Origin of the sequence: Gluconobacter cerevisiae (genome assembly GCF_015244675.1) — a bacterium.
In the GTDB taxonomy this organism is placed as follows: domain Bacteria; phylum Pseudomonadota; class Alphaproteobacteria; order Acetobacterales; family Acetobacteraceae; genus Gluconobacter; species Gluconobacter cerevisiae.
This window is the reverse complement of record NZ_JABCQO010000002.1, coordinates 286,761-341,929: the sequence shown is the minus strand read 5'-3', so window position 1 is coordinate 341,929 and position 55,169 is coordinate 286,761. Positions and strand designations below refer to the sequence as shown.

The following is a 55,169-nucleotide window of genomic DNA, read 5'->3' as shown; positions in this document are numbered from 1 at the left end:
CACATGGCGACCTTGGGATGGTGGCGCCCGGCGATCTGATCCTCGCTTTCTCCAATTCGGGCGAAACCGCAGAACTTGCCGCGATTCTGGCCTATGCCGCGCGACAGAATCACTGCGTGATCGCCGTTACCGCCGTCGGCACCTCCGCCCTCGCCCGTGCCGCACAGATCCCACTGGTCCTGCCCACCAGCGCAGAAGCCTGCCCGATGGGCTTAGCGCCAACGACGAGCACCCTGCTGCAACTGGCTCTGGGCGACGCGCTCGCCATCGCACTATTGGAAAAGCGCGGTTTCACCGCCCGCGATTTCGGCGCTTTTCACCCTGGCGGCCTTCTCGGGGCCCGTCTGCGCCCGATCAGCGACCTCATGCATACCGGCGATGCCCTGCCTCTCGGACAGGGCAGCCTCCCGCTCCGCTCCGTCATTCTCGAGATGACACGCAAGTCATTCGGGTGCATGGGTGTCATTAATGACAATGGTGAACTTCAGGGCCTCATCACAGACGCCGATCTGCGCCGCGCCCTCTCCGGCGACCTCGATGCGACCACGGCCGCGGACGTCATGAACCCCGCCCCCGTTACGGCAAGTGCCGACACGCTGGCACAGGACGTGCTGCATCTTATGAATCAGCGCGAACGCCCCATCACGAGCCTCTTCATCGTGGACACGGCACACCGCCCTGCGGGAATCGTTCATATTCACGACCTCCTGCGAAGCGGACTGTCATGAGCGACCCCACGCCCGATAATGGCGAGCACCGCATCCGCCGGGAAGATTTCGACCCCAACCGGACAGAGAGTCTCGCCCGTCTCGATAATCTGCGCCGCGCTGCCTTCCAGCGGATCCGTCAGGCCCCCAATGCTCAGGAACTCGCCCGACGCCGCTCGCTTCTGGGATTCGCCAAATGGGCACTGCCGGGGCTGGCTCTCGTCCTCCTCAGTTCCATCGCGGCCTGGCCCGAGATTTCCCATCTCATGAACCAGAACCGCGCCGCCCTGAAGGAAATGGCCCGCCTGCGCGTGGAAAGCGGCAACATGGAACAGGCCACCTATCGCGGTCTCGACGCCCACGACCATCTTTACATGATTACAGCCCGCACCACCCACCAGCAGGGCCCGGATCGCGTGGACCTTGTTGAGCCGGTTGCCGACATCCAGCTTTCGGGGAATTCGTGGGCACATATCAAGGCTGATCGTGGCGTCTATATGCAGCACGAACAGACGCTCGATCTCGACGACAACGTCGTGCTCTACCGCGATGACGGCTTTCTCCTGAATGGCCCTTCCGCAGATCTGGACCTTAAGGCGGACGTCATCGCCTCGCGGGACTGGGTCCATGCAGAAGGTCCGTTCGGCACGCAGGATGCCCAAGGCTATTTTCTGGACCAGCATGCGGGTATCATGCAGTTTACGGGACCCGGACTGACGGTCCGCAACGATGACAACGGCCCTCCGAGTGCGGCGGCCCGCCTGCACCTGCAAGGACTGAAGACAGAGAAATGACCCGCCGTTCCGCAGCCTTCCTTCCCTTCCTGATCGCCCTTCCTTTGGCTCTCCCTTCCGCTCCTGCCTATGCGGACGGGCTGGACATGTCCCACGGTGAAGCCGTGCAGCTTTTCTGGAAAAAGGAAGAAGTCTACGACCGCAATGCCCAGACCGTGACGCTCACGGGTGGAGCCCGAGCCGTACGCGGGGATACGACGGTCGATGCGGACACACTGATCGGGTATCTGCGCAAGAAAGCGCCTGTTCCCGGACAGCCCGCACCTGCGCCGACACCGGCCGACGGCAAAAGCGCCAGCAGCAACGATCCGATGGGCGGCTCCCTCGAATTGTACCGGATCGAAGCGCGCGGCAACGTCCATATCTACAACCAGACCGATCAGGGCTGGGGCGATCGTGCGCTGTACGACATGGATCAGGGCGTCATGGTCATGACTGGCAAGCACCTGAAGCTGACCACACCGCAGGACGTTCTGACGGCCCGCGACGTCATGGAATATCATTCCAAGACGCGCATGTCGGTTGGCCGGGGCGATGCGACCGTCACGACCAATGACGGCAAGCAGGTCAAGGCAGACGTGCTCGTCTCGTTCAGCAAACCCAACGACGCGCCTGCTCCGGCACAGTCTGCAAAACCGGAACAGGCAGCCGCAGATTCGTCCAATCCGATGGGCGGCGGCTCCTCGAAGCTCGATCGGGCCTATGGCTGGGGGCATGTCATCCTGCGGACACCGACCCAGACCGCCACGGGCGATCGTGGCGTCTATGTTTTCGATACCCAGATCGCCCGCCTGATCGGCCATGTGCATGTCACGCAGGGGCAGAACCAGAACAATGGCGCGCAGGCCATCGTGAACATGAAGACCGGCATCGCAACCATGCTGCCGGGCACGGATTCCCCCATTCAGGGACTCGTCGTGCCAAACGAGGCCAACAGCAGCCAGGCACCCAAGTGACAGACAGCCATATCCCCTCTCAGCCGCCCGCAACCGGTCTGGTCGCAAGTGGCATCGGCAAGTCCTACAAGAAGCGCGCCGTCGTCAAAAACGTCTCGCTTCAGGTGCAGCGCGGCGAAGCGGTTGGCCTCCTCGGCCCGAACGGTGCGGGCAAGACGACCAGCTTTTACATGATCGTCGGCCTCGTTCAGCCTGATACCGGCACCATCACTCTGGATGGCGCGGACATCACGCAGCTTCCGATGTATCGCCGCGCACGCCTCGGCGTCGGCTACCTCCCGCAGGAAGCCAGCATTTTCCGTGGCCTGAATGTCGAGCAGAACATCATGGCTGCTCTTGAGGTCGTCGAACCTGACCCGGAAAAGCGCGACCTGATGCTCAACGGCCTTCTGGCCGAGTTTGGCATCACCCATCTTCGCCGCTCTCCGTCGCTGGCCCTTTCGGGTGGTGAGCGCCGTCGTCTGGAAATCGCCCGGGCGCTGGCCAGTCAGCCGAACTACATCCTGCTCGACGAACCGCTCGCCGGTATTGATCCGATCGCCGTCGGTGAAATCCGCGATCTCGTTTCGCATCTGAAAGATCGTGGCATCGGCGTGCTGATTACAGACCATAACGTCCGCGAAACGCTCGAGGTCATCGACCGCGCCTATATCATGCATGGCGGTCAGGTGCTGATGGAAGGCACGCCCGAAGCCATCGTTGCGAATGAAGATGTCCGCCGGGTCTATCTCGGAGAGAATTTCTCGCTGTAACATGCCGGGATGCTTGTCCCGGGCCTGATCCAGCGTCAGTCGCAGTCTCTCGTCATGACGCCCCAGCTACGTCAGGCGATTGCGCTGTTGCAATACACGCAGCTCGACCTCGCCCAGCATCTGCGACAGGTTTGCGAAGCCAATCCGCTCCTTATTCTGGAGCACGGCGACACAGCACCCGAAGCTGCGCCGTCTTCGGAAGAGTTTCATGACGACGACCCGGACCGCTTCACCACAGCCTCTGATCGTCCGGAAGCCGCGGCCCCGCTTCCATCCGCCCGGGACGATCTGATCCTCCAGATTCGCCTCTCTTTTCCTGCGGACGAACAGGATGCGGCGCTGCATCTTCTGGACAGTCTGGATGAAAGCGGCCGCCTTCCCGTTTCGGTAGCGGATCTTGTAGGCGACCTTCGCATGGAGGCGACAAGGCTCGAAGCGATCCGTCAGACCCTCATGTATTTTGAACCTGTCGGGCTTTTCGCCCGATCGCTTGAAGAATGCCTGGCCGCACAGCTCCGGGTCCGCAATCGCCTCGATCCCGCGATGCAGATTCTGCTCGACAATCTGGACCTCCTCGCCCGGCGGGACTGGCGCAGGCTGCGGGAAAAATGCGCTCTTGAACAGGACGATCTGCTGGAGATGCTCGCTGAGATTCAGGCGCTCGATCCGCGTCCCGGACTTACCCTACCACCGCCTGAGCCCCCCATCGAACCTGATCTGATCGTCCGCCCCAACGGCACTGGCTTCCGCCTGACCCTCAACACGCGCCTGCTGCCAAAACTCCGACTTGATGACACGATGCGCGCACAACTCAATGGGGGCACGGGCGCCGGTAAGGCGCTCCTTGCCTGTGCGGCAGAGGCCACGGCCCTGATCCGCGCGCTGGACAGCCGCAAACAGTCCCTGCTCACAGTCGGACGCGCCATTGTGCAGCATCAGGCCGACTTCCTGCGCAATGGCCCCAGCGCCCTGCGCCCGCTGACCATGCGCGACATCGCCGAGCGCACGGAGTTGCATGAAAGCACCATCAGCCGCATCGTCAGCAACAAATATATCGACACCCCACAGGGCGCCGTCCCGCTCAGGCTGTTTTTCTCCACAGCCCTAACGTCCGAAGACGGAACCTCCCAGAGCGCCCATGCGATCCAGCATCGTCTTCAGGCGCTCGTCTCGGCTGAAGGGGACAATGTTCTGTCCGACGATGCCCTGACGGCCCTTCTGCAAAAAGAAGGCTTCTCCATTCAGCGCCGCACCGTTGCGAAATATCGCGAAGGGCTGGGCATTGCGAAATCCAGCCAGCGCAAGCGGCTGCGCCGGACATCTTGAAAACCTTTTATGTCAAACCATGTTTAACTCACGGCGATATTTTTATCGCTTCATGCCCTGACAAGGAATTACATTTCATGGCCGATCATTCTCACGCACTTCCCTCCCAGCAGAAGCTCGAACATCGCCTTAAAGAAGTTGAGCGTGACCTTGCACGGGCTGAAAAGTCAGAACCCGAACGCATCCACGCTCTCAAAGCCGAAATCAAGAAAATCCAGGCCGAACTTCAGGACTGATCACATTCCTGTTTTGCCTTTGGCGGCATTCTGCCGGGAACAATGCTCTCATTTGGACAGAATGCCGAACCTTCCCATCCTGCGCTTTGGTGGCTAGCGTCCTGCGTCATGTCTCCATGACGTCGAAGCAGGATATTCCCACTGTCTATTATTGAAATTCCCTGGAGACCTCCCGAACAGGCACTCTCCGCCATGACTGCCGAACCTTGGGCGGCGTTTCTCGATAGTGGCGGCCCGAACACGGACGTGCGCGCGCGCTGGTCCTTTCTCTGCCTCTCCCCTGCCGAAACCCTCGACTGGAGCGCAGCGGATCTTCGCAGGAACGGTGTGTCCGTACAGGGTGATATCTGGACGCATCTGCGCGATATGGCTGCCACGCATCGCTGCCCCGAGACCGAGGGTGTCATTCCCTTTACGGGCGGGGTGATCGGGATGGTGAGCTACGAGGCGGGCATGGCGCTTGAAAACGTCCCGTCCCGTCATGTTTCTTCTACACCCAGACTGGTGGCGGCCTCCTTTACGGACGTACTGGCTTTCGACCGGCGTGCAGAACGCTGCTGGTGGATCAGCCAGACTGATAACCCAGTACCTGATCTGACCCAACCCGCCGTCCGCTCTACAGCGTTTTCCCTGCGCTTTACACCTGAACAGTCCCGGAATGTCTGGACGGGGGCTGTTCGCAGCACCATTGATTTCATTCGGGCCGGAGATATTTTTCAGGCCAATCTGACGATGCGCTGGAGTGCGAATTGCAGTGGCGATTTCGATGAACTGGCTGCCTATCAGACGCTGCGGCAGACCTCTCCGGCCCCATTCGGAGCGTATCTGAAAACACCGGATTTTTCGCTGCTCAGTGCTTCCGTGGAACGGTTCATTTCACTCTCGCGGGACGGGCTGATTGAGACGCGCCCCATCAAAGGCACCATTTCCCTCGGACACACTCCGGAAGACACAGCCCGGAACAGCCGGACACTGCTTGCGGACGAAAAAGAGCGTGCCGAAAACCTGATGATTACGGATCTGATGCGAAACGACATTGGTCGTGTCTCGCAAATTGGCTCCGTCCGTGTTCCGCAACTCTCGAAGGTTGAGCAGTTCCCACACGTCCTGCATCTGGTCTCGGCCGTTCAGGGGCAGATTCGACCCGAGCTGGACGCCATTGATCTGCTTCAGGCCACGCTTCCGCCGGGTTCCGTCACGGGGGCACCGAAAAAACGGGCCATGGAGATTATCGACCTTCTGGAATCTTCGGCTCGTGGGGCCTATTGCGGCAGCCTGTTCCGTATCGGGAATGATGGTGCGATGGACAGTTCCGTCATCATCCGCAGCATGTCGAGATCGGGCGATACCGTCTCCGTCGGTGCAGGAGGCGGCATTACCGTGCTGTCCGATCCGATGTGGGAATATGAGGAAATGCTTCTGAAAGTCGCCCCGATCCTGGAGGCGTTTGAAGCATGAGCGCTACAGTCTGGCTCAATGGACGCCTCCTGGACATTGCAGATGCACATATTGCCCCGAGTGACCGGGGCTTTCTGCTCGCAGATGGTCTGTTTGAAACAATCCGCGTTGCTAACGGACAAACGCCTCATCTGGCACGGCATCTCGCACGGCTGGAAGAAGGGTGTGCGATCCTCCGCCTGCCTTCGCCGAACCGGACGGTTATGGCACAGGCCATATCCGACCTACTGCACGCCACGAATCTGTCAGACGGATCGCTACGCCTGACAGTTACACGCGGCACCGGACCGCGTGGCCTTGTGCCCCCCGCTACGTCGCATCCGACTGTTCTCATTCAGGCCACGGCTTCCATAATGACCGTGCCTGCTCCGGTCCGGCTGGGTCTCAGCCGCTACCGGCGAGACGGGGCTTCTCCACTGGCGCGCGTCAAATCGCTGGCCTGTCTGCTCTCCGTTATGAGCCGCATGGAAGCCGTCGCAGCAGGACTGGACGATGCGCTTCTTCTGGGAACGACAGGGGCTATTGCAGAAGCCAGTGCTGCGAACGTCCTGTTTTTGCGGGAGGGATGCTTGCAAACGCCCCCCATCGCTGACGGCGCCCTGCCGGGAACGTCCCGCGCCCGGCTGATGGACGCCGGCTTCTGCACGGAAGGCCGTCTTCTGCCGCAGGAGCTCAAAACGGTGACGGGGGCGTGGCTGGTCAATGCGTTGTCCCTGACAGCCATTTCGAGCATCGACGGCCATGATCTTTCCTTACACGCAGAACTGGACCGGCGATTACGCGCGTTTCTATTCCCTGCCTGAACCGGCCCCGCTGACTGCGCTTATTTCAGCGCGGCAATCGCCGTCATTTCGACGCGCCATTCCGGAACGGCCAATTTTGCTTCAACCGTGGCACGGGCTGGTTTGCTGTCGGTATCCAGCCACACATCCCAGGCCCGGTTCATCGCCCCGATTTCCGCGATATCCGTCAGGAAGATCTGCACCGACAAAATCCGGCTCTTATCCGTCCCCAGCGACGCCAGAAGCGCGTCGATCTGGCGCAGGATATCGACCGTCTGTCCTTCCGTATCGAGCGTGGCATCGTCCGCGACCTGACCGGCCAGATAGGCCAGCCCGTTATGGACGACGACGCCTGCAAGACGTTCTTCTTCGAGATGACGGGAGATATCGGCGTTTTTGCTCATGGGTGCGGACCTTCTGAAAGAGGTTACTGAAGAAGCGTCGGGATCATTTCATGCTCGAGGATAGCGTCGAGTGCGCTTTCCTCATCTTCCGCAACGGCCATCGGTGTGCCGTCGGCGGCGTGAATGGCCACGAGCATTTCGCCGTCATGCATGACGGATCTGACATAGGCGAGGCGGGACATACCCAGCGTCAAAAGCTGCGGCCCCGTGATGCGGCGCAGATCCGCAGGGAGTTTTTCGTCCGAACGATCACCGTTTTCGAAGGGATTGTTCAATTCAGGTTCCTTTTGGAGCCGCAGAGGCTTCTGCCGCCCGGCCTTGGGTTCAGTCTGTAAAAGATGGGATCGGGCGCCCGGTCTTACTCGTCGTCGATATCGCGCGCAGGACGCGTCGTACGACGGGTTTTCACGACGGGTGGGACCACTTCGTGATGAACCGTCGGCGCGGGGGCCGGGCTTCGCCGCCCTTGCGAAATCGCAATTCGCTTGACCCGAACTTCCGGCTCCGGACGCAGAAGATCGATGTGCAGCAGGCCGTTATCAAGCCAGGCTCCGCCGATTTCGATGCCTTCTGCCAGTACGAATGCCTTGTGGAACTGCCGCGCCGCAATCCCGCGATGCAGGAAAATGCGCCCCTGACTGTCATCCGTCTGACGCCCACGGATCACAAGCTGGTTGTCTTCCTGCGTGATCTGCAGATCGTCCATGACGAAGCCCGCAACCGCCAGCGTTATGCGCAGAGCCGTGGAGCTGAGCTGCTCGATATTGTAGGGGGGATACCCGTCGGACGTCGATTTGGCTGCACGCTCAAGCATCTGCTCGAGGTGATCGAAACCGAGGAACATCGGGGACGTGAACAGGCGACCGGACATAGGGCGAAAGCCTCCTCCATGAGCGAGACGTAAAACAGAGCCAGTCCCATTATGCGGCAACCGGCTGACCCTACGATATGGTGTCCACCCCCGCGGATGCAAGCTCTGCTCTCAACGGGGCACATACAAAACCGACGTTAATGGCATGTTGCACTGCATGTTACACTGGCATTTGACGCCCGCGCTCGCTACATCGCAGGGCATGAGCGAATTCGATTTCCTGTCCGGCATCGACAATGTGCCGCCCACCCCGATCCTGATCGCCCCCCAGCCCGTGCTGCGGGAGGTCACCCGCGACGTCCGCCCCGAGGATATCGCCTTCATCCGCGATCAGCTTCCGGGCATGTTTTCCGCCATGTACAAAGCCCCCGGCATCGGCCTCGCCGCGCCGCAGGTTGGTCTTGGTATGCGCTTTGCTCTGGTGGACGTGGCCGAAGAAGACGCGCCGCGTGAGCCCATGCTGCTGATCAATCCGGAAATCGTTACGGATTCAGAGCAGATGGCAGCTCGCGAAGAAGGCTGTCTTTCGTTGCCGAACCAGTATGCCGAAGTCGTCCGCCCCGAATCGATCCGCGTGCGCTACCGCAACCTCGCGGGAGAGACGATCGAGCGTGATGCATCCGGCCTGCTCGCCACCTGCATCCAGCATGAGATGGACCATCTCGACGGCATCCTGTTTGTCGATCATCTCTCGACGCTCAAGCGCAACATGATCATGCGCCGCCTCGCCAAAGAGCAGAAGCTCGGAAGGCGCTGATTTCCGATGCGGCTGATTTTCATGGGAACGCCGGACTTTTCGGTCCCGGCGCTGCACGCTTTGCTCGAAGCAGGGCACGACGTGGTTGCGGTCTATACACAGCCGCCGCGTCCGGCAGGGCGAGGCAAGGCACTGCGCCGCTCGCCGGTTCATGAAGCGGCCGAAGCCGCTGGGATCGAAGTGCGGACACCCGCGCGCGTTCGTCGGGACACGACGGAGCACGCCGCTTTTGCTGCCCTGAATGCTGACGCCGCCGTAGTCGCCGCCTACGGCCTCATTCTACCCAAGGAAATGCTGGATGCCCCGCGTCTGGGGTGCCTGAACATCCATGCGAGCCTTTTGCCGCGCTGGCGTGGGGCCTCGCCCATCCAGTCCTCCATCCTCGCAGGCGACACCCAGAGCGGCGTTTCCATTATGCAGATGGATGAGGGCCTCGACACCGGCGCGGTTCTGCTGGAGGAAGCCACCCCCATCAGCGCGACCGATACCGCCAGTACACTGCATGATCGTTTGTCCGAAATCGGCGGCCGCCTGGTCATCCGTGCGCTTGTCGAACAGCCGACGCCCGTGCCACAGCCCGCAGAGGGCGTGACCTATGCCGAGCGCCTGACACGCGATGACGGCCGTATCGACTGGACACGCACGGCGTCCGAGATCGACCGCCAGATTCGTGGCCTCACGCCTTGGCCCGGCGCGTTTACGACGCTTGACGGTGTCGTCCTGAAAATCGGCACAGCCACTCCGCTTCCAGACGCAGCCCACAACGCCCTCCCCGGCACCACGCTCGACGACGCCCTGACGATCGCCTGTGGCACCGGTGCCATTCGCATCGACCGCCTGCAAAAACCGGGACGCAGCATGATGTCCGCCTCCGACCTCCTGCGTGGCCAGCCTGTGCCGAAAGGGACGCGCCTTGTCTGACGCGCAGGCTCAGGATCATGAGCCTTCCGGCCTGAATCGCTGGGCCTTACGCATTGAATATGACGGCACCGGCTATCTGGGATGGCAGAAACAGACTGATGGCACGTCCATTCAAAGTCTGATCGAAGCCGCCGCCTCCAAACTGGTCCGTAACCGGCCCGTGCCCAGCATCACGGCCGGACGTACGGATGCGGGCGTCCATGCCGCCGGTATGGTTATCCATCTCGATTTTCCGGATGATGCCCAAATCGACGGCCGCCAGATCCGCGACGGTATGGGGTATCACCTTAAACCTCACCGTGTGGTTGTGCTCGAAGCCGCGCAGGTCGGGCCGGAGTGGAATGCGCGTTTCTCCGCCACATGGCGTAGCTACCGCTACACGATCCTCAACCGCCCTGCCCGTCCGGGCCTGATGGAAAACCGGGTGTGGCACATCAAGCGCCCGCTGGATGTGGATCTCATGCAGCAGGGCGCGAACCATCTTCTCGGCCCGCATGATTTCACATCTTTCCGTGCGGTCGCCTGTCAGGCCAGAAGCCCCGTCCGCACGCTGGACATTCTGACCATCCGTCGCGAGGGCGAACTGGTCATGATCGACACGAAGGCGCGCTCCTTCCTGCATCATCAGGTCCGCAACATGGCCGGAACCCTGATGATGATCGGCGCGGGTCTGTGGCCGGTCGAAAAAATGATTGAGATTTTGGAAGCGAAAGACCGCTGCGCGGCAGGGCAAACGGCCCCGCCCGAGGGGCTTTGCCTGATGGATGTCGGCTATCCCGACAATCCATTCATCAGGACCTAAAACGATATCCCAAGCAGGTCCACCATCGCATTGTAATGCGGCGGCAGAAGCCACAGAATCCAGAGCAGTGCTACAACTGGCAGGGTCTGAAGAAGCGTCATGACAAAGGCCTGCCATCCCGTGGTCAGAAGACCGACTTTCGTGACGTACCAGGTCAGCCACAGCGTATAAAGCTGCGCCCCGAAGGCGAGGCCAGCCAGCGCCTGACCGGATGCGGCAGCCCCCGGCATCACAAGATGCAGCACGCCCTGCGCCACGATGAGCATGACCAGCGGCAACCAACCACACCACAAAGAGGCTGTCGCATAGCGCGTCCACAGCCCTTTACGGCTGAGGAAACCTGCGTAAAATTCCGACACCACAAGCTGCAACAGCGTGCAGACCAGCGGCACAACAGCTCTCACCAACCCCATGACCCGTTCGGCAGGAGGCAGCATAAACGCCATCCACACGCCAATAAGCGCCAGTGCGATTGTCGGCGCCAGAGCCGCGAACAGCGCCCCGGCTCCCGGAGCGAAACAGTTGATGCCTTCGGAACGCCCGCGCCCCAGCAGCCACACGCCCAGCGGAATGGCCATGTTCCCGGAGGGAGGAAACGACCCCTGCCGTCCAGAATTCACAGCCCGTATCCTTCCATGAACGCCAGATAGATCCGCGTCAGATCCTCAAGCGTTTCAAGTCCCACATGCTCGTCCCGTTTGTGCATGGTCGCCCCTACGAGACCGAATTCCGCAACCGCGCAGTAGCGCGAAATGAAACGCGCATCGGATGTGCCGCCGCCGGTATCGAGCCGGGGCGTACGACCCGTCACATGACGCACGGCATCCGACAGACACGTTACGGCCTCTCCGGGCTGCGTCAGGAAGGCCTCACCGCTGATGGATACCTGCACTTCTGCTGAAGGCGCGTGACGCCGGACGACATCCTCGATCCACGCGGTCAGTTCAGCCCCCGTGTGAAGGTCATTGAAACGAATGTTCAGCCGTCCGATGGCCTGTGCCGGAATGACATTAGTCGCGGGATTGCCGACGTCGATGCTCGTGACCTGAAGCGAAGACGGATCAAACCATTTGCTGCCCGCGTCCAACTCGCGCGCCGTCAGTTCGGAAAACGCTGCCAGAAGACGATGAACCGGGTTATCCGCCAGATGCGGATACGCCACATGCCCCTGAACGCCCTGAACGGTTACAACAGCATTCATGCTGCCGCGTCGGCCAATCTTGATGACATCGCCCAGAGCCTCGGGATTCGTGGGTTCACCCAGCAGACAGAAATCCGGAAGCTCTTCCCGTTCAGCCAGCCATTCGATGACTGGCTTCGTCCCGAAATGAGCGGGGCCCTCCTCGTCTCCCGTAATCAGCAGGGAGATGGAACCCTTCAGCGGCCCCTGCTCCAGACGCCGGGCCACGGCAGCCACGAAACAAGCCACACCGCCCTTCATGTCCGCAATGCCGCGTCCATAAAGCCGACCGTCCTGAACCACGGCGGCAAAGGGATCATGCGCCCAACCTTCGCCCGGCGGCACGACATCCGTATGCCCCGCAAAGCAAAGTGTGGGATGCCCCGTCCCCAGCCGTGCGTACAGGTTTGGCGTAGGGGCCTCTGCGGGTCCAAAGGGAAGATGGACTGTCTCAAAGCCCATCCCCTCCAGCACACCTGCCAGAAGCGCCTGCGCACCCCCATCGGCCGGAGTCACGGACGGACAGCGCAGCAGATCCCGCGCCAGTGTCACGGGGTCTGTCGGCAGGTGTGATCCGCTCACGACACTCAGTCGCGCAGGAGGTCGTTGATGGAGGTCTTGGAGCGCGTCCGCTCATCCACACGCTTGACGATCACCGCACAGGCCAGCGATGGCATGCCCGGCTCTTTCGGCGGAAGTGTACCCGGAATGACGACGGAATAGGCCGGGACGCGGCCCATGAAAATCTCACCTGTCGCACGGTCCACGATCTTGGTGGACGCGCCGAGGAACACACCCATGGACAGGACGGAACCCTTCTCGACCACGACGCCTTCGGCCACTTCAGAGCGCGCACCAATGAAGCAGTCGTCCTCGATAATGACCGGAGCAGCCTGCAACGGCTCCAGAACGCCGCCGATCCCCGCACCACCGCTGATGTGGCAGTTCTTGCCGATCTGGGCACAGGAGCCGACAGTCGCCCAGGTGTCGATCATCGTGCCGCTGTCGACGCGTGCGCCTACGTTCACGAAACTCGGCATCAGCACCACATTCGGTGCGATGAAGGCGGAGCGACGCACGATCGCACCTGGAACGGCGCGGAAACCGGCTTCTGCGAAACGGAACTGGTCCCAGCCGTCAAACTTCAGCGGAACCTTGTCGAAGGCCGGTTCGCCACCGCAACCGCGTTCCATGACGCGGCTGTCGTTCAGACGGAACGACAGAAGGACAGCTTTCTTCAGCCACTCATGAACGACCCAGCCGCTTTCGGAAGGCTCGGCAACACGCAGGGCTCCGGCATCGAGCCCGGAAAGGGCTTTTTCCACGACGTCACGGTCTTCACCTTCCGTACGGGCGCTGAGAGTCGTACGACGCTCCCACAGGGCTTCGATGGCAGTACGAAGAGGTGCATTCGGCATCAGGTCGGTCCGGTCAGAAAAGCAGAAATCCGCCGGAACATGCGATTCCCGACGGTGCATGTCAACGGATCTTTGCCTCGGATTTCGACCTGCACACATTCGCACGTTGTTCATGACTTCTTAACCTGCCACGCTTATGAAAACCGGGGGCTTTGACTGGCTGGCCCGACCAGGAGCTTTCTGCGGGATATGTCACCCTTGCCTGATATGCGTTCTTTGATGTCCCAATTCATGAACACGTCTGCGTCCGACAGGACGCCGCAGGACCTGCGGAACATGCTGGCGTCCACGCTGGAAAGCCGCGAGAGATGGCGTTCCCTGCTGTATCAGGCTGTGGATCTGGTCTTCGAGACAGACAGTCGCGGCCGGATCATCCTCATTTCCCCGGATACCTGGCTCGGACAGCCGACCACGGCCTTTATCGGGCGTCCCTTCAGCGCCTTATGCGCCTCTATAGACGTCCTGCAGCCTCATGCAGGAACGCCCGCCTCCATCACGCCCCCACAGGGGTCCCCTCTGACCGTAATCCTGTCTTCCTGCCCATTTCATGATAATGAAGGACGCGTTACCGGCACACGCGGCACACTCACAACCGTTTCAGCGCCGCTTTCCAGCCTTGCAAACGGAGCCGCCCCGCTTCCTGAACATGATGGAATCGCAATTCTTGCTGCGGTAACGACCGCTCTGCGCAAGGCTATCGTACCTCGACTGGCCGCCGCTGCTGCCATGGAAGCCCTGCTGGAGCCCCTCGCCGCCGAGGGAGCACTGTTGGATACGGCAAATCCCAACACGCTCCTGTACAGTTCCTCAGGCCTGACAGACGATATTCAGGCCGTTCTCTCTGCAAGCCTTACTCAAACAGGGACAATCGTTTTCAGAGCTGGCACGCGTTATGCCATGATCTCCCGGGAAAACATCCGCAGTCTCGAACAGATGTGTCTGATTGTCTGGCGTACCACCCCATGGTCATCGCTGGAAAGGCAACTCTGTCAGGCCGTCTGTTCCCTGCTGGCAGGTTTCTGGGAGCTCGATAGCATTCATCGCCGGATCCTGCTCGACTCGGATTATGACATTTCGTCCAATCTGTTGAACTGGCAGGGTTTGAAGGCGGAAATAGAACGCCGCACGCGCCGTCTAGATCAGGAGGTCATGCCCGCAACCTTGATCATCGCGCGCGTCCCAGGTCTGACGGAACTGTCAAAAACACGAGGTTTTGAAGCAGGCGAAGAAGCGCTCAAACAATGCGTCGCGCTCCTACGCAAGGCGGTCCGCCCAACGGACGCCATAGGGCGCATCAGCAATAATATTTTCGGGCTTTGGATGGATGGCGGCGACCGCTTTGCAGCAGCCGAACGGGCCGAACGCATGACAGCGCACGGTATTCCCATTTTGATCGACCCTCCCGTCCACCTTCCGTTACAACTCGGGCTTGTCTCCCGCGAAGCCAACGCCGAGGAAACCCCTGAAACCCTGTTGGAACGCGGAATGCTGGCCTTACGGGAAGGCCTGGCCGAGAACAGAAAATGGCGCTTCTCACATGAAGCGCCATAATCCTTAATCCAAGTTTACTGTAAGGCCGATTAAGCCTTGATGAGCGTTCCGGGTCCTGCCCGCGTGAAAAGCTCCAGCAAACAGCTATGCGGCACCCGGCCGTCCAGAATGACAGCGGCCTTAGCCCCTTGGCGAACGGCCTCGAGGCAGGTTTCGACCTTCGGAATCATGCCCCCCGAAATCGAACCATCAGCAATCCGGCGCAGAGCCTCTTCAGCACTCAGCTCCTCGATAAGCTTACCGTTCTCATCCAGCACTCCTGGAACGTCCGTCAGCATCAAGAGGCGTGAGGCATGGACCGCGCCAGCGATCGCACCTGCCGCCGTATCCGCGTTGATGTTGTAGGTTTCACCGTCTGGCCCCACACCCACCGGAGCAATCACGGGGATCAGCCCGGCCCCGAGCAACGCATAGAGCACTCGCGGATCAATCTTTTCCGGCTGTCCTACGAAACCGAGATCAATAACCTTCTCGATTTCACTGTCCGGGTCGCGCTTCGTGCGTGTCAGACGACGTGCCTGAAGCAGACCGCCATCCTTACCTGAAATGCCGACAGCCAGCGCTCCGGCCCGGTTAATCAGCTCAGCGACCTGTTTATTGACGCTGCCAGACAACACCATCTCGATCACATCGACCATCGACTGGTCCGTGACGCGAAGCCCGTCGATGAACTCGGAGCGGATTTTCAGACGGTCCAGCATCGCGCTGATCTGCGGTCCACCACCATGCACCACGATCGGATTGATCCCGACCAGCTTGAGCAGAGCGATATCATAGCCGAACGCATGTGCGAGCTTGCCCTCACCCATGGCATGACCGCCGTACTTAACGACAATCGTATCCCCGGCATAACGGCGCAGGAACGGTAGCGCACTGGACAGGATGGCTGCCTGAGCCTGTGCCTCTTCCGCATTCACAACCGGCGGCACATCCGGCAGTTTATCGCTGTGGGTCTTACTGGTCATGATCCGGACTGTCCTTCCCCTGACGTCTGGAGTGGCGCGGCAAAACGGGCAATTTCCGCCCGCAGATCCTCGATCCCGAACCCGGTCTCGCTGCTCGTCGAGATGATACGCGGATAAGCGGCGGCATGTTTAAGCGCCAGCGCCTCGACTTCCGCAATCTTCGTAGCAAGCGCCTTGGGCCGTACCTGATCGCATTTGGTCAGCACGATCTGGAACACCACGGCCGCACGATTCAGCAGTTCCATGACGTCCTTATCAGACTCCTTGAGCTCAATCCGGGCATCCAGAAGCAGGATGACGCGCTCCAGCGTGGTGCGGCCCCGAAGATAGGCGAACATCATGTCCTGCCAGTCTTCCTTGACCGACTTCGCAGCCTTGGCAAATCCGTAACCCGGCATGTCCACGAGAGACACGCGGTCAGCAAGGTTGAAGAAGTTGAGCTGCTTGGTTCGCCCTGGCTCGGAAGACGCTCGTGCCAGAGCCCGACGCCCCGTCAGCGCATTGATCAGGCTCGATTTGCCGACATTGGAGCGACCGGCAAAGGCCACCTCCGGCCGCCCAATGGGTGGAAGCTGGTCGATCTTCTGCGAGCCAAAGAAGAATTCGCATTCTCCCGCAAACAAAAGCCGCCCATCCTCGATCTGGGCCTCAGTCGGAGGCCCGGGTATTTCTTTCATCATGCCTCAGGTCCGGGATACCGGAACGGGAAGAGCGGTCCGGCGCTGGATAAACATCTGCTGTGCGACCGTCAGCAGATTGTTCCATGTGTAATAGACCAGAAGACTGGCCGGAAATCCGGACATGAAGAACACATAGGCCAGCGGCATGAACTGCATTACCCGTGCCTGTGCCGGGTCAAGGCTCGCCGTCGAACTGGTCTGACGCTGCAGCAGCCAGAACGTCAGGCCGAGCGCCGCACCCCAGATGCTGACATGCAGGAATGAGGAATACTGCGTTGGATCAAACGGCAGCAGACCGAACAGGTTGAACACGTTCGTCGGGTCCGGCATCGACAGATCGCGGATCCAGCCGAAGAACGGCGCATGACGGGCATCGATGCTGATGTTCAGGATTTTATACAGGCAGAAAAAGATCGGGGCCTGGATCAGCATTGGCAGACAGCCGCTGGCCGGACTGACCTTCTCTTCACGATACAGCGCCATGACCTTCTGGTTCATAGCCATCGGATCGTCTTTGTTCTTCTCCCGAATTTCCTTGACCTTGGGCGCCAGCAGACGCATGCGCGCCGAAGACTGGGCAGCCTTGGAGGCCAGTGGGAAGAGAACGATCTTGACGATCAGCGTCAGCGCCATCAGCGCGAGGCCGAAATTGCCAATATGCAGATACAACCAGTGCAGAAGCGTCAGTAGCGGACGGGTCAGGAAGCTGAACCAGCCGAAGTCGATCGCCTTGTCCAGATCAGGGATTCCAAGCTGTTTGCTGTAAGACTGCAACAGGCTGAGAACCTTGGCTCCGGCGAAAACATGGCTCTTTTCGGTGACAGATCCGTTGGGCATGATCTGCTGCGGAGCCTGCGTTGCCATACTAACCTGATAGGATGCAGGCGCACCGGGAACGTAGGCAAAACTCGCTGCAACAGGTGTCCCGTCCGCAGGCGCCACAGCCGTCAGCCAGAACTTGTCACTGATGCCATCCCAACCACTCGTTCCCGTCGAGGACCAGGAGACATGATCCGGATGGTCAGCACCTTTACGAAGATTTTTGTAGCTCTCGTCCTGCATCCGACCGCCAATGACGGCGATAGGGCCTTCATGTGCGGTGAAAGCCCCTTCCGGTGCTTCATAGTCCCGCTGTACGCGCTGGAACGGCACAAGTGCCACCGGCTGTGCGGAGTGGTTCTCAACCGTCTGGTTCACGGCGAACATGTAGTGCTCGTCCAGTCCGATCTGAATGGAGAACACCAGCCCCTGCCCGTTATCCCAATGCAGCGTCACCGGGTGATCCGGCGTCAGCGTCTCGTCAGTGCTGTCCCAGACCGTATTCAGATCAGGCACGCGAGCATTGGAGCCCGGAGCATTTGTCCAGCCTATCACGACGAAATTGGGATGCGCGCTTCCCGCCTTGTCCAGCAGCCGCACCAGCGGGCTGTTTTTGGCAAGGGTCTCGCGATATTTCGTGAGGATCAAATCATCCAGCACGGCGCCCTTCAGATTGACGGATCCCTGCACATCCGGTCCGTTGAGCGGGATACGTCGCGCGGAAACCTGAGTTTCCGCAGTTGGCTCAGACGCGGTCGCAACAGGCGTGCTAGCCTGAATCTGCGCTGCGGGCGCATGAGGGACGGGATGGGAGTCGTCCTGGTGGGGCTTCGGCATGAAATAGTCGAAACCGATCAGGATAAGGGCCGAGAGAAGTGTGGCCGCAATAATGCGCTTGATGTCCATCGGGCGGATGCCGGTCTTTCGTCTCACTGAATGGGGCTTGCGCTTCAAGTGGCCGAAAACCGCATCCAAAACAATAGGTGAAGGGTGTTTTTAATGCCGGTGTGGCTTCGGAGGCAGATCCGTACCTCCCTCCGACCAGGGATGGCAGCGCCCGATCCGACGCAGTGCAAGCCAGCCACCACGAACGGGACCATGCTCACGGATCACTGTCAGCGCATAGGTACTGCAGGTCGGATCGAACCGGCAATTGGTGCCGATGACTGGACTGATGAAAAGCTTGTAGGCGTCAATAAGCGACAACATCAGGGCCGTGACGGCATTCCTGATGAGCGACACAATCATTTCGCCCGATTCCGGGCATGACTGGAATTCCCGGAAGGTTTTTCACGGAAATTGACATCCAACCCTTTACGAAGGGCCTGTCGCAGATCGTCTTTAAGAAGGGAGAACTCGCGTTCCCGGGTCTTATCTCGTCCGATCAGAACGAAATCGCCGGAAGGCAGACCGTCTTCCCGCGCAACGAGGCGGAGAGCCTCGCGAAGGCGACGGCGGGTGCGGTTACGGATGACAGAATTACCGACTTTTTTTGTAACTGTGAAACCCACTCGGGTTTCGGTCGCTGTGTCATCCGGCAGGATCTGCACAACCATACCGGGAGTGGCGACCTTGCGCCCTTTCCCGGCTACACGCAGAAACTGCGGCCGTTTTTTCAAACGGCTCGGTGTATGGGTCGTGCCGATCTGGGTCGAACTCAGGCGGAGAGCTTCTTGCGACCCTTGGTGCGACGGTTGGCCAGCACGCGGCGGCCGCCGACGGTTTCGCTACGCGTACGGAAACCGTGACGACGCTTGCGAACCAGCTTGGAGGGTTGATACGTGCGCTTCATGACGTTGATCCTTAAAAACCAAGCGGACGCCTCAACTGCTGGACATCCGCGTCGATCGGGCGCACGAAACGCCCGGTGATTGAGACCCGGGCTTGTAAGCACGCAGGCCCTTCATGTCAATGCCAGAGCTAAAGGAACCTGAACCATGTCCGATTCCGACAACATCCCGGCTTCCGGCACTACGCCTCAGGATGCTGCAGCCTTCCGCCACGACCTGCGCAATGCCTTGGCCCCTGCCCTGCTCTGTGCCGATATTCTCAGCAGCAACAAGGACGGGGCGGTCCAGAAGAACGCGCAAACGATCGTCGACGCGCTGGAAAAAGCTCTGAAACTACTGAAAAACTTTACGCCTTCTCGATAAGCTCGATTTTGTAGCCATCGGGATCTTCGACAAAGGCGATAATAGTTGTGCCAAATTTCAGCGGGCCGGCCTCTCGCGTCACTTTGCCGCCGCCGGTACGAACTGTTTCGATAAGGGCCGCGACGTCTGGAACGCCAATCGCAAAATGACCGAAACCGGTTCCAACCTCGTAATCGGACTCCTGATCCCAGTTATAGGTAAGTTCGATTTCGGCCTGCCCGTGCTCATTATCGTCGAATCCGATGAAAACAAGCGTGTAGCGCCCTTCCCGGACCTCCTTGCGACGAAGCTCCTTCATGCCGAGCAGCTTGTAGAATGCCAGACTCCGGTCGATGTCCCGGATTCTCACCATCGTATGCAGAAACGTACTCATTATCTGTCCTTCAGATCTTCCGGTGTCAGCCCATACAGGAAAAGCCCGTAACGATCTGCCAGCTTTACACAGCCGGCGGGGTCCGTCATGAGGGTTACTCCGGGCTGAAACGCAACGCCCCGCAATCCGTTCCGGGCTGCATTTTCCAGCGTCTCCGGCCCAATCGTCGGCATATCCGCCCGAAGGTCCTGTCCCGTCTTTGGCATCTTCACAAGAACGCCACCACTTCCCGCCTGCATGAGGCGCCCACAGCGGCCCAGCATGGCGTCCGTGCCCTCCAGAGCCTCTACAGCCAGCACAAGCCCGTTCTGGACCACGCATCCCTGACCGATATCAAGGACGGCCATCGCTTTGAGAACATCGACACCACGAGCGATGTCCTGCTTGGCCTGCGCGTCAGGAAGAACACGCCCCAGAGTTCCTGAGCGGCCAGTGGCATGCTCGAGAAATTCGTGTGCACCACGGACATGAAAGCCTTCTTCACCAAGGACACGGACAATCGCGCCGAGAAGTCCGTCATCTCCGGAAAAAATCGCCCGCCCAAGACGGGCCAGGATGCGAGCCCCATCAGCGTCGGGACGCAGATCCCGCCACGCAGGGCGACGGACCGGTCCGATCAGGACCAGTTCGCGGCAGTTGTTTTTCTTGAGGGCGCCGAGAATGTCGCCAGCAGCCGCTAGGCGGATGACTTCATGTGGATAGGGTTCAAGAAGCGCACGATCGGCGAAGTCGCGGAACCCGATGACGAAAACCTTGCGCCCCTTGGCGATGGCTGCGGCAGCAACCTGCGCGGGAAGCGGTCCCGAGCCGGCCAGAATACCGATGCAGCCCCGATCGCCCACGTCAGGCGCCTTCGGTTTCAGACTGCCCTTCCTGACGCGCGACACGTGTCAGGCCGCGACGACTCGGCGCTTCCATGAAGTCCAACATCTCGGCGATGCGAGGGAGATGACCGTATTCCGCCCTGACTTCGGCAATACGGCTTTCCAGAACAGCTTCCGTCGCCCCGTGACGGGGATAGAGTGTGCGGAACGCACGGCGCATGGCCTGCATTTCTTCCGGACCAACGCCCGAACGTTTCAGGCCGATCCAGTTCAGCCCAACCAGACGGGCACGATTCCCCAGAACGCTTCCGTAAGGAATAACGTCCATTTCCACACCACAGACGCCGCCGACGACAGCCCCGCGCCCGATACGGACAAACTGGTGCAGCGCTGCAGATCCCATGACCTTGGCGTCATCGTCAATTTCAACATGACCGCCCATGACAACATTGTTGACGATGATGACGCGGTCGCCAAGGACACAATCATGAGCCACATGGGAATTGGCCATGATCAGACAGTTCGCGCCAATGCGTGTGAGAGCATGACCTTGCGCCGTGCCGCGATGAATGGTCACGTTTTCACGGATGACCGTATTGGCACCCACTTCGCACAGAGTGGGCTCGCCGGCATATTTCAGATCCTGTGGGGCAAGACCGATCGTCACGAACGGATAAATCTCCACGCCTTCGCGCAGGGTTGTGTATCCATCCACAATGACCGATGCGTGCAGACAGACCCCGTCACCAATAGTGACGTTGGGACCAACCAGACACCAGGGCCCGATGCGCACGTTCTCGCCGATGCGCGCACGCGGATCTACGAGAGCGGTCACGTGAATTTCGGCGGTTTCGGGACGCTTCCCTGCCATCTGCATCAACGTCAACCCATGATCATCGCACTGAAGGTCGCTTCGGCCACGGCCACACCATCAACCCGGGCCACACCCTTGAATTTCCAGACATTGGCGCGGGAACGTTCCTTGTCCACATGGATACGGAGCTGGTCTCCGGGGCCGACCGGGCGGCGGAACTTCGCGTTTTCAATCGTCATGAAATAGACCAGCTTGCCTTCAAACGCTTCACCCAAAGTCATAACGACCAGCGTGGCCGCTGTCTGAGCCATGGCTTCGACGATCAGAACACCGGGCATCACAGGATGGGAGGGGAAATGCCCCTGAAAGAACGGCTCGTTAACCGTTACATTCTTGATGCCGATGGCGGATTGCCCGGCATGGATCTCGACCATCTTGTCGATCAGCAGGAACGGATACCGATGCGGGATCGACTGCATGATCTTGAGAATGTCGATGCTCTGCGGAAGCTGATTCCCTGCAGCGGCGTCTGTCGCGGGAGTCATCTGTTCGGCTGGAGCGTCCACTCGGTCCATCGTTTCACCATGCCCTTCAAGCGGTGTTGTCTGTCAATTGCTACCCAGTGGCAGCGCGAATGGCTTCCCTTAGCAAACCTGAGGGGGAGTTACCATCCGCGCCACGGAGCTGTTAGTCACTGCTTTTGCGGGAAAGCTTCCGCAACGTAGCAACATTCCGGAAAAACTCGCGGAACGGCATGGCGGGGCTACCAATGACATCGGCCCCAGCATCCACGTCTGACATGACACCACATTGGGCGCCGATACGGGCCTTGGAGCCAATCTTGATATGTCCGATCAGACCAGCCTGCGCGGCGATGGTGACAAAATCACCCAGTTCCGTGGAACCGGAAATGCCAGCCTGCGACACAACAATGCAGCATCGTCCCAGACGGGCATTATGACCGATCTGCACGAGATTATCGATGCGGGTGCCTGCCCCGATCAGCGTATCCCGCATGGAACCGCGATCAATCGTGGAGTTCGCACCGACTTCCACGCCGTCTTCCAAAACGACCAGACCGAGCTGTGGAACGGTTTCAAACCCTTCCGGCCCTACGGCGAACCCGAAACCGTCCTGTCCGATGCGGACACCGGGATAGAGCGTGACCCGATCACCAATACGCGCATGAGAAATGGCAGCATGAGCACCGATACGGCACCGCGAACCGATTTCAACGCTCTGACCGATGCTGACATGACTGGCCAGGATGGTGTCACGGCCGATACGGACACCGCTGCCAATTACGGCAAAGGGACCGATTTCGACATTTTCGCCAATCTCTGCATCATCTGCAACGCAGGCTGTTGGATGGCGGATTCCGGTGGACTTTGGGTCAGGATGAAACAATGTGGCGACACGGGCCCAGGCGAGGTAAGGCGCCTTGCAGACCAGACCAGCCGTATCTGGCGGCAGCTTGTCGGAAAACGCTGGCGAGAGAATAACCGCGCCAGCTTTCGTTTCGGCCAAGAGCGGCAGGTAACGACGGTTGTCGAGAAAGCTGACCTCGTCAGGCCCAGCTACGTGCAGAGGAGCCACGCCGCGAAACGCGGCTACGCTTTTCCCCGAGGCTGATGCAACGACCTCGCCACTGGATGCTTCAGCCAGTTGCTCCAGACCAAAAGGCCCGGAGCGCTGAAAAAAACGGCTATCGCCAGGACGGGTCTCGCTTGCTGTCATATCAGACACGGTCACTCGCCTCAGTGATGCTGACGAAGAACGGACTCATTCGGTGCGGAGGCAGGAGCCGCCTGCTGGGGCTGTGCGCCACCCTGAGCCTGCCGCTGTTCGTCAGCAGTCGTCGGCATCTTGCCGGAACGGGCGAGCTGTTCGGGGTCAACACCATCGCCGGGGATGAAGACATGCGGCAGCGTCTTGTTGAGCTGCGCGCCTACTTCCTCGGTAATGTCCTGACCGCCAACATGTAGCACGACCTGCTCGGCATGCAGGATCAGGTTCATGTTATGCGCTGCCGCAACAGCCGCGATGATACCGTTAGGCTCTTCCAGCTCGCGCTCGATCTGGTGCATGGCAACCTGTGCCGCTTCCTGGATAATCCGGGCCTGACCGCCGAAATCATGCTGGTCCTTGGCGCGGCGTTCCTGGAGGTGACGCTCCCGCAGCTGGATCTGGTCGGATGTCAGGGTCCGGGCCTGCGCCTGCAGCTTCTGCTGTTCACCACGCCATGCAGCCTCTTCACGCTGGACGGCCTGCGCCAGATGATCCCGACGCGCGCCCAGAACCTGCTGGATTTCCTGCCATGCGCTGGAAATCTGCATGACGGCCTGAACATTGATCACACCGATAATGGCAGCCGGCGGGGGAGCGCCTTTCGCGATGCTCGGAGGAGCCGGGATCGGAGGAAGAGGCAGGACGGGAGGAGCCTGCTGCTGATCGGAGGGAGCGGCTTCCTCTTCCTCTTCAGGAGCCGCTTCCGGAACGCGCCGCTGCACGGGGCGCGGCGGCGGGGCATCAGGATGAGCGGCCTTGGGAACGAACCAGCCACCGTTGCCGCCAGCAGCCTGCGCGTGAGCACCCGGAGCGGAGACAAGAATCGACGCAGCCAGAAGCGCGCCGGCCGAAACCGTGCGCATCAGGGAATTGAGGGTCATGACCACCTCTTGGCAAGGGGTTGGAAAACAGGATGGCAAGGGTTCGGACAGATCAGAACTGCTGACCGAAACCAAAACGCAGCGGATACAGACGGTCACCGTGTTCTTTGCGGATCGGCACGGCGCCATCAATGTTCACGAGGCCGAACGGGCTCTTCCACGACACGCCCAGACCGCCGGAAACGCGCGGGATCAGATTGTCGCCGGTGATCGGGGTGTAGTTGTCCCCGTCATTCGTGCGGTTCGTATACAGATGTTTGACGCGCAGGCCCGCGAGACTACCGGCATCAATGAAGCCACGCCCGGAAATCCCGAGATCGTCACCCATGGGCAGCGGGAAGTTAAGCTGTGCGGAGGCCGTATACATGAAACGACCACCCAGAAGATCTTCCTGCCCCTGAGCCGGGATATAGACGCCATTAACCTTGATGTGGCCCGAACGCGGCCCAACACCACCCTGAAGGAAGCCTCGCAGGTTCTCGCCACCAAGATAGAAGTTATCAATGATGTTACGGTTTCCGTTGGAGCTCCAGTCACCCATGTAACCGACGCCCCCCTTGAACTGGAAGGTCCAGTCGTGGTTGCCGGTCAGGTCATCGAGCGGCAGGTAATAGGCACCATCAGCCTTCACGCGGGCATATTTGGAGTTACCACCCAGACCTGCGAAGTCACCACCGACCTTGAACATATAACCGGAGTGCGGCTTGGCCCGTTGGTCACGACGATCATAGGTTATGGAGGTGCTGAGCTGCGACAACAATGACCATCCAGCAGACTGCTGGACATAGATCGAGGGAACCCACTGAATCAGGCTCGGGTCCTGTGCCACGGCAGAAGCATCGTAGAAATTACCGACCTGACGATCGACAAGGGTGTAGTTCCAGGACTGCGACAGATAGCGGTTATAGGCGTAACCCAGACGCAGGCTCATGCCGTACTGAGATTCTTTATAGCTCTGATACGTCTGATAGTTGTTCTGGATGAAGTAGAAATCTGCACCCGCCACAAGATTGCGATTCAGGAAGTACGGATCCGTGATCGAGATGTCGGCCTGTTTTTCATAATAGGCGACCGTTCCCGAAATACCGGCATCTACGCCCGTTCCGAGCAGGTTGTGCTGCTTGATCGAGGCGTTTCCAAGGATACCTACGTCTGTCGAGTAACCACCACCCAGCGAGAATTCGCCAGTCGGCTTCTCGACCACGTTCGCAGAAACGTTGACGCGGTCAGGCGCTGAACCCTGCGTCTGATCAACGGAAACAGAACTGAAATATCCGAGATCCTGAAGACCCAGCTTGGAATATTTGCGATCGAACGGGGTGTACGGGTCCCCTTCCGCCATCGGCAGGTTCCGGCGGATTACATCGTCATGCGTAATGGTGTTGCCGTTGATGTCAATTCGCTCGACATAAACATGCGGTCCCTCTGTCACATCGAACAGCAGGTCAACAACGTGCTTTTCCGGGTTCCGGGCGATTTCCGAACGAACCATAGCGAACGGGTGACCTGAGGCCTGCAACCATTCCTGCATGTTCTTGGTATTGTTCTGAATCGCCGTGCCATCATAGATCTGGTGCGGGAACAGCTCGACATGCGGACGAAGCATCTCGGACGTCACATGGCGTACGCTGGAGCGGACATCCATTTTACCCAGGCGGTACCGATCACCTTCATGAACGGTGAAGGTGATGTAGAAAGATTTGTGATCTGGAGCGAGTTCACCCGTCGCGTCGACCATGTGGAAATCCACAAAGCCGTTATGCAGGTAGAAACGGCGCAACAGCTCTGCATCATATTTAATGCGTTCTGGATTATATTCATCCGATGACGAGAAAAACCGGTACCAGTTCGACTCTTTGGATGAAATAACCTGTGCAAGACGTGCTTCACTGAAGGCATGATTGCCGACGAAAACAATCTTCTTGATGAGAGTCTGCTGCGCTTCGTTGATGTTGAACACCACATCAACGCGATTATGGGACAGCCTGACAATCTGCGGCGTAACGGTCGCGCCGAAGCGAGCCTTGCTGGCATACTGGTTCAGGATCTTCTGCCGGTCAGCAGCCGTGGTTTCTGCCGAGAAGACCGCGCGAGGACGCAGGCTGATCTCCTTGCGGAGGTCCTCGTCCTTCAGCGCGTGATTGCCTTCAAACACGATGCGGTTGACGATCGGGTTTTCGACGAGATCTACGAGCAGCGTATTGCCATCGCGGTGCAGCGTGACGTCCTTGAACAGACCGGTAGCGTAAAGCGTCTTCAGCGAACGGTCGAGGTCGTCCTGGTTGAACGTATCACCCGGCTGGGCGACCATATAGGACAACACCGTACTCGTCTCGATCCGGGTATTTCCCTTGACCGAGATGGCTTGAATGATGTTTCCGCCGGGGGCTGATGCCGGGGCCTGATGACGAACGGAACGCGCCTGAGCTGTTCCGAGGACGACCGGCAGCAGGCAGGCTGATGCGAGAAGCATCAGACGCGTGTTCGAAGACCGGGAACCTCTTGACCGTGATCCTGACAAACCGGCTTTCCTTGTAACATATTTTTTGCAGGCGACTGACACGTTACGCCACTGGCCGAGGTATCCGATAACCCCTACCCCGCGCAAGATGCCCTGACGTGTTCGACTGTATCACAAGTCTTTTCAGAATATTTAGCTTACTGCGTGAAAGATCCAGTGAAACAGTCCGATATTGGTCAGATCGTTGAATGTCGAGAAGAGGAAAAGGGCGCCAATCAGCGCCATTCCGACCTGCATGCTGACATCCTGGACCCTGCGCGAGACCGGGCGGCCACGAACGAGTTCGCACGCATAAAAGACCAGACGACCACCATCGAGCACGGGAATTGGAAAGAGATTGATCAGACCAAGATTGATCGAAAGCAGCGCCATGAAGGAAATGATGCTGGCCAGACCGTAGCTGGCGACCTGTCCCGAGAGCTGCGCAATGCGAATCGTACCGCCCAGCTCCTTGGCGCTCCGCTGGCCACTGATGATCTGCCAGACGCCTTGCAGCGTCATGACCGATTTATCCCAGGTTTCCTCCATGCCCATGATGAACGCAGAAGGAAGCGAAACAGGACGTCCGCGGGAAATGGCGAACGCAACCCCAAGGCTGCCCGTCTCATGCCCGCCGCTTTTCACGCTATCAAACGTGACAGGCAGACTGAGGTCTTCGGTGCCGCGGTGCACTCCAAGAACTGTCTGCTGCCCCGGATGAGAGGACACGGTGTTCATCACGTCCTCAGCACCGAGGATATGGGTCTCTCCGATCCGGGTGATCACATCGCCCGGCTTGATGCCAGCATGATCCGCAGGGCTTCCTGCTACAACCTGTGAAATATCTCCGTGGATTTCTGGCTTCCCGACGACTGCGAACAGCACCGTAAACGCCAGAATGGCAAAGATGAAATTGAAGACCGGCCCCATTAGAATGACGATCGCCCGCGACCCCACAGGCTTGTCGTGGAACGTCCGTCCCGGAATCCATGCAGCTTTTTGTTCTTCAGTCGCATCTTCCGGGCCTTCAAACCCGTGCGGCTTGACGAAACCACCCAGAGGAATGGCACTGATCCGCCATTCAGTCCCGGATTTGTCATGCCAGCGATAGAGTGCGGGGCCAAAGCCGATGGAAAACGTATCGACCTTCACGCCACGCCAGCGCGCCGCCAGATAATGCCCAAGCTCGTGAATGAAGACGAGAATGCCCAGAATCAGGACATAGGCCAGAATGGTACGCAAAAGATCATGCATTCAGGGCGGTCTCACTGACGTGGTTTCGCAGATGTCCACTGGTCCGCAGGATATGGGTCTCGGCAAGCTCCCGACCCAGCGCATCCCAGTGCAGAACATCATCCAGGGTTCGGAGTTCGGGATTTTCAGTCATGGCTTGAAGAGCAGCGTCGATTGTCTCGCCAATGCCAAGAAATCCGATACGACGGTTCAGAAACGCCTCGACAGCGATTTCGTTGGCAGCGGAGAACACGGCAGGAGCCGCTCCACCCGCCCGCAGAACCTGCCGGGCAAGACGAAGAGGAGCGAACCGCACTTCGTCTGGGGCTTCGAACTCAAGGCGGCCGTAGGCAGCCAGATCAAGGCGCCCACAGGGTGTCTCCATACGTCTGGGCCAGGCGAGCGTATGGGCAATAGGAATGCGCATGTCCGCAGATCCCATCTGGGAGACGAGACTGCCGTCACGGAACTGCACGAGACCGTGCACAACAGACTGCGGATGAACCAGAACGTCGATCCGGTCTTCGGTCAAGCCAAACAGCCGTGCGGCTTCGATGACTTCCAGCCCCTTGTTGGCCATGGACGCCGAATCGATCGTAATTTTAGCGCCCATCGACCATGTTGGATGCTTCAGGGCCTTTTCAGGAGTGGCTGCGCGCATCTCTTCAAGCGTCGACTGACGGAAAGGGCCGCCTGATGCTGTCAGGATGATTTTCTCGACACTTTGCATATCGCAGGCCCCCAGAGACTGGGCGATGGCGTTATGTTCCGAATCGACGGGCAGAAGCGTAGCTCCAGCTTCAGACACGGCACGCAGCATGACATCGCCCGCGCAGACGAGCGCTTCCTTGTTGGCGAGAGCCACGGCATGTCCGTTGCGAACGGAGGCCAGTGTGGGTTCCAGACCTGCCGCGCCAGTAATCGCGGCCATAGTCCAGTCCGCTTCCATGGCACCGGCTTCGATAACGGCCTGACGACCCGCAGCCGTGCGGATGCCGCTACCTGCGAGCAGTGATTTCAGTTCGTCATGACGGCTTTCGTCATGCAGGACGGCCACCTCAGCATTCAGAAGCCGGGCCTGTTCGGCCAGAAGAGCCGCGTTGCAGCCTCCGACCAATGCCCGCACTTCGATCTCATCCGGGATCCGGGCAAGAAGGTCGACCGTGGAAGTTCCAATGCTGCCGGTGCTGCCCAGCACCGTGATGCGCCGGCGTGTGGGGCGTGCAGAACCGTCAGTCATGAAAAGAACTCCCGTGAGAAATAGGTGAATGTACAGGAATGATGGACCAGAAAGGCTGTGTCGCCACCGCAAGCGATAACAGGGCCGCCGCAGGAGCCGCGGCAAGAAGGCCGTCAAAGCGGTCCAGAAGGCCGCCATGCCCGGGAATGAGACGTCCTGAATCTTTGACGCCCAGTCGACGTTTGGCAGCGCTTTCCAGAAGATCTCCACTTTGGGAAAAAACGCCCAGAACCGCCCCACAAAGCAGACCGCCAATCTGCGTTCCCGGTGCAGCCAGCCAGGCGACAAGGCCGCCCGCCAGAGACGCTCCAAGCAGCCCTCCAATTGCACCGGAGCGGGTTTTGCCCGGAGAAATGGATGGAGCCAGCTTGGGACCGCCGAAAACGCGGCCCGTCAGATATGCGAAACTGTCGCTCGCAATCACAACGGACAGAACGAAGAGAACAGATGCCATTCCGAAAGACAGATGACGGAGCCACAGAAGCGACAGGCCGCCGACAATGGCAACGATGACCGGGACACTGGCGGGAAAGCCAAAAATCAGCGTAGGCCAGATCATCCAGAAGGCGGCGCTCCACTCCCCTTTTAGGGCGGCAAGACCAGCAATCACGGGCCAGGCGAGCAGCAGAGCGCCGCGCCACGTCTTCAGGGGCTGGCGGACAAGCGTCTCACCTTCCCAGACCAGACCGAACATCGCCAGCAGGATCAGGGCATCATAGACCAGACCGCCACGCCAGATGCAGAAAGCGGCGACCGGCACGAGGACCGCTGCCGACAGAAGACGCAGCCGCAGATCGGACCATCGTGCAGAAGCACTGCTCATGCGGGACGCCCACCAAACCTGCGCTGGCGACCGGCAAAGCGCGACAGGGCCTCCAGAAATTCAGCCTCCCCGAAATCGGGCCAGAGTACGTCCATAAAGATCAGCTCGGCATATGCACTCTGCCAGAGCAGAAAATTGGACAGTCGGGATTCACCACTGGTCCGGATCACCAGATCAGGGTCAGGCATATCGGCCGTCTGAAGCGCGTTGTGGAGCGTGGATTCATTGATGTCATCAACAGCAATTCTACCAGCAACAGCATCCTCGGCGAGGCGGCGGGCAGCCTGCACAATCTCCGCACGTCCACCGTAAGACAGTGCGAGCGTGAGGGTCAGCGTCGTGTTATGTAGCGTCAGAGATTCAGCGCGGCGGAGTTCTTCACGTAGCGGACCTTCGAACCGCTCCGGCTCACCAATAATTCGCAACCGCACGCCCTGCGCGTGAAGTTCGTTGATCTTGTGTCGCAGATAAAAACGCAGCAGCGACGTCAGATCCCCGACTTCCTTTGTGGAACGGCGCCAGTTCTCGGAAGAGAATGCATAAAGCGTCAGATATCGCACGCCCTGGCGAATGGCTGCACGCACGCATTCCTGTACGGACTCGGCCCCTTTGCGGTGCCCTGCAATAACCGGAAGTCTGCGCGCACGTGCCCAGCGACCGTTTCCATCCATGATTACGGCGACATGGACGGGAACAGTGCTGGCTCCCCCATCAGCAGAAGGGGGAGCCGTACGTTCGGAGCGGGGAAAAGATCCTAAGGGCAAATGTGCAATCAGACCTGTTTGATCTCGCGTTCTTTGTCCGCGAAAATATCGTCCACTTTCTTGATGTACTGGTCCGTCAGCTTCTGGATGGCATCAGTCCAGGTTTTCATGTCGTCCTGACTGATATCGCTCTTCTTTTCCAGCGCTTTGGTCTGCTCCATGCCGTCACGTCGCACACCACGCACGGAGATTTTGCCGTTTTCGGTGTAGCGGGCGGCAGCACGGGCCAGTTCGTTACGACGCTCTTCGGTGAGGGCCGGAATGGGAACGCGGACCGTCTGACCATCCGTGGACGGATTGAGCCCGAGGCCGCTATCGCGGATGGCGCGCTCGACAGCGCTGACGACCGTGCGGTCCCAAACGGAAACCGTCAGCATCCGTGCTTCAGGAACGGCGATGGAGCCCACCTGTGACAGGGGCACTTCAGACCCGTAGGCTTCGACGCGGACCGGCTCCAGCAGGTTCGGGCTGGCGCGACCCGACCGCAGACCGGAAAGGTCCCGGCGCAGGCTTTCGATCGCACCGTCCATACGACGGGTCAGATCGGCGATGAGGTCATTCAGGTCAGCAGGCATGAGCTGTTCCTTTCAGTTCGACGTTGGTCTCAGGATAAAACCTGAAGATTTCGTTGAAAATGCGAAGATCAGTCCGCTTCGATGATCTTGGTGAAGAGCCCTTCCCCACGCATGACGGCGCTGAAAGAGCCAGGAGCATGCATGTTGAAGACCACGATGGGCAATTTGTTTTCACGGGCCAGACTGATGGCTGCAGCATCCATCACGTTCAGATCGCGGGCAAGGACTTCGAGATAGGTCAGGCGGTCGTAACGCGTGGCATCGGGATTGCGGCGCGGGTCGGCGGAATAGACGCCATCCACCTGCGTTCCCTTGAAGAGCGCGTCACACTCCATTTCGTTGGCACGCAGGGCGGCGGCTGTGTCCGTCGTAAAGAACGGATTGCCTGTCCCGGCTGCGAAAATAACGACGCGGCCCTTCTCCATGTGACGCACGGCACGACGACGAATATAGGGTTCGGCAATGGAGGCCATCTGGATCGCGGTCATGACACGCGTTTCCATGCCACGACGCTCCAGCGCATTTTGCAGCATCAGCGCATTGATGACGGTTGCCAGCATACCGGCATAATCACCCTGCGCGCGATCCATGCCCTTGGCGGCGGCGGCCAGACCGCGGAAAATGTTGCCACCTCCAACGACGAGGCAGACTTCCACCCCTGAAGCCCTCACTTCAGCAATGTCGGCAGCAACCATGTCCACCATCACGGGATCTACCCCTGACGGACCATCGCCCATAAGTGCCTCGCCGGACACCTTGAGCAGGACACGTTTGTAGGAGGAGCTCTGTTCTGGGTTTTCGGTCGTCATGCCCGTCTCCGGCTAGATGTGGTGTCTTGATTTGCGCCCGTCATACAGACGCAGCGGGATTGGAACAAGCGATGTCAGGATCGCCGGATTTCAAACACACCGGCACCTGTCTTTTTCAGTCGTCCAGACCAATGGCACGAAGCCGGGCCTTTTCCTCATCCCATCCTGCACGCTCCTTGACGTTCAGGAAAAGATGGCACTTGCGGTCCAGCAGTTCCTGAAGCTCCATACGGGCCCGCGCACCAAGGGATTTGATCTTGTGGCCGCCTTCACCAATCAGAATGGCCTTATGTCCGGGGCGGGACACATAAATCGTTACTTCGATCCGCACTGAGCCATCGGGGCGTTCCTTGAAACTCTCGGTCTCAACGGTGGCCTGATAGGGAATTTCCTCATGCGTCTGCATGAAGATCTGCTCACGAACCAGTTCAGCCGCCAGAAGACGATCGGGCAGGTCCGTCAGATCGTCTTCCGGGTACAGGAACGGACCTTCCGGCAACTCGGTCGCCAGACGGCCCATGAGGTCGTTCACACCCTCGCCCGAACGCGCACTCAGCATGAAGACATGCTCGACGCTGATAAGACCACCGATCTCCTGCGTCAGGGGGAGCAGTTCGCCGCGCTCCACGAGGTCCGTCTTGTTCAGGACGAGCCAGATGCGTCCCTTGCTCTCCGCAAGTTTCGCGATGATTTCGCGAACATCTTCGCGCAGGCCCGACTTTGCATCCACCAGAAGCAGGGTCAGATCCGCATCCTGCGACCCTGACCAAGCTGCATTGACCATGGCCCGGTCGAGACGGCGACGCGGTTTGAAGATACCTGGCAGGTCGACGAGGATGATCTGGGCGTTGTCCTGCATGACGATGCCCAGGGTCCTGAAACGGGTCGTCTGCGCCTTGGGGCTGACGATGGACAGCTTGGCTCCGGCAATCCGGTTGAGCAGGGTGGATTTCCCTGCGTTCGGAGCGCCGACGAGAGCCACGAAACCGCAGCGCGTGGTCATGTTCTGATCCTTTGTTGATGACATCTCAGGACGCCACATTCTGACCGAGACGTTTCAGCAGGGCGGTTGCCGCTGCCGTTTCTGCCAGCCTCTTGCTGCCGGCTTCTCCCGTTCCCGTCTGCCCGAGGGTCGTCACGCTGACGCGGAAGACGGGCGCATGGGAGGGACCGTCCGAAGACAGGAGTTCATAATTCGGGAGCGGCAGGCCCTGCGACAGCATATATTCCTGCAACAGGGTCTTGGGTTCCTTGTGGGGCCGGTCGGCAGTATCGAGCCGGTGCTGCCAGTACTGGCGGACCACACGGCGCGCCGGTTCCAGACCGCCATCCAGATACAGCGCTCCCAACAGGGCCTCCATTGCGTCAGCCCGGATGCTGGAGAGACGCCGGATCCCGGCATCTTCCTCATGCGGAGAAATCTGAAGGGATGCTGAAAGTCCAACCTGATCGGCGATCTCGGCCAAAACCGTGCGGGATACCAGATGGGCATGACGCGGCCCGAGCGCGCCTTCCTGCTCATCCGGATAGCGTTCCAGCAGCCACTCGGCCATCAGCAGCCCCAGAACACGATCCCCGATGAACTCAAGACGCTCGTTCGAACCCGTGCCCTTGGGACGCTGGCTGCGACGCGCGCGACGAGGATCACGGCCGGACACGGCGGAGCGATGGGTCAGGGCTTCGCTCAGCAGTTCAGGCTTTGCGAAATCATGTCCGAGTGCTGTCTGCATCGACGCAAGGGCGTCCGTAGAAGAGAGCTTCATGTGACGGAATGCAGGAAGCGGTTCCAGCGGATTTCGGTCGGCCAGTACCAGAACTGCCATGCGGGATGACGCATATCCATTGAGAACAGGACGATCGGCGCACGACCGACGAGGTTCTGCATGGGCACGAACCCGAGATCGTCCGGGCCATCGCCCTGAAAACGGCTGTCGGCGCTGTCGTCGCGATCGTCGCCCATGGCGAAGAAAGATCCCTCCGGAACGACATATTCCGGTGTGTCGTTTGCGAAGCCGTCATCCGTCAGCTTGAGAATATCATGCACAACCGGCGACCGCCCTCCGCTTCCGGGAAGGCTTTCGCGGTAGAGTTCACCACTGAGAAGGCGGTTGTTCTCATCCAGCACTTCGTAATGACCAAGAGACGTACGGGGGACTTCGATTCCGTTGAGAATCAGATGCCCTCCCGTGACCTGAATGTGGTCACCAGGAAGCCCGATGATGCGCTTGATGTAATCCACGGACGTATCACGCGTGAAGCGGAAGACAGCGACGTCGCCGCGGTGAGGCTCGGAACCAAAAATCCGGCCACTGAACAGATTTGGCGAAAACGGAAAAGAAAAGCGGGAATATCCGTAACTGAACTTCGAGACCAGAACGAAATCGCCGATCTGCAGCGTCGGGATCATCGAACCGGAAGGGATATTGAAAGGCTCCACCACAAGGGAGCGCACGGCAAATACCGCCAGCAGCAGCACGCAGAAATAACGGATGCTTTCGCCAAGCGTCTCTTCGCGGCGTGCGGGCTTGTCACCCGTACTTTCTGAACCCTGCACGGGCCTGTTCTCCTTGATCATCAGACGCTCTTAACGCAGCTTGGCAGCGTTGGCGAGCGCTTCAATCGGACCGGACTGTCCGGACAGTCCCAACGGAACCGATTGTATGATGACCTGCGCGAGCGCGAAGGGAGGATCGTCCGTCAGGCTGACGAGAAGCTGGGCGCTCTGTCCCGGGGGCGTCAAATGGTTCAGGACTTCCCTCGCCCTTCCGGAAAGTTGCAACTCGGGAGCGCCGCTCGGCCCGTTACAGACACCAATATCCTGAAGTTGGACACCATGAGCAAAGCCGGTTCCCAGCGCTTTAACGCAGGCTTCCTTGGCAGCCCAGCGCTTGGCGTAACTGCCCATGCGAGCAACGCCCGAAAGCCGGTCGGCATGGTTGCGTTCGGCCTGCGTGAAAACTCGGCTGAGGAAGCGGTCGCCAAATCGTTCGACGCTTTTCTCTATGCGCGAGATCATGCACAAATCCGTCCCCATACCGAGGATCACGACTTCATCCCTTGGCGCGCTCGACCTGCATGACGCCCACAGCCGTTCTGAAGGCCGCGATCATGGACGAGAGATGGCGCAGATCCTTCACTTCCAGATCCACCAGAATTTCCATGAAATCGAGCTGCCGGTTCACGATCTTGAGGTTGAGGACGCTACCATTGTGTTTTGCGGCCACATTCGTCAGGGTCGCGAGGACTTCTGGTTCGTTGGCAGCAACCACCGACAATCGGGCCGTATAGGGCTCGGCGCCCTGACGGCGACCAAGGGCTTCGTAATCCCAGTCCACTTCCAGAAAACGCTCGGGTGTATCTGCAAAACTGGACAGGTTCTGACAGCCACGCCGGTGGATGGTGACACCCTTGCCCTGCGCGATGATGCCGACAATCGGGTCTCCCGGCAGCGGCCGGCAGCAGCCCGCGAAACTGATGGCGATCCCTGAACCGATCCCCCTGATCGTGCTTCCGGAATGCGCTGTCGTTTTCGGAGCACCATGCCCCGAGCCCAGCATAAGGGACTGCCCGAAACGAGGTGAGAGACCCGGCACCATCCGGGGCGCACGGACGCTCTGCCGCAGTTCGGGGTAAGCGGTGTTGACGACGTCCTTGGGGCCAAGCTGGCCGTTCCCGACCGAGACATACAGATCTTCAACCGAAGCCTGACGGAGTTCCTTAAGGATACCGTCGAGCACCTTTTCAGAACCGTCCACGCCTTCCTGACGGAAAGCCTTTGCGATAGCCGCACGGCCGTTATCGATATAACCCTGCCGCTGCTGCTGCGTCACGAAACGCCGGATACGGGCACGGGCCTTGCCTGTTGCGACGAAGCGCTCCCACGACGGAGAGGGCGTACCACCACGGGCGGTCATGATTTCGACCTGATCGCCGTTTTGCAATTCGTGCCGCAGCGGCATCAGGCGCCCGTTGACCTTAGCCCCCACGCAGGTATCACCGACCTGGCTATGCACGGCATAGGCGAAATCAACGGGAGTGGCGCCGCGCGGCAGGGAAATCAGCTGCCCCTTAGGGGTGAAACAGAAAACCTGGTCCTGATAGAGTTCCAGCTTGGTGTTTTCGAGGAACTCGTCAGGAGCCTGACTGTCCTCGAGGATTTCCAGAAGATCCTGCACCCAGCGCAGCTTGCGGGTTGGCGCACCAAAGGCGGACGACAGGGCTGCAGCCTCGCGCTCGCTGGGGGTCGCGTGTTCCTTATAAGCCCAGTGAGATGCCACACCGTTTTCTGCCAGATCGTGCATTTCGGCGGTGCGGATTTGGACTTCGATTTTCTGGTTGCGCGGATGACGCAGGGTCACCCCGGTATGGAGGCTCTGGTAACCGTTGGCCTTAGGGGTAGAAATGTAATCCTTGAAACGCCCGGCGATCATCGGATAGGCGCCGTGGATCGCTCCGAGCGCCATGTAACAGGCATCACGCGTAGGGACGAGCAGGCGAAAAGCCATGATGTCCGACAACTGCTCGAACGCCACGTTCCGGCGCTGCATTTTTTCCCAGATCGAATAGGGTGATTTTTCACGCCCCGTAACTTCGACCCTGTCGATCCCGGTTTCCGTACACAGGGCCATCAGTTCCTGACGGACCTGCTCAATGACGTCAGCCCCCTGCCCGCGCAGGAAGTTCAGACGCGCACGGATCGTCGCATCCGCCTCGGGTTCAAGCTGGGCGAAAGAAAGGTTTTGAAGCTCCGTCTTGACGCGGTCCATACCGATGCGCTCGGCGAGGGGCGCATAGATGTCCATCGTCTCACGGGCGATACGCTGCCTGCGGTCCGTGCGCTGCACATAATGAAGTGTGCGCATGTTGTGCAGACGATCAGCCAGCTTAACGATCAGAACGCGGATATCCCGCGACATGGCCAGAACGAGCTTGCGGAAATTTTCGGCCTGTTTGGTGCGGTCGGACTGGAGTTCGAGCCGCGTCAGCTTCGTTACCCCGTCAACGAGCGCTGCGACGTCTTCGCCAAAACGGGCTTTCAGGGAGTCACAAGAAACACCGGTGTCTTCGACGGTATCATGAAGCAACCCCACCATGATGGAGGTCGCATCCATACGGAAACCCGCAAGGATATTGGCAACGGCAATGGGGTGCGTGATGTAGGCATCGCCATTATCGCGACGCTGTTCGTTATGGGCGTTGGCCGCCACATCATAGGCAGCCTCAATCTGAGCGAGATCGGCTGACGGATCGTAGCTTTCGATTCGCCGCAGCAGTCCGGCGATGGACGGCTTGAAATCCCCGCTTGCTACAGGCGGGGACGTCGTTGGAGGAGATGCTGCATCAGGCATGAAGCATATCCTCCCTTCAGTGTACGCGAGTAGAGATCAGCGACGACCCCGACCACCCAGTTCGGCTTCAATGGCGGCAGCTTCGTCGGCAGACATATTCTCGGCCATGTGAGCGTGCTCTTCTTCTGTCGAGACATCCTGCAGGCCAAAGATATTCTGGTCCGTCGGGATGAGATCCAGAACTTCCTCGTCAACGGGTTCCGGCTCTGGGGCGCGCGCCAGAGAGCGAATGATGCCGTCGCGCAGAACAGGGAGACTCACCTTGTCTTCAGCGATTTCACGCAGGGCGACGACCGTGTTCTTGTCGTTTTCACGATCCAGACGAATTTCTTCGCCGCGCGACAGGCCACGGGCACGCTGGGCGGCCAGCAGGACCAGTTCGAAACGGTTAGAAACCTTCTCGATGCAATCTTCGACGGTTACGCGCGCCATGCCACAGGCCCCCTTCGGGTAAGACAAAAGAATAAAATAAGAGAGAACGCTGGCAATAACATGCGGTTCATGCGAATGCAATCGGCGCCTGCCCTACCTCCAGAATTGAACCCGAGTGCCTCCAAGCACATTCCCCGCTGGAGGGCAGCGTCAGCCCCTGTCGCACGGGGCAACATATTTTATATATTCAGGATTACACACATGCTTTTGCGCCAGAACGAACGCACTGCCCTTTTTATCGACGGCGCCAGCCTCCACCATGCAGCTCGCAATCTGGGATTTGAAGTCGATTTCCGCAATCTGCGCCAGTTGTTCGAGAATGCCTGCCTGTTTCAGCGCGCCTTTTATTACGCCGCCATGCCTGAAACAGAAGACTACTCCCCCCTTCGTCCCCTGACCGACTGGCTCTCCTATAACGGCTATCATCTTGTGCTGAAAACTGCCCGGGAGTTTACGGATCATTCAGGAAGACGGCGTATCAAGGGAAACATGGATGTCGAACTGACAGTGGACCTTATGGAACAGGCGGCCCGCCTTGATCACGCCGTGATCATAAGTGGCGATTCCGACCTGCGCCGTGCCGTAGAAGCGGTGCAGGCGCGCGGTGTCCGGGTTACGGTCATTTCATCAATGCGTTCGACGCCGCCCATGATTGGAGACGATCTGCGGCGTCAGGCGGATCTGTTCGTGGAACTGGCTGACATCGCGCCGTCGTTCACGCGGCGTCAGGCTGAACCGCGTAACCCTCCCCGACAAGGGCCGGTTCGTCATCCTGCCGATATCAACAGTGACGAGACCAGCGATTCATGACCCTTCGGGCTTCTACCGGAACGACCTCCGCCCCTCCGCCCCTTCCTGCTTTCCCGGAAGGTGGTCGGTCAGGAACTCGGCCAGGAACAGGGCCACTTTCAGCCGAAATGCTGATTGTCTGCCTCGATCCGGAAGACGCCAAAGAAATACTGGCGTCTTTTCTGGACGCCAACAGCATCGTTTTCGACGCGGCTCTTGCCGGACCAGAATCCATTCTGGGACGGATCACCAGCGTCATGCAGCCTCTGTCGCCACAGCCGCTGGCGCTTCCGTCCGAACTCGAAGCCTGTAGCGCCACGCTCTGTGCCGAGCTTCAGAGCATGCCCAGACTGAAACTGGTCCTCACACTCGGTATCAGCGCACATATTGCAGTTTTGGGGGCGTGCGGCATTCCATTGTCTCGCCTTGATTTCCGGCCCGGCGAAATCACCCATCTGCCCGATGGCCTGCTTCTGGCCGATGGGTGCCACTTTCCGAACAAACCCTTTCCAGCGGATATGATGGCGCAGCGCCGTTCGGCGCTAACGGAGCTTTCGCCCAAGATCCGCGCGGCATTGCGTCCGACCATCTGAGACGCCAACGGGCTCTGGAGCAGAGCCCGTTTATCTCCGCCTCCGGGGCAAAACACGACACAGTAGCAGTACCGCAAGCCCTGCAAGATACGGCGCAGACACATCATTCAAGGTCTTGAAAGACAGAAAGAAGTGGATGCCAGCCAGAACTGCCACCGGGTAGATCAGCCGGTGTAAAAATTTCCATCGGCGTTTCATCAGACGCATGGAAAACGCGTTGGAAGTCAGCGCGAGCGGGATCAGCAAAACCAGCGCAACCATTCCAAGAATAATGAAAAGGCGATGTGTGATGTCGGTCCACAGGACGCCCCAGTCGAACCCATGATCCAGCCCGACATAGGCCAGCAGGTGCAGACTGGCATAGAAAAATGTCAGAAGCCCGGTCAGACGACGGTATCGAAGCAGGTTGATGCCTGCAAAACGTTTCAGCGGGGCCAGTGCCAGACAGGCCAGAAGGAAACGGAAGGCCCACAGACCCAGCGACCGCTCGAACACGTTGACCGGATCCGCACCAAGAGCACCATGCTGTCCTTGCCAGACGAGCCAGAGGGCCGGAATCATGCCGATCGGATACAGAATCACGCGCCAGTGCCGTTTTAACATGCGACCTACGGCTGCTGGGGACCGCGTAGAATCGGACGACATCAGAAGTTTTTCCGCAGGTCCATGCCGCGATACAGATCCGCCACCTGTTCACCGTACCCGTTGAACATCAATGTCGGCTGCCGGGCAGCGCCGAACAGGGAATGCGCGCCTATGACGCGTTCTGTCGCCTGACTCCAGCGAGGATGATCGACCTGTGGATTGACGTTGGCATAAAAGCCGTACTCGTCAGAGGCGAGGCGATTCCATGTTGTGGGCGGTTCATGATCCAGAAGACGGATGCGCTGAATCGATTTGATGCCTTTGAAACCATATTTCCACGGAACGACCAGACGGATGGGCGCGCCGTTCTGGTTCGGAAGCGTCTCGCCATAAATGCCGAGCGCAAGGAGCGTCAGCGGATTCATGGCTTCGTCCAGACGCAGACCTTCCACATAAGGCCACTGTATACCCGAAAGGCCGCCATTTTGGCCGGGCATTTCCGAAGGGCGCAGAACGCTCTCAAAAGCAACATGGGTGGCCCGAGGATCGGGATCGGCGTCCTTTAGCAGACTCGCAAGCGGAATACCGTCCCACGGGATGACCATGGACCACGCTTCGACACAGCGCATGCGGTAAATACGCTCCTCCAGTGCCGCAGAACGCAGAAGCTGCTCAACATCCAGACGGACAGGCTTTCGGACAAGACCCGTGATCTCCAGCGTCCAAGGCAACGGATGGAAACCCTGCGAATGGGCCGCAGGATCAGCCTTGTCCATGCCGAACTCGTAAAAATTATTATAGTGCGTCACGTCTTCGTGCGGCGTCGGCGTCAGGTTGCCAGAATACGGGCCGGGATGCGTCTCGAGGGATGCGGCGTTTGCCGTAGTCGCAAGCGCGCCCAAGGCTGACACGCCGCCGATCAGGGCGCGTCGGGAGAGGTACATCTCCTTGGGAGTAATCTCGGAAGGCTGCGGTCTGGGGTAGTGAAACAGTGCCATGATCAATTTCCGGACTTTGAGAAACTCTGGCACCTATGATGCGTGAGTCTGTCGTAACGCATCATAAGGAGCCAGTATCCATGCCCCGTCCTAAAATCGGTTTTATCGGCTACGGAGCGATGGCCCAGCGTATGGGCGCAAATCTGCGAAAGGCCGGCTATCCGGTGGTGGCGTTCGCGCCTTCGGGGGGCAAGGATGAGACGGAAATGCTGTCCTCGCCTCGTGCGATTGCCGAAGCCGCCGAGATTATCATTTTCTGCGTGCCGAACGATGCAGCGGAAAATCAGTCCCTGCACGGCGAGAACGGAGCACTTGCTGCTCTGACCGCGGAGAAACTCGTCCTCGATACATCCACCGTCTCACCGGATCAGGCGGACGACTTTGCAAAACTTGCCATTGAACATGGGTTTTCCCTGCTCGATGCGCCTATGTCCGGCAGCACGCCTGAAGCCGAGAGCGGCGACCTGGTCATGCTTGTGGGCGGCGACGAGGCCGTCGTGAAACGGGCACAGCCGGTTCTGGACGTTATCGGCAAGCTGACGATCCATGCTGGCCCCGCAGGTTCTGCCGCGCGGCTGAAACTGGTTGTGAACGGAGTGATGGGGGCTACGCTCAACATCGTGGCCGAAGGCGTGTCCTACGGACTTGCCGCCGGGCTGGACCGTGATGTCGTGTTCGAGACGTTACAGCAGGTGGCCGTCGTCAGCCCGCATCACAAGCGCAAACTGAAGATGGGCCAGAACCGGGAATTTCCTTCCCAGTTCCCGACCCGTCTCATGTCCAAGGATATGGGACTTCTGCTGGATGCCGGTCGCAAGGTCGGCGCGTTCATGCCGGGCATGGCCGTCGCCGATCAGGCGCTGGCCCTCTCAAACCGTCTGCATGCGGATGAGGATTACTCGGCTCTCATCGATGCGATGGAACACAGCGTTGCCAATCTTCCCCATAAATGAGAACGATATGCGGGAGCAGCCGTCCCTGAGGGCGGTCACCTCGTTTTATTCTGCCAAGGAGTGACATCATGGCTTTCGAACTTCCCCCCCTGCCCTACGCAGAAAACGCCCTTGCCGGTGCTGGCATGTGCCAGGAAACGCTGGAACTGCACCACGACAAGCACCATCAGGCCTATGTCACGGCCCTGAACGGTTTCGTGGAAAGCAAGCCGGAACTCGCTGGCAAGACGCTTGAGGAGATCATCACGTTCTCTTACGGCAAGCCCGAAATTGCTCCGGTGTTCAACAACGCGGGCCAGCACTGGAACCACGTCCTGTTCTGGAAGAATCTGTCTCCGAAGGGCGGCAAGATTCCGACCAGCCTGGAAACGAAGATTGCTGAAGACTTCGGTTCAGTCGAAGAATTCAAGAAGCTCTTCAAGCAGGCTGCCACGACACAGTTCGGTTCGGGCTGGGCGTGGCTGGTGCTCGACAAGTCCGGCAAGCTGGCCGTGACGAAAACGGCAAACGGCTCCAACCCGCTGGCCGAAGGTCAGGGCAAGGCGCTGCTGGGTCTCGATGTGTGGGAGCACGCCTACTACCTCGATTTCCGCAATCGTCGTCCGGACTATGTCACGAACTATCTGGACAAGCTCGCCAACTACGAGTTTGCGGAAGCTGAACTGAAGTCTGCCTGATCCCTTTCGGGTTCACTCGGATCAAAAAAAGCCCCGTCCGGCTGTCCGGACGGGGCTTTTTTCATGTACCGGGCCTAAAAATTCCAGTTCAGGAATCGCTGGCGGGCTTTTCACGCGACGTGATGTTCGTGATCGTGCTGCGGACGATCTTTACGCGCACACCCTGTGCGATCTCAACATCCACTTCGTCGCTGTCATCGCGGGTTGCCTGCACGACGCCGACGATGCCGCCTGCTGTGACGATCCGGTCACCGCGACGCAGGGAGCCCTGCTCGTCACGCAGCTTGCGGGCGCGCTGCTGCTGCGGGCGGATCAGCAGGAAATAGAACACCACGAAGATGAAAATCATCGGGGCGAACTGAAGCACCTGCGGATTGGAGAGCAGACCACCACCATCGGCGGCCTGGGCGGAAGAAATGAACAGACTGCTCATGGATGTAAAGGTCCAGTCTTGAGTGAAGCTGGCGGGGACCATATCGTCCGGAGGCTGCCCGTCAAGCGTGGCGCCGATGTCTTTTGATCTCAACTCCTTTCAGCCCGGAACCGTTTTCCATGACCGACCACGCCCTGCTCAGCGCTCTCGAACGTATTGCCGCCAGTCTGGAGCGTATGAGCCCGCCCCCGCCAAGTGCGGATATCCTGCACAAACACGATGCCTTTCTGTGGCAGGCCGCATTGGGTGTTCTGACGCCGGTAGAGAAGGTTTCGGGCGTGCCGCTATCGCTGTTGCAGGGCGTGAAACGGCAAATGGATCAGGTAATGGCCAATACACGGCATTTTGCCGAAGGATTCAGCGCCAACAATGTCATGCTGTGGGGCGCGCGCGGGATGGGGAAGTCCTCATTGGTGAAAGCGTCCGTCGCGGCTGTGAACGAGGAGCAGCGGGCGAAGAGCGGCGGGACGCTGGCCCTGATCGAGATCCAGCGCGATGAACTTTCTTCCCTGCCGAAACTGCTGGCTGTTCTGCGCACCACCAGACGCCGCTGCATCCTGTTTTGCGATGACCTGTCCTTCGAGAGCCAGGATGCGGATTACAAATCTCTCAAATCCGTGCTTGACGGCGGCATTGGCGGTCGGCCCGAGAACGTTCTGATCTATGCGACGTCGAACCGGCGACATCTGATGCCGCGGGACATGATCGAAAACGAGACCGGAAGCGCGATCAACCCATCCGAGGCAATCGAGGAGAAAGTCTCGCTTTCGGACCGGTTCGGCCTTTGGATCGGGCTGTATGGTGCCACGCAGGATGATTATCTGACGATCGTGGAGGCTTATGCGGCTTACTACAAGCTGCCGGTTCCGCGCGATGAACTCCGCCGTAAAGCACTGCAATGGGCCATGGCACGCGGCAGCCGGTCCGGCCGCGTGGCCTCGCAGTTCATCAGCGACCTGGCTGCGGAATTGGGGATTCCGCAGCAGTGAAAACGGATCCACCCCGTCATAAAAAAGGCGGGGATTAAACCCCGCCTTTTTTATGATCCAAACTTAGAACGAAGCGCTGACGGTGCCGAAGAATTCGCGGACGGGGCCGCGTTCCATGGACTGGTAGTCGCCCACCGCAGGGTTATCGTTCTCACCCATCATGGAGATGTATTTGGTGTTGAACAGATTATAGACGTTGAAGCTCGCCGTGACGTCCTTGAGAACGCTGAGCTTACCGAAACGGTACTGCGCACCGGCATTGGCCAGCCAGTATCCGCCAATCGACGTGTCGTTCATGAAGCTGTAGTAACGACGGCTGTAGTAGTTCGCATCGAAATGCGCCGTCATGCCCTTCCAGCTATAGGCGACGGAGGTCTTGTACATCCATGCCGGGTAATTGACGATATTCTTGCCCGCCAGCGCGTAATAGCCGCCGACCGTATCGACGTTCCGGTCGTAGGTGCCTTTGTTGTAGCTCAGGTTGTTGCTGATGCTCAGACCGTCGATGGGGGTGATGGTGATGTCACCATTCGCACCCGTCATGGAGATATGGCCGAAATCAATGACCTGCGAGACCGGATTAGTCAGGGAGCCCACGGCAGCGGCCAGAATCGGATGAATCAGGCTGGCGTGATAGACGGTCGCATTCACCTGAAGAAGTTTGGACGAATAGCGATAACCACCAAGATAGACCCAGGCCTTTGACGGTTCGAGAGACTTCTTCTGGGCCTGGAACGTCGCCTGATCCTGCACGGAATAGACCGAGTTCGCCACGCCATAGGCCGAGACCTCGTAGGCGCGCATATTTTCGGCCACGTCGACATAGATCTCGTGGTGACGGTTGATGTGCCAGTCCAGATTGACATGTGGCAGGAAGGCCTGAGACGCCGTAAGCGACCCGTTAGGCAACGCATCGGCGCCCGTCCAGTCGGAATTATTATACTGCGCACCGCCGGATGTGGTGGCAGTCATGGATTTGAAACCGGCATGCAACGTCAGACCTTCAGCCAGTTGGATGCTGTCCTGAAGGTGAAACTGCATGACGTTGGTGTTCCACTGGAAGTTATAACCCTGCAGATAGGCTGGGCCATAAACGTCATAAGGCCCGACAGCCTTGAGCGGTGCGCCCTGCCCCAGAATGGGCTGACGATAGTTGAAAACACCGGCTTTCTGGTTATTGTTTTCATACCAGACACCGCCCTCAATCGTATGACGGCCCCATTTGTAACGCAGGCTGGTATCGAAACCGTAACGCTCCTGACGGTTCTGCCAGACTTCTTCGGACAGCGGAGCGCCCCCCTCGACCTGATCGGCCGGATCGCTGTCGGTATAGCTATAATAGCCCGTCTGGCTGTGACCGTAGAGCGTGGTATTCCAGGTTAGATGGTCGGTGAGAGCAAGGTCGAAATGCAGCCCACCCATGTAATTGGTTTCGGCCTGGCCACCATCATACATGGCAATATTGGAGCCATCGATGCCGGGAACGCTGTTATAACCCGCCGGGTAAGGACGCGTGCCGTTGGCGATGCCGTAAGCCAGACCGTAATTTGGATAAAGATGTGGCGTGCGCCAACCGATATTCTTCAGAATACCGATGGACGTATCGGGATAGTTCCACTGGGCAAGGCTGGACCAGTTGAAGAAAGCGGACATGCGGCTGCGTTCGTTGATCGGCTGCACGAGCTTGGCATCGACCTGTTGCATGAACTGATCGCCGCTGCCCATCCACATGCCCTCGTCGGTTCGGGCATAGGAGGTGTAGAGCTTCGTGCCGGTCTGGTTCAGCTTTCCAGAATCCAGACGGACATAGGTACGGTAGGAGCCATAGCTGCCAAAAGACTGGCTCACTTTGCCGCCCCGTTTGTCATCGGGGTCCGAAGAACCGATCTGGATCGTCCCGCCCAGCGTGTTCATGGAAGGCAGTTCAACAGATCCTGCGCCCTGCGACATACGCATGGACTGGATGTCATCGGGAATGATGGCTGAGGCGAGGCTCATGCCGCTGACGGACTGGTAGGTCTGGTCGTTCAGGGGAACGCCATCAACCGTCACACCCATCTGGTTCATGAAGAAGCCGCGGACGTAAAGATTGGCGCCGAAGCTGTCGATACCGAACGGATCGGTGGAGGTGAAGCTTACGCCCGGCGTACGATCCAGCATCTTATAAGCGCTGGTTCCGGGGACGTACTGCCGCATGATGGCTTTGGAGACAGCCTGTTCGGCATCGCGCCCGGTCAGTTGCCGCCCCGTAACGGCGACGCTTTCGGTCGCGCGGGATTCCAGAGCCTCGGTCTTGCGACGGATGGGTTTGGGCCGATCCGCACCATTCCGTACAGGTGCAGCCGAAACGGCTTTCGGAGAAGCTTTCGAAGCATGATGTTTCGCCGGATGCGCGGACACCGAAACCGGCGAAGCATCATCGCCTGCCGGAAGAGGCTGATGCCCAGCCGCCAGAGCGGACTGGCGGACTGCAAACAGTGCGATTGAGGACAGCAGCAGGGATCTGGTTCGCACCGTGGACGAAACTCCGGAATCTGGGTTTTATAAACTTTGGGAAGCGGTGTCCTAAACGTGCCTGCACACCGCGAAAAGCGCCAGCATTGCTAGATGATGTTTCAATGACACGAAAAAGGTGGTTTTTGTGCCGCATGTTGCGGGAAAGACGCGCTCTGTGAGAGTGAATGATCGCTTCCTGTGGTGGGGCTTTGCCTGTTAGGTTTGTCTCCAGCAAGACGATGTCGCGGTTTCATCACGGATCAGGATACTCATGTCGCAGACGCTTTCTGTCTCTTCTGCTACCGAAAACTCTCCTTCGGACACGGACCGGGTAATCGACCCGAATATCGGCGAATATTCTCCTGTGGAGGATGTGGTTCGCAAGACAGGAGATCTACGGCGCGTCCTGTCCAACCCCGACTACTGGTATCCGGTGGCGTGGTCGCGTGAACTCAAGCGCGGCAAGACCATTGGCACGCGCTATGCCGGACAGCCGATCGCGCTTGTACGCCCGATGGACGGCAGCGTATTCGCGCTGGAAGACCGCTGCGCACATCGTCAGGTGCCACTGAGTCTGGGCAAAGTCAGCGGTGAAGCGGTTCAGTGCTGTTATCACGGCTGGGCCTACGGACGCTCCGGGCGCTGCATTGACGTCCCATATCTGGGCAAGGGCAAACTGCCAAACGGCGTGCGGACCTATCCGTGCCGCGAGGAAGGCGGGCTGATTTTCATTTTCCCGGGTGATCCTGCGAAAGCCGAAAGCACGCCATTCCCGCAGATGGGATCGGTCGGCAATCCCGAATACAAGACACGCCGCTTCGGCGAGACGGTCGCGTGCCATTACAGTTTCATGCATGAAAATCTGATGGATATGAACCATCAGTTCATGCACATGAAGCAGATGGGCCAGATGAAACCCCGCTTTCTGGGCGGCCGAGATGAGCCAACGCTGGTCGAGGCGCGCTACAGCTTTGCCCGGACCGGCGGCAAGCAGCCCTGGGGTGAGACGTTCATTTTCGGCGAGCGCCGGGATGCGAGCGAGAAATACGCCCATAAAGACGTCATGACGATCCGGACGGAATATCCGTACCAGACACTGCGCATTGCCACGGGTGATGAACCGCCGGTCATGGATCTGTGGATTGTCTATGTCCCTCAGGATGCGGAACAGAAGACTTGCCGCGTCTTCGGACTGCTCTCGATCCGCCGCCCCAAGGCGAAGCTGGTTCTGGACATCGCGTGGCCGTTCCTCATCGCGTTTACAGAGCGGATCTTCAAAGAAGACCGTGACATTGTGGAACTGGAACAGGCGGCGTGGAACGAGCAGGGTGGCGACCGCAACCAGGAAGTCTTCCCGGTCATCAACATGCTGCGCCGACTTCTGGCCCGATGTGGCGTTCCTGCCGACAAACCTACAGAGCAGCAGGCTTCACAATCCTGATATGACACCTGAACTCAAAGCAGGGTGCCTCGTTCTGCGCGCCCTGCAGCCGGATGATGCCCCGGCCGTCCATCGTCTGATCAATGACTGGAGCGTTGTGCGGATGCTCAGTCGCCTGCCCTTTCCTTACCCGCGCGATCTGGCAGAACAGTGGATCAATTCCACCCGCCATGACAGTGCGCAGGGCAGCGCCCATCATTTTGCCATTACCCGTGACGGATCGCTTCTGGGCGCGATCGGCCTCGTTCTGTCCGAGGACCGGCGGTCCGGCTCGCTGGGATACTGGATGGCTCCGAGCGCTTGGGGACAGGGACTGACCACTCAGGCGGCCCGGCGCGTGATCGAATGGGGACTGACAGTTCTACGTCTGGAGAAAATCACAGCGGACGCGGCGCAGGATAATGCCGCGTCTCTGGCCGTTCTGGGCAAGCTCGGTTTTACAAAAACAGGCATATCCAGTCGACGCTTCGTGTCACGCGGGCAGGATTGTCCGATCGATCTGCTCGAACTCCCCCGGACGACATTTCTTTCTGAAGTGCAAAAGCCAATTGAGGCTCCCGTGCAGCAGGCCGAAGTGACTCCTGTCGTTGTGGAGGCACCTAAGCCGCGGACACTGTTGGTAGTGGCAGCCGCACTTTTGGACACACAAGGACGAATTCTTCTTGCCAAAAGACCGGAAGGCAAACGTCTCGCGGGCCTATGGGAATTTCCCGGCGGCAAGGTCGAGCGCGAGGAAACGCCCGAGCAGGCATTGATCCGGGAAATGCGCGAGGAACTTGGCCTCGATCTGACCGGCTCCTGTCTGGCACCGTTCACGTTCGTCAGCGAAAATGCCGGGCCGTTTCATCTGCTGATGCCGCTTTATGTCGTGCGCCGCTGGCGGGGTGTCCCCACCCCGCGCGAAGGTCAGACCCTGGAATGGGTTCCAGCATCGGATCTGGGCCGCTATCCCATGCCAGATCCGGACCTGCCCCTGATCCCGCTTTTGCAGGAGCTTCTGGGCTAGGTCAGTCGTTCAGACGGAAAACCTGCTGGGGCGCCCCCGCAACATCCGTGCGGAACACGAACAGCGAACCGGCCTGCGGCTCCTTCGCCAGCGTTTCAGCATCCAGTCCCTTGCGGGCCGTTGTCACGAAAACGGTCTTCAGGTCCTCGCCCCCAAAGGCCACTTTGGTCACGTTTGTAACCGGCATGGGAATGGACGGCAGTGCCGTGCCATCCGGCCTGAAGCGCACCACGCGCGAACCACCCCACACGCCGCACCAGAGCGTGCCCTCGCTATCAGTCACGATCCCGTCGGGATATCCCTGTTCCAGCCGCGCAAAAACCCGCTCGTTCGCAAGTTCGCCATCGGGCTGGATATCGAAAGCATAAATCGTCTGTTCCGGGCTGTCGCAGACATAAAGCGTCTTTCCACATGGGGAGACGGCCGGACCATTGGAGACGGTATAGCCTTCATCATGATGGGTTATGTTCAAGCCGCTTCCTTCATGCACAACGCGATAGATCGAGCCGGAAGGCTGCTCCTCGCCATCATCCATGGTGCCGAACCAGAGGCGTCCCTGTGAATCGACACAGCCATCATTCAGGCGGTTACCGGGTTTTTCAGGTTCGACAAGTTTGTGATCGGAAAAAGTGCCATTCTTCGGATCGAAACGGCGCAGTCCGTCCGGCATACCGGCCAGAAACGTCCCATCTTCGACCGGCAGCAGAAAAGCCACGCGATCCGGCGCGCTCCAGCTTTCGTACGCGCCCGTTCCGGGTGTGAAGCGATGAATTTTCGCCTCTGGAATATCGACAAAATAAAGCGATTTCTCGCCGGAAATCCAGACCGGACCTTCCCCCAGTGTCGCACGCAGGTCCAGAAGGCATTCGGGCTGATGAAGCGGGCTGCTGGTCATGGTTCCTCCTGATGAAAACCAAAATTCGGGGTAGGTTTGTTCTCGACAACGCGGGACGACCCGTTACGTTCTGTGGCGAAGACTATCAGGAGCGGACACATGCTTCAAAAAACTGCCTGTTTTCTCGTCATCGGCAACGAGATCCTCTCGGGACGCACGCAGGACGCGAATACGCGCGTTCTGGCTCAGGCGCTCAATGCGCAGGGCATCCGGCTCATGGAAGTCCGGGTCATTCCCGACATTGCGGAACGGATCATTAGTACGGTTCGTGAATGCAGCGCGGCTTTCGATATCGTGTTTACGTCCGGCGGAATCGGGCCGACGCATGACGACATCACCGCCGAATGCGTGGCCACGGCCATGGGCGCCCCGCTGGTTCGTCATGAAGAAAGTTTCCGTCTGCTGGAAGCGGCGCTGGGGGCGGATCGCTTCAACGCAGCCCGGCAGCGCATGGCCTATCTGCCGGAAGGGTCAACACCCATCCTCAACACGGTGTCCGTGGCGCCCGGTTTCAGCATCGGTAATGTGCATGTGATGGCCGGGGTGCCGTCGATCTTTGCGTCCATGGTCGCATGGCTGGTCCCACAGATGGAAAAGGGTGCTCCCCTCGTTTCCGCAAGCTGGCATGCTGCGGGACTGAAAGAAGGTGATTTCGCCTCTGATCTGGCCACGTTGCAGGAAGGCTTTCCGACGATTGATCTCGGGTCCTATCCCTATCACCTGCCAGACGGCGCAAGTGGCGTGGCTCTCGTGGCCAAGGGCTATGACAGCGAGATCGTCGGGAAAGCCGCACAGGCGATCCATGATCTCATCATGGCGCATGGACGCGAGCCGCTGGCGGGCGAACCGCCGCACAGGCAGACAGTCTGAAAAAACAAAAGCCGCTGCGAAGGAGCAGCGGCTTTCAGGAACGCCTCACTGCAGAGGAGCGCGGGTCATGGACAGGAACTTGTCCCGACGCTTCTGGATCAACGCCGGGCCCGTAAGTCCCTTGAGGGATTCGAGTTCTTCGAAAATCGCATTCCCGATCGCCTTGACGGCCTCTTCCGGCGCACGCTGGGCGCCACCGATAGGCTCGGGAACGATCCGGTCGATCACGCCGAGGGACTGAAGGTCCTGCGCCGTCAGCTTGAGCGCTTCGGCTGCGGCTGGAGCCAGCTTCGGATCACGCCACAAGATGGAGGCCGCAGCTTCCGGCGAAATCACGGAATAGATCGAGTGTTCGAGCATCAGGATGCGATCACCCGCGCCGATCGCAATGGCACCGCCGGAGCCGCCCTCACCGATCACCGTCACGATCAGAGGTACCGGGGCTTTGAGGCACACATCGATCGACTTCGCGATGGCCTGAGCCTGTCCGCGCGCTTCAGCGTCGATTCCGGGCCATGCACCGGCAGTGTCGATAAAGCTCAGGACCGGCAGCCCGAAGCGTCCGGCCATTTCGATCAGGCGCTGTGCCTTACGGTAACCTTCAGGGCGGGCCATACCGAAATTGTGCTTCAGGCGCGTCTCTGTGTCGTGACCGCGCTCGGTCCCGACAACGACGACCGGCTCACCACGGAAACGGGCCAGACCACCAATCATGGCGTCATCGTCACCGAAGGCGCGGTCGCCGGACAACGGCGTATAGTCCGTCGTCAGCAGACGCACGTAATCCAGTGCCTTGGGGCGCTGGGCGTGACGGGCCACCTGCACTTTCTGCAGCGGCGTCAGCTTGGAATAGGTCGAGCGGAGCTGCTTGTCGGCCTTGTCGGACAGACGGGCAATCTCGTCATCGATATTGATGCCGCTGGTGCCTGAGGCCTTGCCCTGGCTGCCCATCTGGCGGAGTTCGTCGATTTTGGTCTCGAGTTCGGCGACCGACTTCTCGAAATCTAGGAATTGGCGCATGGCCGCCCGATAGCACGCCTGCGCGCCGGGAAACAGTCCCTGAGACAGGCGGAATGTTTCTCTCAGTCTTCCACGAGGTCTGACACGCCTTTACGGGCCAAGGGATGATGCGCGCTCACGGCCTGCCGCAGGCGCTCCGACATAACCTGCGTATAAATCTGGGTTGTGGCGATATCCGCGTGCCCCAGCAGCATCTGAAGCGCCCTCAGATCGGCACCATGCGCGAGAAGATGGCTGGCGAAAGAGTGTCTCAAAACATGCGGACTGACGCGATCGGGGTCCAGCCCGGCCTTGAGGGCGCAGGCGAGCAGAATCTTGTCGAATCCCTGTCGCGTAAGCGATTTTTGCGGATTGCGTCCGGGAAAAAGCCACGGACTGGCCAGATCCCTGTCGAAATGCACAAGCTGGTCGGCAGCCTCTCGCGCGCTCCGGGACAGAGGCACCAGACGTTCCCGCCCGCCCTTGCCGCGTACCAGCAGCATCGGGCCGCGCACATGCACACAAGTCGCAGGCAAAGCGAGCAGTTCGGAAATGCGTAGTCCAGTTGTGTAAAGCAGTTCCAACGCGGCACGGGAGACGATGTCCCGGCGTTCGTTTTCATGCCCTCGCGTGCCGGTGTCGAGCAGAAGGCGGATTTCCGCCTCGTCGAGCGGTCTGGGCAGGGAAGACGCGATCTTCGGAGCCTGCTGCCGCTCGGTCGGGTCATCCTCACGTACCGTTTCGAGCATCAGGAAACGATAGAATTGGCGCAGGCAGGACAACCGCCGCGCCGCCGTCCGTGCTGCGAGACCAGCTCGGGACAGTTCGGCCAGATAGGACTGAACGTCCCTCCCCTGCGCGTCGCAGAGGGCTACAGGTGCGCAGTGTGCCGCAAAATCGGCAAGATCGGAAGCATAAGCCTGCCGCGTTTTCAACGCCGCACCACGCTCTGCAGCCAGCATCTCAAGGAAAGCCTCGACATGTCTGCTGTCACCAGAGCGCAGCATGACGGACTGGTCAGTGCCCGGAAGCGGAAGCCGGTGCGACCGGAGCCGCAGGCACGGACTGGGTCGGGGCGGCCTTGGGAGCCGGCATCGTCGGCAGCGGAGTCGAAGGGGTCAGGGGCGCAGCGGTGGGGGGGGCAGCCGGAACTGCTGGAGTCGTGCCCGATGCAACGACAGGAGCCGCAGGCGTCTGGGCCGTCGTCTGGACGGCGTTCTGGGCTGTCGGTACGGGCGGCATGGCGGGGAGCTCGGCCTGCGGTGCAGCGGAACTCGCGAAGGCCGCGCCCGACAGGTCTTTGTGCACCATGGTCTGCTGTGGCGGAGTAGCAGTCATGCCGAGACGCAGGAACGCTCCACCAGCGCCCAGAACGAGAAGGACGGCGACAGCTCCGCCGATGAACGGCAGACGGAAAATGGAACGATCAATATTGGCCATGAAAAAGGTCTCGAAGTGAGGACAGGACGTGCCCCTTCTCCTATGATAGGTAGCAGAGCATGTCACGCCTGCCTTTCTCCCTTTCAGCCAAGCCGGAACCCTTTTTCTCATCCGACGGCGTACCGTCACGCACGGTCGTCCTTGTCGGGATGATGGGGGCTGGCAAAACCACCATCGGACGGCGCCTTGCCCAGATCTGCGGCCTGCCCTTCGTAGATGCCGACGTCGAAATTGAACGCGCGGCCGGATGTTCGATTCCCGAAATCTTCGCACGACATGGCGAAGCCGCATTCCGGGACGGGGAACGGCGCGTCATCCAGCGTCTTCTTGACGGGCCGCCCTGCATTCTTGCGACGGGTGGTGGGGCGTGGATGGATGCCCAGACCCGTCGGCTGGTCCGTCTCCATGCCGTCTCGATCTGGCTGCGCGCGCCCGTGCATGTGCTGATCAAACGGGTTGCGGGCCGCCCGGGGAGACCGCTTCTGGCTCAGGGACGCCCTGACGAAGTTCTGGAGCGCCTCGTCGGGCTACGCTATCCGGTTTACGCCGAAGCAGACATCATTATTGATTGTGGAGACGAGACCGTGGAACAGGGCGTGCATCGGGTACGGGAAGTTCTGGAGGAATATCGCAGGCCGGAGACGGTGCATGTTGCGCTCAGTCATCACAGCTATGACGTGGTGATCGGGCCCGATCTCATTTCCCGTGCCGGCGCCCTGCTCGCCCCGCATCTGCCTCAGAAACGCGTGGTCGTCATTACTGACGAGACCGTGGCGGAACTGCATCTGCCGCGCCTGCTGACATCTTTCGAGGAAACAGGCATTCGCGCAGATGTGATCTCGGTTCCGGGCGGCGAGGAAAGCAAATCCCTCGCCTGCTACGCCGACGTGATGAACCGGCTTCTGTCCACGGGTATCGAGCGCAAGACGACCATCGTCGCGCTGGGAGGCGGCGTGGTCGGGGATCTTGCAGGTTTCGTCGCAGCGACGGCCCTGCGCGGACTGCCTTTCGTGCAGATCCCCACAACATTGCTTTCACAGGTGGACAGCAGCGTCGGCGGCAAAACCGGGATCAATGCCGCATCAGGCAAGAACCTGATCGGGGCGTTCCATCAGCCTGTCGCGGTTCTGGCGGACACCTCCGCTCTAGCCACTCTTCCACGCCGTCAGCGTATCGCCGGGTATGCCGAGATCGTCAAATCCGGCCTGATTGCAGATCCGGACCTGTTCGCATGGTGCGAAAACTACGGCCAGAACGTGCTGGCGGGTGATCCCGCAGCACTTGCGGAAGCGGTCCGTCGCGCATGCGCTTTCAAAGCGGCCGTCGTGGCTGCTGATGAGAAGGAACAGGCCTCCGTCGGAGGACGCGCCCTGCTCAATCTCGGGCATACTTTCGGCCACGCTCTGGAAGCCGAACTAGAATATGACGGGCGTCTTCTGCATGGCGAAGCGGTTTCGATCGGCATTCATCTGGCCATGGCGCTCTCCGTGGAGATGGGTTACGCCCCCGCCGAAGACCTGAGTCGACTGGACCGGCATCTGCGCAGTCTGGGCATGCCCGTGAGCTTTGACTGGTTCAGGGACTCGTTCTCGGCGGAAATACTTCTGCACCACATGACTCGGGACAAGAAAATGCAGGATGGGAAGGTTGCATTCGTCCTGCTGCGTGGGATCGGAAAAGCCTTCTCCACACGCGAAATTCCAGCAGAAACAGTGCGTAACCTGCTTGTGCGCGAGGGTTGCCGTCCGTGATGAATGTTAAAATTTCGTCATACCTCGACTAAATACCTGTTTTGCCACCACTTTTGCATAGCTGCTTTCTGCGGGAAGCTCTGGCGTCTGCTGGAGCCATGAGCTAAGGCAGCGTAGACGCGAGGCGTAGATCGTGAAGCGGGCGAAACGGATTGTGGCTTTTATGTCACTCCCCTTCCCCGAGTAGAGCTGGAACCCCCTGAGTGGCTTTGTCGCCGGGAACTCTGAGTTCTATATGCGCTTATGCATCGCGCTGGGTCCGTTGGTGAAAGCATTTTCCAACGGCTCGAACGTTAGTCACTAAGAGGACGAAAACAT

General features: G+C 59.5%; 62 protein-coding genes (2 of these 62 cut by a window edge). 23 read left to right on the top strand and 39 right to left on the bottom strand.

Going from position 1 to position 55,169, the window contains the following annotated elements; translation table 11 throughout:
• The 8 genes from HKD21_RS04440 to HKD21_RS04405 all read left to right on the top strand — a co-directional run.
• On the top strand, positions 1-728 hold the 3' portion of the coding sequence (locus HKD21_RS04440) for a KpsF/GutQ family sugar-phosphate isomerase (RefSeq protein ID WP_194254383.1). 271 nt of this gene lie to the left of the window's left edge; 728 of the gene's 999 nt are visible here — the last part of the coding sequence; the start codon falls outside the window, past its left edge; its stop codon occupies positions 726-728.
• Positions 725-1,501 (top strand): LPS export ABC transporter periplasmic protein LptC, encoded by a 777-nt coding sequence (lptC, locus tag HKD21_RS04435; protein ID WP_194254382.1) that lies wholly within the window; start codon positions 725-727, stop codon positions 1,499-1,501. The genes HKD21_RS04440 and lptC overlap by 4 nt, the downstream gene beginning before the upstream one ends.
• Positions 1,498-2,457, top strand: coding sequence for an LptA/OstA family protein (locus HKD21_RS04430; protein ID WP_194254381.1), 960 nt, complete (start codon positions 1,498-1,500; stop codon positions 2,455-2,457). The genes lptC and HKD21_RS04430 overlap by 4 nt, the downstream gene beginning before the upstream one ends.
• Positions 2,454-3,209 (top strand): LPS export ABC transporter ATP-binding protein, encoded by a 756-nt coding sequence (lptB, locus tag HKD21_RS04425; RefSeq protein WP_062033450.1) that lies wholly within the window; start codon positions 2,454-2,456, stop codon positions 3,207-3,209. The genes HKD21_RS04430 and lptB overlap by 4 nt, the downstream gene beginning before the upstream one ends.
• Before the next feature lie 9 nt (positions 3,210-3,218).
• Entirely contained in the window at positions 3,219-4,535 is a 1,317-nt protein-coding gene (gene rpoN, locus HKD21_RS04420; protein ID WP_194254380.1) for an RNA polymerase factor sigma-54, read from the top strand.
• 77 nt (positions 4,536-4,612) lie between these two features.
• On the top strand, positions 4,613-4,771 hold the full coding sequence (locus HKD21_RS04415; RefSeq protein WP_194254379.1) for a hypothetical protein: 159 nt from the start codon (positions 4,613-4,615) through the stop codon (positions 4,769-4,771).
• Positions 4,772-4,903: 132 nt separating this feature from the next.
• Positions 4,904-6,229 (top strand): anthranilate synthase component I family protein, encoded by a 1,326-nt coding sequence (locus tag HKD21_RS04410; RefSeq protein WP_322782905.1) that lies wholly within the window; start codon positions 4,904-4,906, stop codon positions 6,227-6,229.
• Complete coding sequence (locus tag HKD21_RS04405; protein ID WP_194254377.1) at positions 6,226-7,032, top strand: aminotransferase class IV; 807 nt, start codon at positions 6,226-6,228, stop codon at positions 7,030-7,032. Before HKD21_RS04410 ends, HKD21_RS04405 begins: the two co-directional genes overlap by 4 nt.
• Positions 7,033-7,052: 20 nt before the next feature.
• Here HKD21_RS04405 and HKD21_RS04400 read toward each other — a convergent pair whose 3' ends face one another.
• From HKD21_RS04400 to HKD21_RS04390, 3 genes are all read right to left on the bottom strand, one after another.
• Positions 7,053-7,415 carry a RidA family protein gene (locus HKD21_RS04400; protein WP_194254376.1) on the bottom strand — a complete coding sequence of 121 codons (363 nt, stop codon included), beginning with the start codon at positions 7,413-7,415 and terminating at the stop codon, positions 7,053-7,055.
• Between the two features lie 23 nt (positions 7,416-7,438).
• A complete protein-coding gene (locus HKD21_RS04395; RefSeq protein WP_194254375.1) occupies positions 7,439-7,690 on the bottom strand; it encodes a DUF1150 family protein in 252 nt (83 codons plus the stop codon).
• An 83-nt stretch (positions 7,691-7,773) separates the two neighbouring features.
• Positions 7,774-8,286 (bottom strand): Hsp20 family protein, encoded by a 513-nt coding sequence (locus HKD21_RS04390; RefSeq protein WP_077802432.1) that lies wholly within the window; start codon positions 8,284-8,286, stop codon positions 7,774-7,776.
• 202 nt (positions 8,287-8,488) lie between these two features.
• On the opposite strand from HKD21_RS04390, the gene def reads away from it, so the two are divergent.
• Genes def through truA form a run of 3 tightly spaced genes read left to right on the top strand, consistent with a single transcriptional unit; the run spans position 8,489 to position 10,766 of the window.
• Positions 8,489-9,043: a peptide deformylase gene (gene def, locus HKD21_RS04385; RefSeq protein WP_194254374.1), complete on the top strand. Its 555-nt coding sequence runs from the start codon at positions 8,489-8,491 to the stop codon at positions 9,041-9,043.
• 6 nt (positions 9,044-9,049) lie between these two features.
• Entirely contained in the window at positions 9,050-9,964 is a 915-nt protein-coding gene (gene fmt / locus HKD21_RS04380; RefSeq protein ID WP_194254373.1) for a methionyl-tRNA formyltransferase, read from the top strand.
• Positions 9,957-10,766: a tRNA pseudouridine(38-40) synthase TruA gene (gene truA, locus HKD21_RS04375; RefSeq protein ID WP_194254372.1), complete on the top strand. Its 810-nt coding sequence runs from the start codon at positions 9,957-9,959 to the stop codon at positions 10,764-10,766. Before fmt ends, truA begins: the two co-directional genes overlap by 8 nt.
• Here truA and HKD21_RS04370 read toward each other — a convergent pair.
• The 3 genes from HKD21_RS04370 to dapD are packed head-to-tail and all read right to left on the bottom strand — an operon-like array spanning position 10,763 to position 13,364.
• The gene (locus tag HKD21_RS04370) at positions 10,763-11,344 is read right to left on the bottom strand and encodes a hypothetical protein (RefSeq protein ID WP_194254371.1); all 582 of its coding nucleotides are present in this window, start codon (positions 11,342-11,344) and stop codon (positions 10,763-10,765) included. The genes truA and HKD21_RS04370 overlap by 4 nt on opposite strands.
• A gap of 38 nt (positions 11,345-11,382) precedes the next feature.
• Positions 11,383-12,528 carry a succinyl-diaminopimelate desuccinylase gene (gene dapE, locus HKD21_RS04365; RefSeq protein ID WP_194254370.1) on the bottom strand — a complete coding sequence of 382 codons (1,146 nt, stop codon included), beginning with the start codon at positions 12,526-12,528 and terminating at the stop codon, positions 11,383-11,385.
• 5 nt (positions 12,529-12,533) lie between these two features.
• The gene (dapD, locus tag HKD21_RS04360; protein ID WP_194254369.1) at positions 12,534-13,364 is read right to left on the bottom strand and encodes a 2,3,4,5-tetrahydropyridine-2,6-dicarboxylate N-succinyltransferase; all 831 of its coding nucleotides are present in this window, start codon (positions 13,362-13,364) and stop codon (positions 12,534-12,536) included.
• A gap of 231 nt (positions 13,365-13,595) precedes the next feature.
• On the opposite strand from dapD, the gene HKD21_RS04355 reads away from it, so the two are divergent.
• On the top strand, positions 13,596-14,915 hold the full coding sequence (locus HKD21_RS04355; protein ID WP_228120913.1) for a sensor domain-containing diguanylate cyclase: 1,320 nt from the start codon (positions 13,596-13,598) through the stop codon (positions 14,913-14,915).
• Positions 14,916-14,944: 29 nt separating this feature from the next.
• Here the strand turns inward: HKD21_RS04355 and argB are convergent, their stop codons facing one another.
• From argB to rpmH, 6 genes are all read right to left on the bottom strand, one after another.
• Complete coding sequence (gene argB / locus HKD21_RS04350) at positions 14,945-15,880, bottom strand: acetylglutamate kinase (RefSeq protein WP_194254367.1); 936 nt, start codon at positions 15,878-15,880, stop codon at positions 14,945-14,947.
• Positions 15,877-16,557 (bottom strand): ribosome biogenesis GTP-binding protein YihA/YsxC, encoded by a 681-nt coding sequence (gene yihA / locus HKD21_RS04345; protein WP_194254485.1) that lies wholly within the window; start codon positions 16,555-16,557, stop codon positions 15,877-15,879. Before yihA ends, argB begins: the two co-directional genes overlap by 4 nt.
• A 6-nt stretch (positions 16,558-16,563) precedes the next feature.
• Positions 16,564-18,285 carry a membrane protein insertase YidC gene (gene yidC / locus HKD21_RS04340; RefSeq protein WP_194254484.1) on the bottom strand — a complete coding sequence of 574 codons (1,722 nt, stop codon included), beginning with the start codon at positions 18,283-18,285 and terminating at the stop codon, positions 16,564-16,566.
• Positions 18,286-18,375: 90 nt separating this feature from the next.
• Entirely contained in the window at positions 18,376-18,627 is a 252-nt protein-coding gene (gene yidD / locus HKD21_RS04335; protein WP_194254366.1) for a membrane protein insertion efficiency factor YidD, read from the bottom strand.
• Positions 18,624-18,998, bottom strand: a complete 375-nt coding sequence (rnpA, locus tag HKD21_RS04330) for a ribonuclease P protein component (protein ID WP_252348953.1) — start codon at positions 18,996-18,998, stop codon at positions 18,624-18,626. Before rnpA ends, yidD begins: the two co-directional genes overlap by 4 nt.
• A 38-nt stretch (positions 18,999-19,036) precedes the next feature.
• Entirely contained in the window at positions 19,037-19,171 is a 135-nt protein-coding gene (gene rpmH, locus HKD21_RS04325; RefSeq protein ID WP_062033507.1) for a 50S ribosomal protein L34, read from the bottom strand.
• A gap of 145 nt (positions 19,172-19,316) precedes the next feature.
• Between rpmH and HKD21_RS04320 the strand changes: the two genes are divergently transcribed.
• Positions 19,317-19,532 carry a hypothetical protein gene (locus HKD21_RS04320; RefSeq protein ID WP_228120911.1) on the top strand — a complete coding sequence of 72 codons (216 nt, stop codon included), beginning with the start codon at positions 19,317-19,319 and terminating at the stop codon, positions 19,530-19,532.
• On the opposite strand, the gene gloA is transcribed toward HKD21_RS04320, so the two are convergent.
• From gloA to rpoZ, 19 genes are all read right to left on the bottom strand, one after another.
• Positions 19,516-19,905, bottom strand: coding sequence for a lactoylglutathione lyase (gloA, locus tag HKD21_RS04315; RefSeq protein WP_194254365.1), 390 nt, complete (start codon positions 19,903-19,905; stop codon positions 19,516-19,518). The genes HKD21_RS04320 and gloA overlap by 17 nt on opposite strands.
• Entirely contained in the window at positions 19,905-20,747 is an 843-nt protein-coding gene (locus HKD21_RS04310; RefSeq protein WP_194254364.1) for an LpxI family protein, read from the bottom strand. Before HKD21_RS04310 ends, gloA begins: the two co-directional genes overlap by 1 nt.
• 1 nt (position 20,748) lies before the next feature.
• Positions 20,749-21,606, bottom strand: coding sequence for an acyl-ACP--UDP-N-acetylglucosamine O-acyltransferase (gene lpxA / locus HKD21_RS04305; RefSeq protein ID WP_194254482.1), 858 nt, complete (start codon positions 21,604-21,606; stop codon positions 20,749-20,751).
• Between the two features lie 5 nt (positions 21,607-21,611).
• A complete protein-coding gene (gene fabZ / locus HKD21_RS04300) occupies positions 21,612-22,088 on the bottom strand; it encodes a 3-hydroxyacyl-ACP dehydratase FabZ (RefSeq protein ID WP_194254481.1) in 477 nt (158 codons plus the stop codon).
• Positions 22,089-22,230: 142 nt separating this feature from the next.
• Positions 22,231-23,280, bottom strand: coding sequence for a UDP-3-O-(3-hydroxymyristoyl)glucosamine N-acyltransferase (lpxD, locus tag HKD21_RS04295; protein ID WP_194254480.1), 1,050 nt, complete (start codon positions 23,278-23,280; stop codon positions 22,231-22,233).
• Positions 23,281-23,300: 20 nt separating this feature from the next.
• The gene (locus tag HKD21_RS04290) at positions 23,301-24,212 is read right to left on the bottom strand and encodes an OmpH family outer membrane protein (protein ID WP_194254363.1); all 912 of its coding nucleotides are present in this window, start codon (positions 24,210-24,212) and stop codon (positions 23,301-23,303) included.
• Between the two features lie 52 nt (positions 24,213-24,264).
• Positions 24,265-26,685: an outer membrane protein assembly factor BamA gene (gene bamA, locus HKD21_RS04285; RefSeq protein WP_194254362.1), complete on the bottom strand. Its 2,421-nt coding sequence runs from the start codon at positions 26,683-26,685 to the stop codon at positions 24,265-24,267.
• A 180-nt stretch (positions 26,686-26,865) separates the two neighbouring features.
• Entirely contained in the window at positions 26,866-27,966 is a 1,101-nt protein-coding gene (gene rseP / locus HKD21_RS04280) for an RIP metalloprotease RseP (protein ID WP_194254361.1), read from the bottom strand.
• Complete coding sequence (gene dxr, locus HKD21_RS04275; RefSeq protein ID WP_194254360.1) at positions 27,959-29,185, bottom strand: 1-deoxy-D-xylulose-5-phosphate reductoisomerase; 1,227 nt, start codon at positions 29,183-29,185, stop codon at positions 27,959-27,961. The genes rseP and dxr overlap by 8 nt, the downstream gene beginning before the upstream one ends.
• Positions 29,178-30,008: a phosphatidate cytidylyltransferase gene (locus tag HKD21_RS04270; RefSeq protein WP_194254359.1), complete on the bottom strand. Its 831-nt coding sequence runs from the start codon at positions 30,006-30,008 to the stop codon at positions 29,178-29,180. Before HKD21_RS04270 ends, dxr begins: the two co-directional genes overlap by 8 nt.
• A complete protein-coding gene (gene uppS, locus HKD21_RS04265) occupies positions 30,005-30,679 on the bottom strand; it encodes a polyprenyl diphosphate synthase (RefSeq protein WP_194254479.1) in 675 nt (224 codons plus the stop codon). The genes HKD21_RS04270 and uppS overlap by 4 nt, the downstream gene beginning before the upstream one ends.
• Before the next feature lie 101 nt (positions 30,680-30,780).
• Positions 30,781-31,347: a ribosome recycling factor gene (gene frr / locus HKD21_RS04260; RefSeq protein ID WP_194254358.1), complete on the bottom strand. Its 567-nt coding sequence runs from the start codon at positions 31,345-31,347 to the stop codon at positions 30,781-30,783.
• Between the two features lie 68 nt (positions 31,348-31,415).
• Positions 31,416-32,156 carry a UMP kinase gene (gene pyrH / locus HKD21_RS04255; protein WP_194254357.1) on the bottom strand — a complete coding sequence of 247 codons (741 nt, stop codon included), beginning with the start codon at positions 32,154-32,156 and terminating at the stop codon, positions 31,416-31,418.
• Positions 32,157-32,271: 115 nt separating this feature from the next.
• A complete protein-coding gene (era, locus tag HKD21_RS04250; protein ID WP_194254356.1) occupies positions 32,272-33,159 on the bottom strand; it encodes a GTPase Era in 888 nt (295 codons plus the stop codon).
• A 25-nt stretch (positions 33,160-33,184) separates the two neighbouring features.
• Positions 33,185-33,919, bottom strand: coding sequence for a ribonuclease III (rnc, locus tag HKD21_RS04245; RefSeq protein WP_194254355.1), 735 nt, complete (start codon positions 33,917-33,919; stop codon positions 33,185-33,187).
• Positions 33,916-34,731 (bottom strand): signal peptidase I, encoded by an 816-nt coding sequence (gene lepB / locus HKD21_RS04240; protein WP_228120907.1) that lies wholly within the window; start codon positions 34,729-34,731, stop codon positions 33,916-33,918. Before lepB ends, rnc begins: the two co-directional genes overlap by 4 nt.
• Positions 34,732-34,740: 9 nt before the next feature.
• Positions 34,741-35,202: a holo-ACP synthase gene (acpS, locus tag HKD21_RS04235; RefSeq protein ID WP_194254353.1), complete on the bottom strand. Its 462-nt coding sequence runs from the start codon at positions 35,200-35,202 to the stop codon at positions 34,741-34,743.
• Positions 35,203-35,206: 4 nt separating this feature from the next.
• Positions 35,207-37,504 (bottom strand): RelA/SpoT family protein, encoded by a 2,298-nt coding sequence (locus tag HKD21_RS04230; RefSeq protein ID WP_194254352.1) that lies wholly within the window; start codon positions 37,502-37,504, stop codon positions 35,207-35,209.
• A gap of 36 nt (positions 37,505-37,540) precedes the next feature.
• On the bottom strand, positions 37,541-37,936 hold the full coding sequence (rpoZ, locus tag HKD21_RS04225) for a DNA-directed RNA polymerase subunit omega (protein WP_194254351.1): 396 nt from the start codon (positions 37,934-37,936) through the stop codon (positions 37,541-37,543).
• A gap of 201 nt (positions 37,937-38,137) precedes the next feature.
• Between rpoZ and HKD21_RS04220 the strand changes: the two genes are divergently transcribed.
• Entirely contained in the window at positions 38,138-38,746 is a 609-nt protein-coding gene (locus HKD21_RS04220; protein WP_194254350.1) for a LabA-like NYN domain-containing protein, read from the top strand.
• Positions 38,743-39,318, top strand: coding sequence for a uracil-DNA glycosylase family protein (locus tag HKD21_RS04215; protein WP_194254349.1), 576 nt, complete (start codon positions 38,743-38,745; stop codon positions 39,316-39,318). The genes HKD21_RS04220 and HKD21_RS04215 overlap by 4 nt, the downstream gene beginning before the upstream one ends.
• Positions 39,319-39,348: 30 nt before the next feature.
• Here HKD21_RS04215 and msrQ read toward each other — a convergent pair whose 3' ends face one another.
• Positions 39,349-39,963, bottom strand: coding sequence for a protein-methionine-sulfoxide reductase heme-binding subunit MsrQ (gene msrQ / locus HKD21_RS04210; protein WP_194254348.1), 615 nt, complete (start codon positions 39,961-39,963; stop codon positions 39,349-39,351).
• A complete protein-coding gene (msrP, locus tag HKD21_RS04205; protein WP_194254347.1) occupies positions 39,963-40,901 on the bottom strand; it encodes a protein-methionine-sulfoxide reductase catalytic subunit MsrP in 939 nt (312 codons plus the stop codon). Before msrP ends, msrQ begins: the two co-directional genes overlap by 1 nt.
• 80 nt (positions 40,902-40,981) lie before the next feature.
• Here msrP and HKD21_RS04200 point away from each other — a divergent pair, with 80 nt between their 5' ends.
• Together HKD21_RS04200 and HKD21_RS04195 are read left to right on the top strand one after the other, a co-directional pair.
• The gene (locus HKD21_RS04200; protein WP_194254346.1) at positions 40,982-41,854 is read left to right on the top strand and encodes an NAD(P)-dependent oxidoreductase; all 873 of its coding nucleotides are present in this window, start codon (positions 40,982-40,984) and stop codon (positions 41,852-41,854) included.
• Positions 41,855-41,922: 68 nt separating this feature from the next.
• Positions 41,923-42,531 carry a superoxide dismutase gene (locus tag HKD21_RS04195; RefSeq protein ID WP_194254345.1) on the top strand — a complete coding sequence of 203 codons (609 nt, stop codon included), beginning with the start codon at positions 41,923-41,925 and terminating at the stop codon, positions 42,529-42,531.
• Between the two features lie 88 nt (positions 42,532-42,619).
• On the opposite strand, the gene yajC is transcribed toward HKD21_RS04195, so the two are convergent.
• Positions 42,620-42,964 carry a preprotein translocase subunit YajC gene (gene yajC, locus HKD21_RS04190; protein ID WP_194254478.1) on the bottom strand — a complete coding sequence of 115 codons (345 nt, stop codon included), beginning with the start codon at positions 42,962-42,964 and terminating at the stop codon, positions 42,620-42,622.
• Positions 42,965-43,083: 119 nt separating this feature from the next.
• On the opposite strand from yajC, the gene HKD21_RS04185 reads away from it, so the two are divergent.
• Positions 43,084-43,953, top strand: coding sequence for an ATP-binding protein (locus tag HKD21_RS04185; RefSeq protein ID WP_194254344.1), 870 nt, complete (start codon positions 43,084-43,086; stop codon positions 43,951-43,953).
• 63 nt (positions 43,954-44,016) lie between these two features.
• On the opposite strand, the gene HKD21_RS04180 is transcribed toward HKD21_RS04185, so the two are convergent.
• Positions 44,017-46,236, bottom strand: coding sequence for a TonB-dependent receptor (locus HKD21_RS04180; RefSeq protein WP_407646524.1), 2,220 nt, complete (start codon positions 46,234-46,236; stop codon positions 44,017-44,019).
• Between the two features lie 484 nt (positions 46,237-46,720).
• Between HKD21_RS04180 and HKD21_RS04175 the strand changes: the two genes are divergently transcribed.
• Together HKD21_RS04175 and HKD21_RS04170 are read left to right on the top strand one after the other, a co-directional pair.
• Positions 46,721-47,890, top strand: coding sequence for a Rieske 2Fe-2S domain-containing protein (locus HKD21_RS04175; RefSeq protein ID WP_194254342.1), 1,170 nt, complete (start codon positions 46,721-46,723; stop codon positions 47,888-47,890).
• A gap of 1 nt (position 47,891) precedes the next feature.
• Positions 47,892-48,896, top strand: coding sequence for a bifunctional GNAT family N-acetyltransferase/(deoxy)nucleoside triphosphate pyrophosphohydrolase (locus HKD21_RS04170; protein WP_194254341.1), 1,005 nt, complete (start codon positions 47,892-47,894; stop codon positions 48,894-48,896).
• A 1-nt stretch (position 48,897) separates the two neighbouring features.
• Here the strand turns inward: HKD21_RS04170 and HKD21_RS04165 are convergent, their stop codons facing one another.
• Positions 48,898-49,791 (bottom strand): SMP-30/gluconolactonase/LRE family protein, encoded by an 894-nt coding sequence (locus tag HKD21_RS04165; RefSeq protein ID WP_194254340.1) that lies wholly within the window; start codon positions 49,789-49,791, stop codon positions 48,898-48,900.
• Positions 49,792-49,890: 99 nt separating this feature from the next.
• Here HKD21_RS04165 and HKD21_RS04160 point away from each other — a divergent pair, with 99 nt between their 5' ends.
• On the top strand, positions 49,891-50,661 hold the full coding sequence (locus HKD21_RS04160; protein ID WP_194254339.1) for a competence/damage-inducible protein A: 771 nt from the start codon (positions 49,891-49,893) through the stop codon (positions 50,659-50,661).
• Between the two features lie 45 nt (positions 50,662-50,706).
• Here HKD21_RS04160 and HKD21_RS04155 read toward each other — a convergent pair whose 3' ends face one another.
• The 3 genes from HKD21_RS04155 to HKD21_RS04145 form a co-directional block, all read right to left on the bottom strand.
• Positions 50,707-51,681: an acetyl-CoA carboxylase carboxyltransferase subunit alpha gene (locus HKD21_RS04155; protein WP_194254338.1), complete on the bottom strand. Its 975-nt coding sequence runs from the start codon at positions 51,679-51,681 to the stop codon at positions 50,707-50,709.
• A gap of 62 nt (positions 51,682-51,743) precedes the next feature.
• On the bottom strand, positions 51,744-52,667 hold the full coding sequence (locus HKD21_RS04150; protein WP_194254337.1) for a tyrosine recombinase: 924 nt from the start codon (positions 52,665-52,667) through the stop codon (positions 51,744-51,746).
• 10 nt (positions 52,668-52,677) lie between these two features.
• Complete coding sequence (locus HKD21_RS04145) at positions 52,678-53,100, bottom strand: hypothetical protein (RefSeq protein WP_194254336.1); 423 nt, start codon at positions 53,098-53,100, stop codon at positions 52,678-52,680.
• 59 nt (positions 53,101-53,159) lie between these two features.
• Here HKD21_RS04145 and aroB point away from each other — a divergent pair, with 59 nt between their 5' ends.
• Positions 53,160-54,851, top strand: coding sequence for a 3-dehydroquinate synthase (gene aroB / locus HKD21_RS04140; RefSeq protein WP_194254335.1), 1,692 nt, complete (start codon positions 53,160-53,162; stop codon positions 54,849-54,851).
• 316 nt (positions 54,852-55,167) lie between these two features.
• Positions 55,168-55,169 carry a 2-nt sliver of an OmpA family protein gene (locus HKD21_RS04135; RefSeq protein WP_194254334.1) on the top strand. 1,138 nt of this gene lie beyond the right edge of the window, so a 2-nt sliver of its 1,140-nt coding sequence is all that appears in the window; only part of the start codon is in view: it crosses the right edge, with 2 bases visible at positions 55,168-55,169; its stop codon lies beyond the right edge, outside the window.

Excerpts from the sequence above, each read along its gene's own strand:
- HKD21_RS04290 (WP_194254363.1), bottom strand. The coding sequence starts at position 24,212 with ATGACCCTCAATTCCCTGATGCGCACGGTTTCGGCCGGCGCGCTTCTG.
- era (WP_194254356.1), bottom strand. The coding sequence starts at position 33,159 with ATGACCACGCGCTGCGGTTTCGTGGCTCTCGTCGGCGCTCCGAACGCA.
- HKD21_RS04175 (WP_194254342.1), top strand. The coding sequence starts at position 46,721 with ATGTCGCAGACGCTTTCTGTCTCTTCTGCTACCGAAAACTCTCCTTCG.
- rpoN (WP_194254380.1), top strand. The coding sequence starts at position 3,219 with ATGCTTGTCCCGGGCCTGATCCAGCGTCAGTCGCAGTCTCTCGTCATG.
- msrQ (WP_194254348.1), bottom strand. The coding sequence starts at position 39,963 with ATGTCGTCCGATTCTACGCGGTCCCCAGCAGCCGTAGGTCGCATGTTA.
- dapD (WP_194254369.1), bottom strand. The coding sequence starts at position 13,364 with ATGCCGAATGCACCTCTTCGTACTGCCATCGAAGCCCTGTGGGAGCGT.
- lepB (WP_228120907.1), bottom strand. The coding sequence starts at position 34,731 with ATGATCAAGGAGAACAGGCCCGTGCAGGGTTCAGAAAGTACGGGTGAC.
- gloA (WP_194254365.1), bottom strand. The coding sequence starts at position 19,905 with ATGAGTACGTTTCTGCATACGATGGTGAGAATCCGGGACATCGACCGG.
- HKD21_RS04370 (WP_194254371.1), bottom strand. The coding sequence starts at position 11,344 with ATGGCCATTCCGCTGGGCGTGTGGCTGCTGGGGCGCGGGCGTTCCGAA.
- yajC (WP_194254478.1), bottom strand. The coding sequence starts at position 42,964 with ATGAGCAGTCTGTTCATTTCTTCCGCCCAGGCCGCCGATGGTGGTGGT.
- HKD21_RS04145 (WP_194254336.1), bottom strand. The coding sequence starts at position 53,100 with ATGGCCAATATTGATCGTTCCATTTTCCGTCTGCCGTTCATCGGCGGA.
- uppS (WP_194254479.1), bottom strand. The coding sequence starts at position 30,679 with ATGGATGGAAACGGTCGCTGGGCACGTGCGCGCAGACTTCCGGTTATT.
- HKD21_RS04195 (WP_194254345.1), top strand. The coding sequence starts at position 41,923 with ATGGCTTTCGAACTTCCCCCCCTGCCCTACGCAGAAAACGCCCTTGCC.
- HKD21_RS04155 (WP_194254338.1), bottom strand. The coding sequence starts at position 51,681 with ATGCGCCAATTCCTAGATTTCGAGAAGTCGGTCGCCGAACTCGAGACC.
- rseP (WP_194254361.1), bottom strand. The coding sequence starts at position 27,966 with ATGCATGATCTTTTGCGTACCATTCTGGCCTATGTCCTGATTCTGGGC.
- HKD21_RS04230 (WP_194254352.1), bottom strand. The coding sequence starts at position 37,504 with ATGCCTGATGCAGCATCTCCTCCAACGACGTCCCCGCCTGTAGCAAGC.
- rnc (WP_194254355.1), bottom strand. The coding sequence starts at position 33,919 with ATGAAGCTCTCTTCTACGGACGCCCTTGCGTCGATGCAGACAGCACTC.
- HKD21_RS04400 (WP_194254376.1), bottom strand. The coding sequence starts at position 7,415 with ATGAGCAAAAACGCCGATATCTCCCGTCATCTCGAAGAAGAACGTCTT.
- aroB (WP_194254335.1), top strand. The coding sequence starts at position 53,160 with ATGTCACGCCTGCCTTTCTCCCTTTCAGCCAAGCCGGAACCCTTTTTC.
- HKD21_RS04170 (WP_194254341.1), top strand. The coding sequence starts at position 47,892 with ATGACACCTGAACTCAAAGCAGGGTGCCTCGTTCTGCGCGCCCTGCAG.
- HKD21_RS04165 (WP_194254340.1), bottom strand. The coding sequence starts at position 49,791 with ATGACCAGCAGCCCGCTTCATCAGCCCGAATGCCTTCTGGACCTGCGT.
- pyrH (WP_194254357.1), bottom strand. The coding sequence starts at position 32,156 with ATGACGACCGAAAACCCAGAACAGAGCTCCTCCTACAAACGTGTCCTG.
- HKD21_RS04160 (WP_194254339.1), top strand. The coding sequence starts at position 49,891 with ATGCTTCAAAAAACTGCCTGTTTTCTCGTCATCGGCAACGAGATCCTC.
- argB (WP_194254367.1), bottom strand. The coding sequence starts at position 15,880 with ATGACCAGTAAGACCCACAGCGATAAACTGCCGGATGTGCCGCCGGTT.
- HKD21_RS04320 (WP_228120911.1), top strand. The coding sequence starts at position 19,317 with ATGTCCGATTCCGACAACATCCCGGCTTCCGGCACTACGCCTCAGGAT.
- HKD21_RS04405 (WP_194254377.1), top strand. The coding sequence starts at position 6,226 with ATGAGCGCTACAGTCTGGCTCAATGGACGCCTCCTGGACATTGCAGAT.
- HKD21_RS04220 (WP_194254350.1), top strand. The coding sequence starts at position 38,138 with ATGCTTTTGCGCCAGAACGAACGCACTGCCCTTTTTATCGACGGCGCC.
- HKD21_RS04215 (WP_194254349.1), top strand. The coding sequence starts at position 38,743 with ATGACCCTTCGGGCTTCTACCGGAACGACCTCCGCCCCTCCGCCCCTT.
- lpxA (WP_194254482.1), bottom strand. The coding sequence starts at position 21,606 with ATGCAGATGGCAGGGAAGCGTCCCGAAACCGCCGAAATTCACGTGACC.
- def (WP_194254374.1), top strand. The coding sequence starts at position 8,489 with ATGAGCGAATTCGATTTCCTGTCCGGCATCGACAATGTGCCGCCCACC.
- HKD21_RS04415 (WP_194254379.1), top strand. The coding sequence starts at position 4,613 with ATGGCCGATCATTCTCACGCACTTCCCTCCCAGCAGAAGCTCGAACAT.
- fabZ (WP_194254481.1), bottom strand. The coding sequence starts at position 22,088 with ATGACTCCCGCGACAGACGCCGCTGCAGGGAATCAGCTTCCGCAGAGC.
- fmt (WP_194254373.1), top strand. The coding sequence starts at position 9,050 with ATGCGGCTGATTTTCATGGGAACGCCGGACTTTTCGGTCCCGGCGCTG.
- dxr (WP_194254360.1), bottom strand. The coding sequence starts at position 29,185 with ATGACTGACGGTTCTGCACGCCCCACACGCCGGCGCATCACGGTGCTG.
- yihA (WP_194254485.1), bottom strand. The coding sequence starts at position 16,557 with ATGAAAGAAATACCCGGGCCTCCGACTGAGGCCCAGATCGAGGATGGG.
- HKD21_RS04200 (WP_194254346.1), top strand. The coding sequence starts at position 40,982 with ATGCCCCGTCCTAAAATCGGTTTTATCGGCTACGGAGCGATGGCCCAG.
- HKD21_RS04355 (WP_228120913.1), top strand. The coding sequence starts at position 13,596 with ATGAACACGTCTGCGTCCGACAGGACGCCGCAGGACCTGCGGAACATG.
- frr (WP_194254358.1), bottom strand. The coding sequence starts at position 31,347 with ATGCCTGCTGACCTGAATGACCTCATCGCCGATCTGACCCGTCGTATG.
- HKD21_RS04185 (WP_194254344.1), top strand. The coding sequence starts at position 43,084 with ATGACCGACCACGCCCTGCTCAGCGCTCTCGAACGTATTGCCGCCAGT.
- bamA (WP_194254362.1), bottom strand. The coding sequence starts at position 26,685 with ATGCTTCTCGCATCAGCCTGCCTGCTGCCGGTCGTCCTCGGAACAGCT.
- HKD21_RS04430 (WP_194254381.1), top strand. The coding sequence starts at position 1,498 with ATGACCCGCCGTTCCGCAGCCTTCCTTCCCTTCCTGATCGCCCTTCCT.
- lptC (WP_194254382.1), top strand. The coding sequence starts at position 725 with ATGAGCGACCCCACGCCCGATAATGGCGAGCACCGCATCCGCCGGGAA.
- yidC (WP_194254484.1), bottom strand. The coding sequence starts at position 18,285 with ATGGACATCAAGCGCATTATTGCGGCCACACTTCTCTCGGCCCTTATC.
- HKD21_RS04150 (WP_194254337.1), bottom strand. The coding sequence starts at position 52,667 with ATGCTGCGCTCTGGTGACAGCAGACATGTCGAGGCTTTCCTTGAGATG.
- rpmH (WP_062033507.1), bottom strand. The coding sequence starts at position 19,171 with ATGAAGCGCACGTATCAACCCTCCAAGCTGGTTCGCAAGCGTCGTCAC.
- rpoZ (WP_194254351.1), bottom strand. The coding sequence starts at position 37,936 with ATGGCGCGCGTAACCGTCGAAGATTGCATCGAGAAGGTTTCTAACCGT.
- HKD21_RS04390 (WP_077802432.1), bottom strand. The coding sequence starts at position 8,286 with ATGTCCGGTCGCCTGTTCACGTCCCCGATGTTCCTCGGTTTCGATCAC.
- HKD21_RS04270 (WP_194254359.1), bottom strand. The coding sequence starts at position 30,008 with ATGAGCAGTGCTTCTGCACGATGGTCCGATCTGCGGCTGCGTCTTCTG.
- msrP (WP_194254347.1), bottom strand. The coding sequence starts at position 40,901 with ATGGCACTGTTTCACTACCCCAGACCGCAGCCTTCCGAGATTACTCCC.
- lpxD (WP_194254480.1), bottom strand. The coding sequence starts at position 23,280 with ATGACAGCAAGCGAGACCCGTCCTGGCGATAGCCGTTTTTTTCAGCGC.
- yidD (WP_194254366.1), bottom strand. The coding sequence starts at position 18,627 with ATGATTGTGTCGCTCATCAGGAATGCCGTCACGGCCCTGATGTTGTCG.